The sequence below is a fragment of the Streptomyces sp. NPDC050564 genome, assembly GCF_044457265.1.
GTDB lineage: Bacteria > Actinomycetota > Actinomycetes > Streptomycetales > Streptomycetaceae > Streptomyces.
Window position 1 is genome coordinate 115,343 of the sequence record NZ_JBITGS010000010.1, and the last position, 57,116, is coordinate 172,458.

A 57,116-nucleotide genomic window follows, 5' to 3' on the forward strand; every position below is an offset into this window, starting at 1 on the left:
TGCTGGGCGGCCCGTTGGAACTGGGCGGAGGAGCCCCGCCGGTTCACTTCTGGCTCGTCGCTGTGCTGTTCACCCTCATCTCCGGCGCCGCCGACCGTGAGGCTTTCTCCGTGGTCGACAACCCGGTCTGGAAGGCACTCGTCTGGTTCGGCTTGCTCGCGTCCGTCCTCTCCGTCGCCGTTCTCGTCCATGGTGCGGTCACCCGCCGCCGCTCCACCCGGAAGAAGTAGCAGGGACCTCGAAGCGAGACTCTGGCAACGCATCGGCGAGGCTCGCGAGGCGAACGGGCTTGACCTCTACCTCCCCGTCGAGCTGATGCACGGCATCTCCGTTCCCGCCTCGTTCCTGGTGTCCGAGACCCGTACGCCCATGGCAGGCGACGGCGACCTCGACCCCGCCGAACTCGCTCTGTTCCTGGCCAGTTCCGAGGCCGGCCGCGAGGTCGTCGAGCTCGACGGTGCGCCCTCGGTTCGGACGGAGAGGACGGCGCCGGCCGACCCGGCCCGCGGCATCGACTTCCCCTCGCGCCGCGTCGACTACCAGGTCCCCGTGCCGCAGGACTCCCGGCGGTGGCTGACCGTCGCCTTCTCCACTGTCGGTCCGCAGGACGCGGACGGCGAGCTGTCCGCGCTCCTCGTCGACCTCTTCGATGCCGTGATGGCGAACTTCCGCTGGAGCACTCGATGAGCACCGACTCTCCCGGGCCGGCCGTGTCCTTCCTGCCCCACGACGACGGCTGGTCCGTGGCCCCCTCCCCGTACGGCACGCTCGCCGAGGATCCCGGCCGGCAGTGGGTTGCCCTCCCCGCCGACTTTGCGCAGACGGAGTGGGCGGACTCCTCCGCGTACGCCGAGGACATGGCCGCCGCGCTCGTTGTACGGCAGCGAGTGCTGCTCGGTGACAAGGACATCCCTGACGATCTGCACACCCGCGTCGCCGATCAGATCCGGGACAGCTATGCCCAGCTCTTCGATCTGGTTCCCGCACACTTCCACCTCCTCCACTGGCCCGATCTGCGTAAGCCGCCCATTCCCGTCCTCGTCGACTTCTGGAAGCCGGAGCACGACGCCCACTCGGCCGTCATGCACTACTTGGGGTCCTTCGAGTACGAGAAGGAGTCCGGGAAGATGCCCGTCAAGGAGGCGTTCACGACCGAACGCCTCGGCAGCGGGGTGCGTGTCGTCCGTTTCGTTCCGTTGCATCCCGACGACCCGCAGGACCCCGACTACCTCCTCGGCGTACTCGCGTACCACTGGCGTACGCGGGATCCGGCCGTCGACGTCCAGCTCCTCGCTTTCACCAACGAACTGGGGCAGCTCTACGCCGCGCTCTCCGACCTCGACGCCTTCGCGAACGGAATCGCCCTCACCGCCGCCCCCGCGCCCGAGTGAGAGCAACGTTCCCTTCCAGTCACCCACAGCCACAGGGCGGAAACGCGTCCTCCCTACCTTCGGTTGTCATCCCCAGGAAGACACGAGCACCGCACCGGAGAACCGTGGAGGCGTCATGACAGCCCCTAGTACAGCCCCCGCACGACACAGGGGAGGCCGCTGGATCGAGGAGTGGGATCCGGAGAACGAGGCCTTCTGGCAGGAGACCGGGGAGAAGGTCGCCCGGCGGAACCTGTTCTTCTCCGTGCTGTCCGAGCACATCGGGTTCTCGATCTGGACCCTGTGGTCCGTGATGGTGCTCTTCATGGGCCCCGAGTACGGGCTGACCCCGGCCGACAAGTTCCTGCTCACGTCGATGGTGACGCTGGTCGGCGCGGTCGTGCGGGTGCCGTACACCTTCGCCGTGGCCATCTTCGGCGGGCGGAACTGGACGGTGATCTCCGCCAGCCTCCTCCTCATCCCCACCATCGCCGCCTTCACCGTGATGAAGCCGGGGACCTCCTTCTCCACGTTCCTGTGGATCGGTCTGCTGGCCGGAATCGGCGGCGGCAACTTCGCCTCCTCGATGACCAACATCAACGCCTTCTTCCCGCTGAGGAAGAAGGGGTGGGCGCTGGGTCTCAACGCCGGCGGCGGCAACATCGGTGTGCCGGTCATCCAGCTGATCGCTCTCGCGATCATCGGCGCGAGCGGCGGACCGAGGGTCCTGCTGGGCATCTACATCCCGCTCATCGTCCTCGCGGCCGTCCTCGCGTCCCTCTTCATGGACAACATCGCGTCCGTGAAGAACGACACCGGCGCCGCCAAGGACGCCGCGAAGGACGCGCACACCTGGATCATGTCCTTCCTCTACGTCGGCACGTTCGGGTCCTTCATCGGCTACGCCTTCGCCTTCGGGCAGGTGCTGCAGGTCCAGTTCGGCCGTACGCCGCTCCAGGCCGCGTACCTCACCTTCATCGGTCCGCTGCTCGGCTCGCTGATCCGGCCCGTGGGCGGCTGGCTCGCCGACCGGTACGGCGGCGCGAAGATCACGCTGTGGAACTACGTCGGCATGGCCCTGGCCACCGCCGTCCTGATCGTCGCCAGCATGCAGAAGTCGCTGCCGCTGTTCGTCACCGTCTTCATCGTCCTGTTCGTGCTCAGCGGGCTCGGCAACGGGTCGACGTACAAGATGATCCCCGGGATCTTCCAGGCCAAGGCCCTCGCCAAGGGACTGGAGGGTGAAGAGGCCGCCAGTCACGGGCGCCGTCTCTCCGGGGCCTCGATGGGACTCATCGGAGCCGTGGGCGCGCTCGGCGGCGTGGGCATCAACCTCGCCTTCCGGCAGTCCTTCCTCACCTCCGGCTCCGGCACCGGTGCCTTCGTCACCTTCCTCGCCTTCTACGCGGCCTGCTTCGCGGTCACCTGGGCCGTATACCTTCGAGGCCCGGCCGCCCGGGCGGCGAAGGCCGCCCCCTCCGAGGCGAAGCCGCAGCTCAGCTACGCCGAGGTGTGACGTAACACCAGCGACATGAAGCCGAACCGAGCCTGTCACGCATCGTTGACAGGCTCGATCGGCATCTAGGTGCAACGACTCCAGGCGAGACGAGAGCCATGTACGACGAACAGCAGCAACCGGACACCGGCCCCCTCGCCGGATTCACCGTGGGCGTGACAGCCGCGCGCCGGGCCGACGAGCTCGGGGCGCTGCTCCAGCGGCGCGGTGCCTGCGTCCTGCATGCGCCGGCCCTGCGCATCGTGCCGCTCGCCGACGACAGCGAGCTGCTCGCCGCCACCAAGGAACTGATCGACCAGGCACCGGACGTCGTGGTGGCCACGACCGCCATCGGCTTCCGGGGCTGGGTCGAGGCCGCCGACGGGTGGGGGCTCGGCGAGGACCTGCTCGGCCGGCTGCGCGGGGTCGAGCTGCTCGCCCGCGGGCCCAAGGTCAAGGGGGCGATACGGGCCCAGGGACTGACCGAGGAATGGTCCCCGTCCTCCGAGTCCATGGCCGAGGTCCTGGACCGGCTCCTGGACGAGGGGGTCGACGGGCGCCGTATCGCCATCCAGCTGCACGGCGAGCCGCTGCCCGGATTCGTGGAGTCGCTGCGCGCCGCGGGCGCCGAGGTCGTCGGGGTCCCCGTCTACCGGTGGATGCCGCCGGAGGACATCGGTCCCGTCGACCGGCTGCTCGACGCGGCCGTCACCCGGGGTCTGGACGCGCTCACCTTCACCAGCGCGCCCGCCGCCGCCTCTCTGATGTCCCGGGCGGAGGAGCGGGGACTGCTCCCGGAACTCCTCGCCGCCCTGAACCACGACGTGCTGCCCGCCTGTGTCGGCCCGGTCACCGCGCTGCCGCTGCAGGCCCGGGGCATCGACACGGTCCAGCCCGAACGCTTCCGGCTCGGCCCTCTCGTACAACTGCTGTGTCAGGAACTTCCGGGGCGGGCCAGGGCGTTGCCCGTCGCCGGGCACCGTGTGGAGATCCGCGGGCACGCCGTGATGGTGGACGGGGCGCTGCGCCCCGTGCCACCGGCCGGGATGTCGCTGCTGCGGGCCCTGTCGCGGCGGCCCGGCTGGGTGGTGGCCCGGGCCGAGCTGCTGCGCGCGCTGCCGGGTGCCGGGCGGGACGAGCACGCGGTCGAGACGGCGATGGCCCGGCTGCGTACGGCACTGGGCGCGCCCAAGCTCATCCAGACGGTGGTCAAGCGCGGCTACCGGCTCGCGCTCGACCCGGCCGCGGACGCCAAGTACGCCGACGCGTAGGGCCTTCCTGACCTTCCGCACAGCAGGAGCGCGCGTGCCAGGCACGCCAGCGCGAGCGTCGACAGCAGAGCCCGCACGACGTTCCACGCCACCCATGTGTCCTCGAACTTCTCGCGTACGGCGGCCGGGTCGGCGATCTTCGCCGGATCGCCGGCGTTCGCGAGGTCGTTGTTGAGCGGAATGTTCACCGCGACGGTGAAGAGGAAGGCGAGCGCGTACGCGGCGAGGGCCCCGAACACCCACCACCGGTACGGGGAGTTCCGCGACTGCCAGGCGGAGACCGCCGTCAGCGCCAGTGCGCCCATGAAGCTCAGGAAGAACACCGGGTTCTGGATCACGTCGTTGATGTTCTGCATGACCTCGATGAAGACGCGGTCGTCGCTGCGGGCCAGCGACGGCATGACATCGCAGGCGAATATGTAGAAGACCCCGGCGATCAGGCCCATCGCCACCGTGGCCGCACCCAGTACACCTCCGGCGGTCGTACGCCGCCCCGTGCTGTTGTCCGTCATGTCCTTGAGTCAACCGGCGTCGCGGCACGGGTGACATGGCTCAGACGCGCGGCCCCATAAGCACGCGTCCAGCAGATGAGCGGTATGGAGTCTTCCGGCCGCGCGTGCGGGCATGCACTGTAGGGAGTACGACAGCGGGTGACCCCAAGGCGGTGACAGGCACATGGCATCGGGCATGGCCACGGCCTCGTACGAGCTGCGGTTCGACTCCGGGCGGATCTGCCTGGACCTGACGGCGACCACCCACCCCGAGGAACGTCTGGACTCGGCCGCCCGGCTGCGCGCCTGGATCGCCGCGTCCGGACTCGTGCCCGCGGGGACGCCGCTGGCATCGGTCGACGCGGCATGGCTGCTCGGCTTCCGTGAACTGCGCGGACACATCGCCCAGTTGGTGCGTGGCGAGCTCGACGCGCGGCCCGCCGACGCGGCACTCGCCCGCGTCAACGCGGTCGCGCTGGACACTCCGCCCGCCCCCTGGGCGGTACGCGCGGACGACGGTTCGCTGCACCGCAGGCTGCGCACCCCGCCCGGCTGTGCGGAACTGCTCTCCGTCGTCGCCCGGGACGCCCTGGAACTGCTCACCGATCCGGTGGCGCGGGCGAGCCTGAGGCAGTGCGAGGGGGACAACTGCCCGATCGTCTACCTCGACACCTCCCGGGGCCGGCGCCGACGATGGTGTTCCAGTGAGGTGTGCGGCAACCGGGAGAGAGTGGCCCGGCACCGGCGCCGGGCGGCCCTCGCCCGCGCGTGATTGCCGTCACATACGGCTCCTGTCGTGTGTGAGGGCGATGACGGGCGGCCCTCGCCTTCGCGTGATCACGCGGTCACGGGGCGCGCAATCGGCGTCCGTACGTGATGTCGCGGCCACGTCAAGTGATCAAGAAAACCCTTGCCTCCTCTCTTCACACCCTGAACAAGAAATAAGTGCACGCTCTTTGAACACACGCACGCCTGCGCACGTACCCGGGGATGAGCGACCGACTGGGGGAACCCCCGGACACCGGAGGTAGGCGTGCGCAAGGATTCCGCCGTGGCTGATGAACGAAGGCCAAGGGCCCGACATCGCATGTCCCAGCAGTCCTCGTCGACCGAACCCGACGAGGAGCTGATGCGTGCGCTGTATCGGGAACACGCGGGACCCCTGCTGGCCTACGTGCTGCGGCTGGTCGCCGGAGACCGGCAGCGTGCCGAGGACGTCGTGCAGGAGACGCTCATCCGTGCCTGGAAGAACGCCGGTCAGCTCAATCGTGCGACCGGTTCGGTACGACCCTGGCTGGTGACGGTTGCCCGGCGCATCGTCATCGACGGCCACCGCAGCCGGCAGGCCCGGCCGCAGGAGGTGGACCCGTCACCGCTGGAGGTCATTCCCGCGGAGGACGAGATCGACAAGGCGTTGTGGCTGATGACACTGTCGGACGCGCTGGACGACCTGACCCCTGCTCACAGGGAAGTTCTGGTCGAAACGTACTTCAAAGGGCGTACGGTCAATGAGGCGGCCGAGACGCTCGGCATACCCAGCGGCACCGTGCGCTCACGGGTGTTCTACGCCCTGCGCTCGATGAAGCTGGCGCTGGAGGAGCGGGGGGTGACGGCATGAACGCATACGGGGGTTACGGAACGGGCGGTCCAGGAGCCATGCAGGGACCACGGGGACAGCAGAACCCGGGTGACAACATCCACGAGACTGTCGGCGCCTACGCGCTCGGGATTCTCGACGACGCCGAAGCAACCGCTTTCGAGGGACACCTCGCCACCTGCGAGTGGTGCGCCCAGCAGCTCGACGAGCTCGCCGGCATGGAACCGATGCTCGCCGCACTCGCGGACCTGCCCGCCTCCCAGGGCACCCCGGCCATCGGTGAGTCCCTGGCCGCCCGCCCGAGCCCACGGCTCGCGGAACGGCTGGTCGACGAGGTCTCCGAGCGGCGCGCCCTGAAGCGCCGGCGCGGGATGTACCTGGTGGCGGCCGCGGCCGCGCTGATCATCGGCGGTCCGCTGACGGTGATGGCGGTCAACGGCGGCGGCACCAGCAACGAGGCCGGGATGGCGCACCCCACCAGTCCGGCCAGGGCCGCCTTCGACGTCATGAAGGACAGGGTCTCGGCCACGGACCCGAGCACCAAGGTCAACGCCGTCGTCGCCGTCGAGAAGAAGGACTGGGGCACCCACGCCGTCCTCCAGCTCAAGAACGTCAAGGGCCCGCTCAAGTGCTCCCTGATCGCCGTCGGCAAGAACGGCGAGCGCGAGACGGTGACCTCCTGGGCGGTCCCGAAGTGGGGTTACGGCATCCCCAACGCCAAGACCGAAGAGGCGAAATCCCCGCTCTACGTGCACGGCGGCGCGGCCTTCTCGCCCAATGAGATCGACCACTTCGAGGTCATGACCTTCGACGGGAAGCGGCTCGTGGAAGTGGACGCGTGAGCGAACCCGGAGCGCACGCGTAGATTACGGGCCCCCCTTCGCGTACGGTTGACGGCTGCCCAGCACGTCAGAAGGGGGCCCGGTGGCCGCTCAGGCTCAGCAGGAAACCGCGCTCGGCTCGGTCCGTGAATCCGTCGAGGTCGACTCCGTCAAGGACGACTCCGTACGGGACCGGGAGCTCAGCGTCGAACAGGAACATCTGGACCGGGTGTACCGGCGCCTCGAGGAGAAGATCCACGAGGCGGAGTTCCTGATGAACGACGCCGCCAAGCGCGGTCAGGTCGGTACGCCGGGGGCGCTCGCGGAGCGTGACGCCCAGGTGTTCCGCGCGGGAATTCACCTCAACCGCCTCAACAACGAGTTCGAGGATTTCCTCTTCGGCCGCATCGACCTGCTCCTGGGGAAGGACGGCAAGAAGGGCCCGGACGGCGCGTACACGGCGGTGGAACCGGCCGAGGGCGCCGTCCGCGAGGACAACAGCGCCGACATCGCCGAGACGCTCCACATCGGCCGGATCGGCGTCCTCGACGCGGACTACGCGCCGCTGGTCATCGACTGGCGGGCGCCCGCCGCGGCCCCCTTCTACCGCTCGACGCCGGTCGACCCGGGCCGTGTCGTACGCCGTCGGGTCATCCGCTCCAAGGGGCGCAGGGTCCTCGGTGTCGAGGACGACCTGATGCGCCCGGAGCTGAAGGCCTCCCTGAACGGCCGTGAACTCCCGGTGATCGGCGACGGCGCGCTGATGGCCGCGCTCGGGCAGGCCCGCAGCCACACCATGCGCGACATCGTGGCGTCGATCCAGGCCGAGCAGGACCTGGTGATCCGGGCGCCCGCAGCGTCCGTGACGTACGTGGAGGGCGGCCCGGGCACGGGCAAGACGGCGGTGGCCCTGCACCGGGCGGCGTACCTGCTCTACCAGGACCGTCGCCGCTACGCGGGCGGCATCCTGATCGTCTCCCCGACCCCGCTGCTGGTCGCCTACACCGAGGGTGTCCTTCCCTCCCTCGGCGAGGAGGGCCAGGTCGCCATCCGTGCGATCGGCTCGCTCGTCGACGGCACGGAGGCCACCTTGTACGACTCCCCGGCCGTGGCCCGCGCCAAGGGCTCGTACCGGATGCTGAAGGTCCTGCGGAAGGCGGCGCGCGGGGTGCTGGAAGGGCCCGCGGGCGCCACCGGGCGTTCCGCCGGGGGCACGGACACCGTCCACGGCAGGACCGACGCGGCCGGAGCCCCGGGGAACGGCGGCGTGGACGCGCCGGGCAGCGGTGTGCGGGCCGGCGACCGTGGCCCCCACGCCGAGCAGCTCGCCTTCGGGGAGGAGGCCGGGGCCGCCGGGCAGGGCGGCCCGGAGGGTGGGGCCCCCGTCGGCTCGCCCACCCGCCTTCGTGTCGTCGCCTTCGGGCGGCGGCTGGAGCTGGAGGCGGCCGAGCTGGACCGGATCAAGCGCAACGCGCTCGGCGGGACCGCGCCCGTCAACCTGCTGCGGCCGCGCGCCCGCAGGCTGCTGCTCGACGCGCTGTGGGCGCGGTCGGGCGCCGGGACGCGGCACACGGACCCGGAGCTGGCCGCCGAGCTGAGGTCTTCGTTCGACGAGGACATCACGTCCGAGAACGGCTTCATCGAGTTCCTGGACGCGTGGTGGCCGGAGCTGACCCCGGCCGGCGTGCTGGCCGCCATGGCGGACGAGCGGCGGCTGGGACGCTGGGCGCGGCGGATCCTCAACCCCGGCGAGATCCGTCGGGTGGCGCGCTCGCTCAAGCGGGACGGCTTGTCCGTTCATGACGTGGCCATCCTTGACGAGCTCCAGTCGATCCTCGGCATGCCGGCCCGGCCCAGGAAGAGGCGCGATCTCGATCCCCTGGACCAGCTCACCGGACTCGAGGAGCTCATGCCCGTACGCGAGGAGTCGCAGCGTGAGCGCGCCGAGCGGCTGTCGCAGGAGCGGACCGAGTACGCGCACGTCATCGTCGACGAGGCGCAGGACCTCACGCCCATGCAGTGGAGGATGGTCGGGCGGCGGGGCCGGCACGCCACCTGGACGGTGGTCGGCGACCCGGCGCAGTCCTCCTGGTCCGACCCCGACGAGGCCGCCGAGGCCCGTGACGAGGCCCTCGGGACCCGTCCCCGGCGCCGCTTCACCCTGACCGTCAACTATCGCAACCCCGCCGAGATCGCCGAGCTGGCCGCCAAGGTCCTCGCCCTCGCCATGCCCGGCTCCGAGTCCCCGTCAGCCGTACGGTCGACCGGGGTCGAGCCTCGTTTTGTGACAACGAGCCATGGACACTCACTCGCGCAGGCGGTGCGCGCCGAGGCGGCTCGCCTCCTCGACCGGGTGGACGGCACCGTGGGTGTCGTCGTCGCCATGAACCGGCGCGAGGAGGCCGCACGCTGGCTCGCCGGGCTCGGCGACCGCGTGGTGGCGCTCGGCAGCCTGGAGGCCAAGGGGCTGGAGTACGACGCGACGGTGGTCGTCTCGCCCGCGGAGATCGCCGACGAGTCGCCGGCGGGGCTGCGCGTGCTGTACGTGGCTCTCACACGGGCTACGCAGCAGCTGACCGTCGTCTCCGACGAGCGGGACCAAGCCGATGCGAACGGGGTGCCTGATCTGCTCCGGGACTGATATCAGCGTCTTTGTCCCGGCCGCCCACCCGTCCGGCTCCACGGGAAAGAACTCTCGGGACGGGAATTGCCTTACGGGGATCCTTTGTTACCGTTGACGTGGCACCGGCCCGATCCAAGCCCCCGGGCCCAACCTTCGTCGCTACGAGCGACCACTTGCCGCGAGGCGAGCATGGCGGGTCGGTGTCATTGAACGTCGAAGAGGCCCACGTCACCCCGTGACGTGGGCCTCTTTTGTTGCGCTCCCACTTCTCGTATGGTGGAAGATGTTTTCCGAAAGTTTCCGCCGCCCACGAACAAAACGTTCGCAATCCGGGGCGGCTACCGCGTACTCGACGGTAGGTGCGACGATCGGACGGCATACCAGCGACACGGTGAAAGCAGAGGAAGTCGGCCATGGCAACGGCGCCCAGCGTCTCCTACTCGATTACGGTCCGGCTGGAGGTGCCCGCAAGCGGAACCGCGGTCTCCCAGATCACCACGGCCGTAGAGTCCCACGGAGGCTCGGTGACCGGCCTCGACGTGACCGCTTCCGGCCACGAGAAGCTCCGGATCGACGTCACCATCGCCGCGACCTCCACGGCGCACGCCGACGAGATCGTCCAGCAGCTGCGCGGCATCGAGGGTGTCACGCTCGGCAAGGTCTCCGACCGTACGTTCCTCATGCACCTCGGCGGCAAGATCGAGATGCAGTCCAAGCACCCGATCCGCAACCGTGACGACCTGTCCATGATCTACACCCCGGGTGTGGCCCGGGTGTGCATGGCGATCGCCGAGAACCCCGAGGACGCTCGCCGTCTGACCATCAAGCGCAACTCCGTTGCGGTCGTGACGGACGGCTCGGCCGTGCTGGGTCTCGGAAACATCGGGCCCAAGGCCGCCCTCCCCGTCATGGAGGGCAAGGCGGCCCTCTTCAAGCGCTTCGCCGGCATCGACGCCTGGCCGCTGTGCCTGGACACCCAGGACACCGACGCGATCGTCGAGATCGTGAAGGCGATCGCCCCCGGCTTCGCGGGCATCAACCTGGAGGACATCTCCGCGCCGCGCTGCTTCGAGATCGAGGCGCGCCTGCGTGAAGCCCTCGACATCCCGGTCTTCCACGACGACCAGCACGGCACCGCGATCGTCGTACTGGCGGCCCTGACCAACGCACTTCGCGTGGCCGGCAAGGCGATCGGCGACATTCGTGTCGTCATGTCCGGCGCGGGCGCGGCCGGTACGGCCATCCTCAAGCTGCTCCTCGCCGCGGGCGTCAAGAACGCCGTCGTCGCCGACATCCACGGCGTCGTGCACGCCGACCGCGGCGACCTGGTGGACGCCACCCCGGACTCGGCACTGCGCTGGATCGCCGACAACACCAACCCCGAGGGCCTCACCGGCACGTTGAAGGAGGCCGTGCGCGGCGCCGACGTCTTCATCGGCGTCTCCGCTCCGAACGTGCTCGACGGCGACGACGTGGCCGCCATGGCCGACGACGCCATCGTGTTCGCGCTCGCGAACCCCGACCCCGAGGTCGACCCGGCAATCGCCCGCCAGACGGCGGCAGTTGTCGCCACCGGCCGCTCCGACTTCCCCAACCAGATCAACAACGTCCTGGTCTTCCCCGGCGTATTCCGTGGCCTCCTGGACGCCCAGTCGCGTACCGTCAACACGGAGATGATGCTGGCCGCCGCGACCGCCCTCGCGGACGTGGTGACCGAGGACGAGCTCAACCCGAACTACATCATCCCGAGCGTCTTCAACGACAAGGTCGCGGGCGCGGTTGCCGGAGCGGTGCGCAACGCCGCGCGGGCGGCAGGGGTGACGGAAGCGGACAACACGACCGCGTGAGCGCGGCCGTGCTGCGGCTGTGACGGGTGCCACGACCGCCCGGACCCCGGCGCGTCGCGGAACGCGGGGCCTGTGGCCGCCTTTAGGGTGGCGGCCAGGCTCAGCCCTGCCCAGGCCTCTCCAGGGCCTTTTCGTGTGACTCCCAAGGGTGTTCGTGTGACTCCCAGGGGTGCCGGATTGGCTTTCCCGCCGCAGGTGGGGGCAGGATGCGTCTTCGGGCGCGAGGGTCTGGCTACGGACCCGGGTCCGGGGACCGACCGAGGACCCTGGCAGCATCGACTCCGCTGTGCCCAATATGCGGCTCCGCCGCGTGGCACGCCTCAACGGCAAGAAGAACACGGGAGTAACAACATGAACCGCAGTGAGCTGGTGGCCGCGCTGGCCGACCGCGCCGAGGTGACCCGCAAGGACGCCGACGCCGTTCTGGCCGCGTTCGCCGAGACCGTCGGCGAGATCGTCGCCAAGGGCGACGAGAAGGTCACCATCCCCGGCTTCCTGACCTTCGAGCGCACCCACCGTGCCGCTCGCACCGCGCGCAACCCGCAGACCGGCGACCCGATCCAGATCCCGGCCGGCTACAGCGTGAAGGTCTCCGCGGGCTCCAAGCTCAAGGAAGCCGCCAAGGGCAAGTAAGCCCGCCCGTACGTTCCTGTAAGCCAGAGGGACGCGTACGAGGCGCCAGTAACGCCAATGGGGCGGCCCCCTTCACCGGGGGCCGCCCCATCGTCGTACGTACGACTGCCGCTGTTACCCGAGCGCCTTGCCCGGCAGCTCCACCTTCGCGCCCAGCTCCACCAACTTCTCCATGAAGTTCTCGTAGCCGCGGTTGATGAGGTCGATGCCGTGGACCCGGGAGGTGCCCTGGGCCGCGAGGGCGGCGATGAGGTACGAGAAGCCGCCGCGGAGGTCGGGGATGACCAGGTCGGCGCCCTGGAGCTTCGTCGGGCCCGAAACGACGGCCGAGTGCAGGAAGTTGCGCTGGCCGAAGCGGCAGTCCGAGCCGCCGAGGCACTCGCGGTAGAGCTGGATGTGCGCGCCCATCTGGTTGAGCGCGGAGGTGAAGCCGAGGCGCGACTCGTACACCGTCTCGTGGATGATCGAGAGGCCGGTCGCCTGCGTGAGGGCGACGACGAGCGGCTGCTGCCAGTCGGTCTGGAAGCCGGGGTGGACGTCCGTCTCCAGGGCGATCGACTTCAGCTGGCTGCCCGGGTGCCAGAAGCGGATGCCCTCGTCGTCGATCTCGAAGGCGCCGCCCACCTTGCGGTAGGTGTTCAGGAACGTCATCATCGAGCGCTGCTGGGCGCCGCGGATGTAGATGTTGCCTTCGGTCGCCAGCGCCGCGGAAGCCCAGGAGGCGGCCTCCAGGCGGTCCGGGAGGGCCGCGTGGGTGTAACCGCCGAGGCTGTCCACACCCGTGATGCGGATCGTCCGGTCGGTGTCCATGGCGATGATCGCGCCCATCTTCTGCAGGACGCAGATGAGGTCCTCGATCTCGGGCTCCACGGCGGCGTTGGCGAGCTCGGTGACGCCCTCGGCCAGAACGGCCGTCAGCAGCACCTGCTCGGTGGCGCCGACGGACGGGTAGGGCAGCCGGATCTTCGTGCCGCGCAGCCGCTGCGGGGCCTCCAGGTACTGGCCGTCCGCCCGCTTCTCGATCTTCGCGCCGAACTGCCGCAGCACCTCGAAGTGGAAGTCGATCGGCCGCCCGCCGATGTCGCAACCACCGAGCCCCGGGATGAACGCATGCCCCAAACGGTGCAACAGCGGGCCACAGAACAGAATCGGGATGCGTGACGAACCCGCGTGGGCATCGATGTCGGCGACGTTCGCGCTCTCGACGTGCGACGGGTCGAGCACCAGCTCACCCGGCTCCTCACCCGGACGGACCGTCACACCGTGCAGCTGCAGCAGACCGCGTACGACACGCACGTCGCGGATGTCGGGGACATTGCGCAGTCGGCTCGGCTCGCTGCCCAGCAGGGCGGCGACCATGGCCTTGGGTACGAGATTCTTCGCACCGCGGACACGGATCTCGCCCTCAAGCGGGGTTCCGCCGTGGACAAGCAGGACATCGTCATTGACGGTCATGTATCTCGCGTTCCGGTGAGTTGGGCAGGTGTAAGTCGTCGGCAAGCCGGTTTGCGGGAGCCGATGAGCAAGGGTAATAGCCGCCTACCCCGGTTGAGTAAGCCCAAGTACCACCCAGCTACGTCATAGCTTTGCCACAACACGAACCGTTCCGAATCGGGCACACGGGGTCACCGGTTCGGGTGTGCGCGGGGGTCGCTTCTCTGCGCCCTGAGCTGCATTCACTCCCGTACCGGCATTGGCTCCCCACATGAAGGGAAGATGCGGGATCATGTCTGGCATGACCGAGGTGTCCTCGCTCACAGGGCGGCTGCTCGTGGCCACGCCCGCCCTGGCGGACCCGAACTTCGATCGCGCGGTGGTGCTGCTCCTCGACCACGACGAGGAGGGCTCCCTGGGCGTCGTCCTCAACCGGCCCACACCGGTGGACGTCGGCGACATCCTGGAGGCCTGGGCGGACCTGGCCGGCGAGCCCGGCGTCGTCTTCCAGGGCGGCCCGGTGTCGCTGGACTCGGCGCTGGGCGTCGCGGTCATCCCGGGCGGCGCGTCCAGCGAACGCGCGCCCCTCGGCTGGCGGCGCGTGCACGGTGCGATCGGCCTCGTCGACCTGGAGGCCCCGCCCGAGCTCCTCGCCTCGGCCCTCGGCTCACTGAGAATCTTCGCCGGGTACGCGGGCTGGGGCCCGGGCCAGCTGGAGGACGAACTGGTCGAGGGCGCCTGGTACGTCGTCGAGTCCGAACCCGGCGACGTCTCCTCCCCGTCACCCGAACGGCTCTGGCGCGAGGTGCTGCGCCGCCAGCGCAACGACCTGGCGATGGTGGCGACGTATCCGGACGACCCGTCGCTCAACTGATGCGCGCGGGCTTCAGTACCCTTGCACCCATGAGCACTCTTGAGCCTGAGACCCAGCCCCAGCGAGGCACGGGGACGGGGACCCTCGTAGAGCCGACGCCGCAGGTGTCGCACGGCGACGGGGACCACGAGCGCTTCGCCCACTACGTCCAGAAGGACAAGATCATGGCGAGCGCCCTCGACGGCACGCCCGTCGTGGCCCTCTGCGGCAAGGTGTGGGTCCCGGGCCGTGACCCGAAGAAGTACCCCGTGTGCCCCATGTGCAAGGAGATCTACGAGTCCATGGGCGCCGGCGGCGACAAGGGCAAGGACGGCAAGGGCGGCGACAAGAAGTAACGCCGCCGGATCCTTCGGCGCAGTACGCCGCGTAGACCAGTAAGGCCGCGACGTCCCTGGTGAGAGGGCGCCGCGGCCTTGTCGTGCGTGGGGGTGGGCGTGGAGTTGTTGCTGCGGGCGCGGGAGCTTGCTCGGGAGCGGAAGTTCCGTGCAAGCCGGGCGCTGGTGGAGCGGGCGGAGCCGGAGAGCGCGGAGGAATTGAGCCTCGCCGCGTCGGTGCTCCTCCAACTCCGGGATCCGGAGGCGGCATTGCCGTTGGCGGAGCGGGCGGTGCGGCTGGCGCCGGACGACTGGCGGGGGTGGGTCGCGGTCGCCGACGCGGACTGGCTGCTGGGGCGGTGGGACGCGGCCGTGACCGCGGCGCGTGCCGCGGTCGGGCTGGCGCCGGACGAGGCGGCGCCGCACCGGGCTCTGGGGGCCGCCCTCAACAAGGTGGGCGGCTACGGCGCCGAGGCCCGACAGGAGCTGAAACGGGCGAAGGAGCTCGGGGGCGGCCGGAAGGCGCTGCAGCAGCCGTGGCGGCCGAGCCCGTGGGTGTGGGCGGTGCTGGCGGTGTTCCTGGTCTCCAGCGGTCTGACCCTGGTGGGGGACTGGCCGGAGGGACTGGATACCGGCTTCCAGACAGTGCGCGCCGCGTCGCTCGTGGCGATGACGCTCTGCCTGAGAGGCACCCGAAGGGCCGGTCTCGGCTGGCAGGCGCGGTTCGCCGAGATACGCGCCACCAATGAGCGGCTGTACGGCGGCGGGGGCCGCGAGGCGGGCGTGCGGGCCCTGGTGGCTCTCACTCCCTGGGGAATCGCGGTCGGCGTCTGCACCATGCTGCTGGCGGGGCCAGCCTACTTCGGCAACCCCCTGCCGCCGTGGATCGTCCTGCTCGCCGTGCCCGTCGTCGGATGCCTGCTCCTCGTCGGTGCTCGGCGCTGGGTGCGCTGGTGGTACGGGGAGCGATTCCTGCGTGAGGTGTTCCTGCCGGATGTCCTGGTGAGCGTTCATCTGGTCGCGGCGGGTGCGCTCTTCGGTGGCGTTCTGCTGTTGGCGCTCGGGGACGCGGCGAAGCAGCAGTGGGAGGTGCTGTTCTTCGGCGGCTTCGTGTGGGCCCTGCTCGCGATGATCGGGACCCCGTTCGCGGCGGGGATACGGGACGGGGTGCGGGCGGACCGGGAGAAGGCTGCCGGGAAGGCCGGTGGGAAGGCCCTTGCGGAGGGGGGCGGGGAGACGGGCGGGGAGGCCGCCGGCGCCTGACCGTTGCACGGAGTGCGTCCCGTGGTCACAGAGTGGTTGAGACCTCTTGTGGGCATGTTCATGTACTCCCTAGCCTCCTGGGTGTTGTGCAGAGCAAAACAGCCATTGCGCATGTTGCAACGCGCCCATCGGAGGATGCTCGATGAAGCTCTCTGCGAAGCTCCCTGTCCGAACGGCCGCCGCCCTCGCGGCCCTTGTCGTCGCCGCCGCCTGCGCTCCCCAGACCTCCGACAACTCCTCCTCCGGCAAGGACGAGAAGACCGGCACCCTGCGCGTCTGGCTCTTCCAGGAGGTCAACAACGCGCCGAAGCAGAAGGTCGTCGACGCGGCGCTCGACACCTTCAAGAAGGCCCACAAGGGCACCAAGGTCACCGTCGAGTACATCCCCGTGGAGACCCGCGCCCAGCGCATCAAGGCCGCCTTCAACGACCCCAAGAGCGCCCCGGACGTCATCGAGTACGGCAACACGGACACGGCCGGTTACGTGAAGGACGGTGGACTCGCCGACGTCACCAAGGAGTTCACCGACTGGAGCGAGGCCAAGGACACCGACCCGACGGCCAGGCAGTCGGTGACGGTGGACGGCAGGATCTACGGTGCCCCGTACTTCGTCGGCGTGCGCGCCCTCTACTACCGCACCGACGTCCTCAAGGAACTGGGCCTGGAAGTCCCGAGGACCCAGGCCGAGTTGGCCGAGACCGCCCGCAAGATCCACGCGGCGAAGCCCGACCTGTACGGTCTCGCGGTCGGCGGTGCCTACACCTACGGCGCGATGCCGTTCATCTGGTCCAACGGCGGTGAACTCGCCGAGGGCAAGGGCGGTTCGTACGCCTCCACCATCGACAGCGCGGACGCGCGGAAGGGCATCAAGGCCTACACCTCGCTCTTCGGCGACGACAACTGTCCGGCCGCCAAGTGCGCGGGCATGGGCGGCAACGACACGGTGACCGCCTTCGCCTCGGGCAAGGCGGGCATGGCCATCGGCGGTGACTTCAGCCATGCGGCCATCGAGGCCGGGAAGATCAAGGGCAAGTACGCGGTCGTACCGCTGCCGGGTCTGAAGGCGGGCGAGATCGCCCCGGCGTTCGCGGGCGGCAACAACATCGGCGTACTGAAGAGCACCTCGCACCGCACGCTCGCCGTCGACCTGATGAAGCAGCTGGCGTCGAAGAAGACCCAGGGCGAGCTGTTCGATGCGATGGGCTTCCTGCCGACGTACAGCGACGTGCGCGACGACGTCGCCAAGAAGGAACCGTTCGTCGCCCCCTTCGTGAAGACGCTCGCCGCGGGCGCCAAGTTCGTGCCCGCCTCGCCCGCATGGGCGCAGATCGATGCCTCGCTCGTGCTGCCGACGATGTTCCAGGAGATCGTCAGTGGCAAGAAGGACGTGGCGGCGGCTTCGACGGACGCGGCGAAGAAGATGAACGACGCGTTCAGCTCCGCTGGGTGAAGCCGATGAAGAAGCGCGCAGCATCGACGGGCGTCCCGCCCGCGGGCGACTCGGGCACCGACTCCGACGTCGGCCACGGGTCTGGCTCGGGCGCCGGATCGGGCTCTGACTCCGGGGCCGGTGCTGGATCCGACCCTGGTATCGGATTCGACTCCGGCACTGGATCCGACTCCGGCGCGGGCTCTGGGGTCGGCTCCGGCACTGGATCCGACTTCGGCGTGGGCTCTGGGTTCGACTTCGGTACTGGATCCGACTTCGGCGCGGGCTCTGGGGCCGGCTCCGGCGCTGGGGCCGGTATCGGCGCGGGCTCCGGCTCCAGCCTCGGCTCCGGCGTGGGCACCGGCATCGGTTCCGGCTCCAGGTCCGGCGTCGGTTCCGGCTCCAGCCATGGCGCGGGCCGCTCCCGTGGGCCGGACGCAGCCGGCCGGGTGACGGTGGGTCCCCCGGCACCGCGGAGCGGCGGGGCGCCCGTGCGCGACCTGCTGTTCGCGGCCGAGGGGGTGCCCGGGCGCCCCGCCGGGCCCGGCAGATCCGAGCCCGGCAGATCCGGGCCCGGGACCGGCAACCTCCTTCGCGGGACCGGCCGCCCCCGCACCCGCACCCGCACCGGAAAAGTCCGCCGCACCCAGGCCGGTTGGACCCCCTGGCTCTATCTCGCGCCCGCCCTCCTGATCCTCGGCGGCCTGCTCGTCTACCCCATCTACCAGCTCGGCCTGATCTCGGTCCTGCACTACACCCAGGCCCAGGTGAGCGGCGGTGAGCCGACCACCTTCGAGGGCTTCGGCAACTACGCGACGCTCTTCGCCGACGACCAGTTCTGGCAGGTGCTGCTCGCGACGCTGGTGTTCGCGGCGGCCTGCGTGGTCTCCACCCTGGCCGTCGGCTGCGCGCTCGCGGTGCTCCTCACGCGCGTACGGGCCGTACCGCGTCTCGCGCTGATGCTGGCCGCGCTCGGTGCCTGGGCCACCCCGGCCGTCACCGGCTCCACGGTCTGGCTGTTTCTCTTCGACCCCGACTTCGGCCCCGCCAACCGGGTCCTCGGGATCGGCGACCACTCATGGACGTACGGGCGTTACAGCGCCTTCGCGCTCGTGCTGCTCGAAGTGGTCTGGTGCTCCTTCCCGTTCGTGATGGTGACGGTGTACGCGGGGATCCGCGCCGTACCGGGTGAGGTGCTGGAGGCGGCGGCCCTGGACGGCGCCTCGCAGTGGCGGATCTGGCGCTCGGTGCTCGCACCGATGCTGCGGCCGATCCTGGTGGTCGTCACCATCCAGTCGGTCATCTGGGACTTCAAGGTCTTCACGCAGATCTACGTGATGACGAACGGCGGCGGCATCGCCGGGCAGAACCTGGTGCTCAACGTGTACGCGTACCAGAAGGCGTTCGCCGCCTCCCAGTACAGCCTCGGCTCGGCGATCGGCGTGGTGATGCTGGTGATTCTGCTGGCGGTCACATTGGCCTATCTCCGGTTGCTGCGCAGGCAGGGGGAGGAACTGTGAGCCTCCCGACGGTGAACTTCCTGCGGGGTGTCGTACGGCGTCCATGGCGGCTGGCCGCCGAGGCGTCCGCGCTGCTGATCGCGGCCGTCGTCGCCTTCCCCCTCTACTGGATGGTGATCAGCGCCTTCAAACCGGCCGGAGAGGTCGAGTCGACCGAGCCCCGCCCGTGGACGCTTTCGCCCTCCCTGGATTCCTTCCGGCGCGTCTTCGGACAGCAGGAATTCGGCCGGTACTTCCTCAACAGCCTTGTCGTGGCAGGCTCCGTGGTCGTCGTCTCGGCGCTCGTCGCGTTTCTCGCGGCGACGGCCGTGACGCGATTCCGCTTCCGTTTCCGGACCACCCTGCTGATCATGTTCCTGGTCGCGCAGATGGTGCCCGTCGAGGCCCTGACCATCCCCCTGTTCTTCCTCATGCGGGACTTCGGTCAGCTGAACACGCTGGGCTCGCTGATCCTGCCGCACATCGCCTTCTCGCTGCCCTTCGCGATCTGGATGCTGCGGGGTTTCGTAAAGGCCGTACCGGACGCGCTGGAGGAGGCCGCGTACATCGACGGGGCGAGCCGGGCGCGATTCCTCTGGCAGATTCTGTTCCCCCTGGTCTTCCCGGGCCTTGTGGCCACGAGCGTGTTTTCCTTCATCTCGGCCTGGAACGACTTCCTGTTCGCCAAGTCCTTCATCATCAGCGACACCTCGCAGTCCACCCTGCCGATGGCTCTTCTCGTCTTCTACAAGCCGGACGAGCCCGACTGGGGCGGGGTGATGGCGGCCTCCACCGTGATGACGATTCCGGTGCTGATCTTCTTCGTACTCGTACAGCGACGACTGGTCTCCGGCCTCGGCGGAGCGGTAAAGGACTAGCGGTAAAGGACTGATGGCATGACGGACGTGCAGCTGATTCCGGCGCCCCGGGCGCTCGACTGGTCACCGCCCGCCCCGGGGTACCGGAGCCTGGACGCGGAGACGACGATCGAGGCGCGGCCCGGTACCGGGGGCGTGGCGCGCTGGCTGCGCTCCACGCTGGGCGCGGCCACCGGGTTTCCGCTGGCCGACGGCCGGGACACCGACAACCGCATCGTCCTCGCCATCGATCCGGAGCTCGCCCCCGAGGGCTATCGCCTGGCCGTCGACGGGGCCGTGCGCCGCATCGAGGGAGGCAGCGCCGCCGGGGTCTTCTGGGGTGCCCAGACCTTCCGGCAGCTGCTCGGCCCCGACGCGTACAGGCGGGCTCCGGTGCGGCCGGGACGCAACTGGGAGCTTCCGATGGTGACCGTCGAGGACGCGCCCCGATTCCGCTGGCGCGGCCTGATGCTCGACGTCTCCCGTCACTTCATGCCCAAGGACGGAGTCCTCCGCCATCTCGACCTCCTGGCCGCGCACAAACTCAACGTCTTCCACTTCCACCTCACCGACGACCAGGGATGGCGTGTCCAGATCAAGCGCTACCCGAAGCTGACAGAGGTCGGATCCTGGCGGGCGCGCACGAAATTCGGCCATCGTGCCTCGCCGCTGTGGGAGGAGAAGCCGCACGGGGGCTTCTACACGCAGGACGACATCCGCGAGATCGTCGCGTACGCCGCCGAGCGGCATATCAGCGTCGTCCCCGAAATCGACATCCCGGGCCACTCGCAGGCCGCCATCGCCGCGTATCCGGAACTGGGCAACACCGACGTCATCGACACGACCTCCTTGACCGTCTGGGACAACTGGGGCGTCTCCAAAAACGTACTCGCCCCCACTGACAACACCCTGCGCTTCTATGAGGGGGTGTTCGAGGAACTCCTGGAGCTCTTCCCGGCGGATGCCGCGCCGTTCTCGGGGTTCGTCCACATCGGCGGCGACGAGTGCGCGAAGGACCAGTGGAAGCAGTCGCCGACGGCTCAGGCGCGCATCGAGGAACTCGGGCTCGCGGACGAGGACGAGTTGCAGTCCTGGTTCATCCGGCATTTCGACAACTGGCTCTCCGCGCACGGGCGTCGGCTGATCGGCTGGGACGAGATCCTGGAGGGCGGGCTCGCGGACGGCGCGGCCGTGTCCTCGTGGCGTGGCTACCAGGGCGGCATCACGGCCGCCCGCGCGGGCCACGGCGTCGTCATGTGCCCCGAGCAGCAGGTGTATTTGGACCATCGTCAACACGCCGGCGAGGACGAACCGGTCCCCATCGGCTACGTCCGCACCCTGGAGGACGTCTACCGCTTCGAGCCGGTGCCGCCGCAGCTCACCGAGGCGGAGGCACGGCATGTGCTGGGTACTCAGGCCAACGTGTGGACCGAGGTGATGGAGGACCACGCGCGCGTGGACTACCAGACATACCCCCGGCTCGCGGCCTTCGCGGAGGTCGCCTGGAGCCCCCTGCCCGCCCCCGCCGAACGGGACTTCGCGGACTTCGAGCGCCGGATGACCGCCCACTACGCGCGACTTGACGCCCTGGGAGTGGCCTATCGCGCGCCCACGGGCCCGCTGCCGTGGCAGAAGCGACCCGGTGTGCTCGGACGCCCGATCGAGGGGGCGCCCCCAAACGTGTGAGGTGACTCCCAACCGGTGTGTCCCGTCGTGTTCACCCTGCCACGGTGGCCTCACAAGGCAAAAGGCCCCCAACGGTCACCGAAGAGTATCAATTGACGCTCACCGGTGATGTTGTGCGAAAACGGACCATCTCCCTGGTGAGAGGGGCGAATGCCTCCTAGCGGACCCCCGCGTCGAGGGTCGGGGAAGATGTGCCAGAGTTGCCACGTCCGCCCTGTCAGCACGTACCGTACGGCAGCACAGGTGGGACCAGGTGGGGCAGCGGGAAGGGGCAGCCGGTTTGACCACGCACGCACCGCAGGCGGCGCAGGCCGTGACGCTGCCCGCCTCGCTGGACGAGGCAGTGGCGGCGCTGGCCGCCATGCCCGCCGCCGTTCCGGTGGCCGGCGGCACCGACCTCATGGCCGCCGTCAACTCCGGACAGCTGCGGCCCGCCGCGCTCGTCGGCCTCGGCCGGATCAGCGAGATCCGCGGCTGGCAGTACCAGGACGGCCACGCGCTGCTCGGCGCCGGCCTCACCCACGCCCGCATGGGGCGCCCCGACTTCGCGGCCCTCATCCCGGCGCTGGCCGCCGCCGCGCGTGCCGCCGGACCGCCGCAGATCCGTAACGCGGGCACCCTGGGCGGCAACATCGCCTCGGCCGCGCCTACGGGGGACGCGCTGCCCGTGCTGGCCGCCCTGGAAGCCACGCTGATCATCGCGGGCCAGGGCGGAGCCCGCCGCGAGATCCCTGTCTCGCACCTGCTCGCGGGCATGGAGATGCTCCGCGGCGGCGAACTCATCGGCTACGTGCGCGTGCCGCTGCTGCATGCGCCGCAGGTCTTCCTGAAGGCGACCGGACGCACCGGACCCGGGCGCGCGATCGCGTCCGTGGCGCTCGTCCTCGACCCCGCTCGGCGCGGAGTGCGGTGCGCCGTCGGAGCCATAGCGCCGATGCCGCTGCGGCCACTGGACGCCGAGGCGTGGGTCGCCCAGCTGATCGACTGGGACGGGGAGCGGACGCTCGTGCCCGAGGCGCTGAGCGCCTTCGGGGAGTACGTCGCCGCGGCCTGCATCCCCGACCCCGTCCCGGCCGAGGACGGCTCCGTGCAGCCGCTACCGCCCGCCGTACTGCACCTGCGGCGCACCGTCGCCGCGCTGGCCCGACGAGCACTGGGGAGGGCACTGTCGTGACCGACGACCAGCACGGAGAGGGCACTCCGCAGAGCGGCGGCCGGTGGGATCCGCTGCCCCAGGGCGACTACGACGACAGCGCGACCGCCTTCGTCCAGCTCCCCGAAGGCGGTATCGACGCCCTCCTCGCGGACCGGGACAGCCCGCTCGCGGCGCCCGGGCACGGTTACGTGCCCCCGCAGATCACGATCGCGCCCACGACGCCCGGGGCGACGGACCCGGCGGCCACCGGCACCTGGGCGGTGCCCGCCGAGGCCGTCCAGTGGCCGGATCCGAACGCCGGACCCCAGGGGGGCGAGTCGCAGCAGGGCGTGAACGACCGGTTCTCGTACCACCCGGGAGCCACCGGGCAGTGGGACTTCGGCCAGGCGGCACAAGATGCCGCCACCGATGGGCATTCCGAGCACTCGGCACCTTCCGGACAGTCGGTGCACTCCGGGCATGACGTGACCGGGCAGTGGTCGATTCCGGTCGCCGGCGGTGACCTTCCGGACGAATCGGGCGAGTTCACCACGTCGGCGCTCGTCGAGCAGTGGGGCGGGACGCCACCCGCCACGCTTCCCGGCGGCGCGGCCGCCCCCTGGGCCACGGAGGCCATCGGACAGGCGTGGTCCGCCGAGCCGGAGAAAACGGCCGCTGAGGCTCCTGCGGAGTCTCACGCGCAGTCGCATACGGAATCGCCCACGCAGGCCGCCCAACAGGCCGCCGAGCCCGTTCACGGGGCTCCCGAGCCGGTCGCCGGGCCCGATCCGATGGCCGGTGATCCGGCGGAGGCAGCCGAACCGGACCCGGCACCCGAGGACCGGGAAGCCTCGGAGACTGCCGAGGGCGCCGTCGCCGAGGAGGCGCGGGACGCGGACACCCTCGCCCCGCCCCCGCACGACGAGCACCCCCTCGCCTCGTACGTCCTGCGCGTCAACGGCGCCGACCGTCCCGTGACCGACGCCTGGATCGGCGAATCGCTGCTCTATGTGCTCCGCGAGCGGCTCGGCCTCGCGGGCGCCAAGGACGGCTGCTCGCAGGGCGAGTGCGGCGCCTGCAACGTGCAGGTCGACGGGCGGCTCGTGGCGTCCTGCCTGGTGCCCGCCGTCACCGCCGCGGGCAGCGAGGTGCGCACCGTCGAGGGCCTGGCCGCCGACGGGCAGCCCTCCGACGTGCAGCGGGCGCTCGCCAAGTGCGGCGCCGTGCAGTGCGGTTTCTGCGTACCGGGTATGGCGATGACCGTGCACGACCTGCTCGAGGGCAACCCCGCGCCGACCGAACTGGAGACCCGCCAGGCGCTGTGCGGCAATCTGTGCCGCTGCTCCGGCTACCGCGGGGTGCTGGACGCCGTGCGCGAGGTCGTCGCCGAACGCGAGGCGCACTCCGCGGCCGACGCCGCGCCGGACGCCGACGAGGCACGTATCCCGCACCAGGCAGGCCCCGGCGCGGGCGGCGTCCACCCGTCGGCGTACGAGGACACTGCTCCGTACGATCCCCGAGCGCCGCATGAGCAGCCGTACGGCCAGGACGGAGGCCAGGCGTGAGCAACGAAGCCGCGACCGCGACACCGGCGGTACCCGAGACCGGCCCCGAGCCCGTGCCGCACGGACTCGGCGTCTCGCTGCCCGCCGCCGACGCCCGCGCCAAGACGGAGGGCACCTTCCCGTACGCGGCCGACCTGTGGGCCGAGGGCCTGCTGTGGGCCGCCGTGCTCAGGTCGCCCCATCCGCACGCGCGCATCGTGTCCATCGACACCAGCCACGCGCGCGAGATGCCCGGTGTACGGGAGGTCATCACCCACGAGGACGTGCCCGGCAGCGCGTTGCACGGGCGCGGCAGGGCCGACCGCCCGGTGTTCGCCTCCGAGGTCGTACGCCACCACGGAGAGCCCATCGCGGCCGTCGCCGCCGACCACCCGGACACCGCGCGCATGGCCGCGGCCGCCGTCATCGTCGAGTACGAGGTACTCGACGCGGTGACCGACCCGGAGCAGGCCTTCGAAGCCGAACCCCTGCACCCCGACGGCAACCTGATCCGGCACATCCCGCTGCGCCACGGCGACCCGGCCGCGGCCGGCGAGATCGTCGTCGAGGGCCAGTACCGCATCGGCCGACAGGACCCGGCCCCCATCGGCGCCGAGGCCGGTCTCGCCGTGCCCCGCCCCGACGGTGGGGTCGAGCTCTACGTCGCCTCCACCGACCCGCACGCCGACCGTGACACGGCCGCCGCCTGCTACGGCCTGGAACCCGAGCGGGTGAAGGTCGTCGTCACCGGCGTCCCCGGCGCCACCGCCGACCGCGAGGACCAGGGCTTCCAGCTCCCGCTGGGCCTGCTGGCGCTGAAGACCGGCTGCCCGGTGAAGCTCACCGCCACCCGCGAGGAGTCCTTCCTGGGCCACGCCCACCGGCACCCCACCTTGCTGCGCTACCGCCACCACGCGGACGCCGAGGGCAGGTTGGTGAAGGTCGAAGCGCAGATCCTGCTCGACGCGGGCGCCTACGCGGACACCTCCGCCGAGTCGCTGGCCGCCGCCGTGTCCTTCGCCTGCGGCCCGTACGTCGTCCCGAACGCCTTCATCGAGGGCTGGGCCGTGCGCACCAACAACCCGCCCTCCGGCCACGTACGCGGCGAGGGCGCCATGCAGGTGTGTGCCGCCTACGAGGCGCAGATGGACAAGCTGGCGAAGAGGCTCGGCATCGACCCGGCGGAACTGCGCCTGCGCAACGCGATGGCCACGGGGGATGTGCTCCCGACCGGCCAGACGGTGACGTGCCCGGCTCCGGTCGCCGAACTCCTGCAAGCCGTAAGGGACTTCCCGCTTCCCGCCCTGCCCAAGGACACGCCCGAGGAGGAGTGGCTGCTCCCCGGGGGCCCCGAGGGTGCGGGCGAACCCGGTGCCGTACGCCGTGGCGTCGGCTATGGCGTCGGCATGGTCCACATGCTCGGCGCCGAGGGCGCGGACGAGGTCTCGACAGCCACGGTGAAGGTCCACGACGGCGTCGCCACGGTGCTCTGCGCGGCCGTCGAGACCGGCCAGGGCTTCACCACGCTGGCCCGGCAGATCGTCCAGGAGACGCTCGGCATCGACGAGGTGCACGTGGCGCCGGTCGACACCGACCAGCCGCCGGCGGGCGGGAGTTGCCGCGGCCGCCACACGTGGGTGTCGGGCGGCGCGGTGGAACGGGCCGCGAAGATGGTCCGCACACAATTGCTCCAGCCCCTGGCGCACAAGTTCGGCATGTCCACGGAACTGCTGCAGATCACGGACGGCAAGATCACGTCGTACGACGGTGTGCTGTCGACGACCGTCACCGAGGCGATGGACGGCAAGGAGTTGTGGGCCACCGCGCAGTGCCGCCCGCATCCCACGGAACCCCTGGACGCCGCCGGGCAGGGCGATGCCTTCGTGGGCCTGGCCTTCTGCGCGATCCGCGCGGTGGTGGACGTCGACATCGAGCTGGGCTCGGTCCGTGTCGTGGAACTCGCCCTCGCCCAGGACGTGGGCCGGATCCTCAACCCCGCGCAGCTCGCCGCCCGGATCGAGGCGGGCGTCACCCAGGGCGTGGGCGCCGCGCTGACGGAGAACCTCCGTACGGCGCGTGGCCTGGTCCGCCACCCCGACCTCACCGGGTACGCCCTTCCCACCGCGCTGGACGCCCCCGACATCCGCATCGTCAAGCTGGTCGAGGAACGCGACGTGGTCGCCCCCTTCGGCGCGAAGGCGGTCAGCGCGGTGCCGGTCGTGACGTCCCCGGCAGCGGTCGCGTCCGCCGTCCGAGCGGCGACGGGACGCCCGGTCAACCGCCTCCCCATCCGCCCCCAGGCCGCGGTGGTGACGCCGTCATGAGCGTTCCCGAACCCGAGCCGCCGCGCTATGAACCGCCGCCCAGCGTCGGGAAGCTGATGCTCTGGGTGCTGCTGTTCGTGTTGGCGGCCGTGGTGGTCGTCGTGGGTGGCGTCTACCTCAGCTGAAGGTTCGGCGGGTGGGCCGTTTTCTCGCCCCCTGCGCCCCGGAAGGGGCGTGGGGAACTGCGCGACCAGCCCCCACCGTCCCGCGGTCAAAGACAACCCGGGGGGTCTGGGGGCACAGCCCCCAGGACGGGAATGGGTAGGGGCGGCGGGGGCGGAAAACATCGGCCGTCCGAGGACGGTCCGGGCCAGGGCCCGGGGGTTCCGGGGCGTATGTTTCCCCGGTGTGGGCGGGCCGTTCCTGCGCGTTTCTGGCGTTGTCAGTGGTGCGGCGTATGGTTCTGGTCAGTGGGGAACTGCCGCTGGGCGGCCAGGTGTTCCCACCTGGGGGAAGCACGATGCGTTCACATGCGCGGGGGAGCCATGAGTACGACTGACACCGATGTCGGCGGCGTGATCACGCTGACCGACGACGAGCTGGATCCGTATGTCACGCACGCGGCGACGCGCCGGTGGCTGACGGGTGCAGGACTGCCCTCCGACGGCGCGCTGCTGGGGTTCGGCACGCTGCGGGAGCACGGGCTGCGAAGGCTCGCGGACCTGGCCGGCGACGCGGAGAAGCTCGCCGAGGAGCTGAAGGACCAGCTCGTCATAGGGGCGCTGCGCAGCCTCGACAGGGACCTGGAGTCGATCGTGCTGGACGGGACGACGGGGGAGGTCTCCACGACGTACGTCCACCGGAACCCGGCCCTGATGGACCTGTCCCCCCTCGCCCCCTCCCTGGAGGCGCTGCTGCGCTTCGCCGCCGCGACCGAGGAACTGACCGCGTCCCGAGGCCAGTTCGGCCCGAAGGCGGTCGCGGAGACGTCGGACCGTCTGACCGCCGTCTTCGAGTCGGGCGCGGGTGACGAGGTGTCGCCGTACTGGCGGATGGCCGCCCTGATCCGCCCGCTGGCCCGGATCGCCGGGCCGGGCGACGGACTCGTCCTGGACCTGCCGAAGCGGCTGCTGGACGCGGAGTTCGGCGCGGGCGGGATCATGCGCTTCGAGGAGGTCGACTTCCCGTCCGCGCTTGCGCACGAACCCACACGCCGGTTCCTGCGGGAGACGGGCCTGCCCGAGGACGGGATCCTCTTCCAGCTGGACACGGAGGTGCCGCTGCCGGCGCTCAGCGAGTACTACGCGGACGAGCGCCCCGGCGACTTCACCGCCGGCGAACTCCCCGCCGCCGCGGACCGTCTGATACGCCTCGGCCATCTGCTCGAGGACACGAGCCTCGTCGTGGACGGCATCACGGGCGCGGTCCTCGCATGGAGCGAACCGGACCTCACCCTCCGCCCCCTCAACGCCGACATCTCCACCCTCGCCTTCACCCTCTGGCTGCTCCACCGTGAGAAGACGATCGACGCGGCCCACGACCTGACCGATTCCTACGAACAACTCGCCGCCACGATGGCCCAGACCCTCGCCACGGTCGACCCCGTCGCCTGCGATCCGACCCCGTCCCTCCCCGGCGACGACGGCTGGCGCTACTGGCCCGAGATTTTCGAGGACCAGGCGGGCGGAACGCTGTACGCGTAGGCGGACGCCGCACACCAACGACCTCGTGCCACGGCCGGCCGTGCACGAGGTCGTCAGTCGACCAGGCCGGGCTGGAGATCCACGCCTGTGCGGTCGGGCCCGCGTATCAGGGTCGAGCGTGACACCCCACCTCCCGCACCAACTCGGGTCAGTGAACTGTAAAGAACCTTGACAGATGATTGGTCTAGTCCAACGATAGTCGTCGTTCGCCCCCGGTCAGGGGGAGTTCGCCGGCGCTCACCGATCCGGCGTACGTCTCTCGGTTCTGTCTTTCCGCTGTCCCCGCCTGCTCTTCTTCGCTATGGGAGCGTCAATGAGACGACCTGGTCCTCTTCGTGCGTTGCTGTCCTGCATGACCGTCACCACCCTGTCGGCCGGGCTGGTTGCCCTTGGGGGAGGTGGCGCGCTCGCCGCGCAATCGGCACCCTCGTACACCGGGAAGCCCATGCCCGCACACGTCGCGGCGCCGTACTTCGAGGCATGGACCGGCGAAAGCCCGGCCACGCTCGCCGCCGAGTCGGGCAACAAGTACCTCACGATGGCCTTCCTCCAGACCGCCGAGGCGGGCTCGTGCACCGCCTACTGGAACGGTGAGTCCAGCCAGCCGATCTCCAAGGCGACGTTCGGCGGTGACATCGCCAAGATCCAGGCCCGCGGCGGCAACGTCATCCCGTCCTTCGGCGGCTACAGCGCCGACACCACCGGCACCGAACTGGCCGACAGCTGCGCCAGCGTCGACTCCATCGCCAAGGTCTACGAGAGCCTCGTCACGACCTACGGCGTCACCCGGATCGACCTCGACATCGAGGCCGACTCCATCAACAACACCGCCGGGATCGACCGCCGCAACAAAGCCATCGCGAAGGTCCAGCACTGGGCCGAACGCACCGGCCACCGCGTGCAGTTCTCCTACACACTCCCCACGACCACCACCGGCCTCGCGCCCAGCGGCGTCGCGCTGCTGCGGAACGCCGTCGACAACGGCGCGCGCGTGGACGTCGTCAACATCATGACGTTCGACTACTGGGACGGCGCCACCCACGACATGGCGGCCGACACCGAGACGGCCGCCTCAGGTCTGCACGACCAACTGGCGGCCCTCTACCCGAAGAAGAACCCGGCGAAGCTGTGGCACATGATCGGCGTCACCGAAATGCCCGGCATCGACGACTACGGACCCGAGGAAACCTTCACCACGCAGGACGCCCTCACGGTGGAGAAATGGGCCGTCGCCCAGGGCATCAACACGCTCTCCTTCTGGGCACTCCAGCGGGACAACGGCGGCTGCGTAGGCACCGCCGGCGCCAACTCCTGCTCCGGGATCGCCCAGGACACCTGGCAATTCAGCCACACCTTCGAGCCGTTCACGCGCGGCGCCGGCGTCAGCTAGTCGACCCGCCCGGCGATCTCAAGGCGTACCGCCCGCGCCGTAGGGGCGGGCGGCACGGCGGCGTCAACTTGACCGGCACCGAGAAGCAGCCGACGTCGCAGCACACCCGCCCCACGGTGACCCGGCCCGACACGCACCGGCCCTCGCCCACCCTCCTCGCAGTCGCCCCGCGACCAACCTCCACGAGCGGTCCACGGCCGGCGCAAACTGCGATTCTTCGACGTAGTCGAGGACGAGGGGGCGGCACCTCTTCCGAGGTGCCGCCCTTTCGTCTTGCCTCCTCCGGCAGCAGAGGCCGTGGCGGGAATCGAAGCCGTGACTCCCTTGCGGAGACTTGGCGGGAGTCAGACGGGGTCGCGCTGCTCGATCGGCCGACGCCACCACTCCGTGGACTTGAAGCAGCCCATCAGCCAGTGCGCTTCCGCAATGTCGAGGATGACATCGCCGACCGACGGGATCGGCTCGAAGCGGAGCATCAACTCCTGGATGGGCACGGGCTCCCAGTCCAGGTCGTGATGGAGCAGGACCGCGTATGGCTGTCCGCGGCGCTGCCAGAAGACCATGGGTTCGAGGATCTCGTTCTCGAAGGGTTTGACGATGTCGTCCGGGGCGAACTCGACGTCTGCCATGTCCGCCCACCTCCCGACTCCCTCGCGTTCCCTGGCCAGGTAGTGCCGCATGCCCCGCACGAACGTGTCGAGGCTCGCGTCGTCCAGTACGGACTCCCGGGCGACGACGATGGACTTCGCCGTCTTGCGCAGCGCCCTTGCTCGGCGGAGCTGACGGGTTGCGTTGGCCCAGAAGAGGCCACCCCGCTCGGGATCGTGGACCACGCAGAGCACAGGGAAGCTGCCATCGCGCCAGTTGTCCCCGTGATCGCCGACCGGGACGCGGTGTCCGCGTCTGGTCTGGGTAGAGACCCCGCCCTTCACCTGTATGGCCACGGAGTCCTCCGTCCGCTGCCCGTTCTGGACGAAGGTGACGTGGAGGTCCTCGCCGTGGTCGTTACCGCCGTCGATCTCCTGCACGATGTGGCCGTGCCGCTCCAGCAGCGCACGTAGCTCATTCACCGCCATGCGTCCGATACGCCGGCTTTCAGGCACCTTCGGCATCGATCCCCCTCACGATGTGCGGGGCCCAGGGTTCTGCCTCTGTCGGGAAAAGTCGCTCACGTCACCGTCCCCCATCGACGGGTCACACAGCCTGTCGCCGTGTCACATGGTCCGGGCTCAGCGTCCCAACAGTCGAGCGAATAGTGCCGGACAATCCTGCGGCCCGGCTCGGGTGCCGCGTACCGCTGCAACGCCTGCCGGCCCTGCGCCCGGCTGAGGAAATGGAGATCCATGGCGGCGGTCAGGGCGCTTTTCGAGCATTTCGCTGACTCACCTGAATGCCCGTTGGGGCGAGAGTGGCTCGGTATCAGCAGGGACAATCCTCTTAGCTCTGAACCCACGTCACACCGCCTTGCAGAGGAGGAGAGAAGACAATGGCCGGGTCGAACTTCCGTACCCTCGCGATCGGCGGCGCAGCCATAGCCACTGTCGCCACCGCCTGGGCGCTCGGGGACCCGACCCGTGCCGCATCTGCCCGAGCCGAGGCTTCGTCGGCCGCGGCAACGAAGCGGATCGTGTCCTCCGCGCTCGCCATCAAGACCGCCGGTCCCAGGAAGGACGGCACTGCAATCACGCCCCTTGGATACCGGGTCACACCAGCGGGTGACCAGACCCGGCTCGGGGACCTCCCACTGAACGCAGCTCTTCACCCGAACGGTCGCTATCTGCTGGTGACCAACAACGGTCAGGGCGTACAGAGCCTGCAATTGGTCGATATCCGGACGAGGAAGGTCGTCCAGACACTGTCGTATCCGTCGCCGGAGTCGCTGTACATCGGCCTGGCGTGGAGTCCGGACGGCAGGACCGCATACGCCAGTGCCGCGGCGAACTCCAAGATCCGGGTGCTGTCGTTTGCCGGTGGCCGACTCACCGAATGTGATCCCATCAAGCTGCCCACCAAGTCCCCAGAGGGCAAAGCCGTCACGCTTTTCCCGGCCGGCCTGGCCATCAGCCCGGACGGAAGGAAACTGGTGGTCGCCGATCAGCTCGGCAACGCCGTGACGGTCGCCGACACCGTCAGCGGGCGGGTGCGGACCGTCGCCGCGGGTCGTCGGCCGGTGTGGGTGACGCTCAGCAAGGACGGGCGAACGGCCTACGTGTCGAACCAGGGCGCCGACACCGTCGACATCGTTGATGTGGCAGCCTCGGCGCCCCGGACAACCGGGCGGATCAAGGTGGGTCTGCATCCGAACAAGTCGGTGCTTTCCGCGTGCGGCCGGAAGCTGTATGTCGCGAACGGCGACGCCGACAGCGTCAGCGTGGTGGATCTGGCGACCAGGAGCGTGATACGCAGCTTATCCGTATCGCCGTCCAAGAAGGCTCTCGTCGGCAGCAACCCCACGGGTCTGGCCCTGGACCCTGCGGGCAAGCGGCTCTATGTCACCAACTCCGGCAACAACAGCGTTTCGGTGCTCGATCCGACCAGCGGCAAGGATCTGGGACGGATTCCTACCGGCGGGTACCCCAGTGCGGTCATCTGGCACAACGGACGCCTGTGGATCACGAATGCCAAGGGGCTGGGGGCGGGCCCGAACAACGGTCCCGGATACCCCAACCCCGAGCGCTTGAGCCGGACGTCCCCCAGCCAGCAGCTCGCGTCGATGGTCGCCGGCACGTTGAGCAGCGTGGATGTGCCGGACCGGGACGAACAACTGGATGCGTACACCCGTCAGGTGGAGCGCAACAATGCCCCGGTGACCAGGGGCGGTGGTGCCGTCGTGCCGCGCAAGGCCGGCGAAGAGACTCCCATCAAGCATGTGATCTACATAGTCAAGGAGAATCGCAGCTACGACCAGGTGCTCGGCAGTCTGGAGAAGGGCAACGGCGACCCCGGCCTCAACCTGTTCGGGGACGAGTCGGCGCCCAACACACGCGAGTTGGCGCGGCGCTTCACCACCATCGACAACTTCTATGCCGACGGCAAGGTCAGCGCCAGCGGCTGGAACTGGGCGGTCCAGGCCAACTCCAACCCCTACGCGGAGCAGATGTGGCCCGCAGCCTACTCCGGCCGCAAGGGTGTCTACCCCGGCGGCAACAACGCCCCCGAGAACGCTGCGCAGGCCGCCAAGAACTCCTACCTCTGGCAGCGCCTCGACAAGGCCGGCGTGAGCTTTGCCAACTTCGGCTTCTATGCGAGGCGTCAGGGGGACGAGGCGCATGCCGCGGATCCGGTGCTCGACGCCCGGACCGACCACGAGTTCCAGGTACAGCTGGGCTGTCCGGACTCGTCGGGAACGTTCGTCCCCACCAAGAAGAACTGTCTGACCCCACGGGTCGACCAATGGCTGAAGAGCTTCCGCAGATACGTGACCAAGGGCGACATGCCGACGGTGCAGTTCGTCGAGTTCCCCAGTGACCACACCTTGGGCACCAAGGCCGGGCAGCCCACTCCCAAAGCGATGGTGGCCGACAACGACTACGCCCTCGGCAGGCTGGTGGATGCGGTGTCCCACTCACAGTTCTGGAAGGACACCGCCATCTTTGTCACCGAGGACGAGGCCCAGAACGGGCCCGACCACATCGATGCCCACCGGACGCTCGCCTTGGCGATCAGCCCGTACACCCAGACGGGAAAGGTCGACTCGACCTTCTACAGCACCGCTTCGATGGTCCGCACCGTCGGCCTGTTCACCGGAATCGGCCCCCTCACCCAGCTTGACGACTATTCAACGCCGCTGAGTGCGTCCTTCACCGACAAGCCTGACTACCGGCCTTACTCGGCGATCAGACCGACCTATCCGATGAACAGCCTCAACATCGCCCCCATTCAAGGCGCTGGAGGCCGTGGCGGGAATCGAACCCGCGTAACTCGCTTTGCAGGCGAGCCCCTGAACCACTCGGGCACACGGCCGAACACATTGGCCGTCACTCAGGCGGACGGCCAATGTCAGGTGCGGCACGGCTCACTCGTTCCGAACCCGATGAGAAGACCGTAGGCGGCGGCACGGGCGGGGCTCAAGGGATGGGCGAGCGCCGCAACGGGACTGCCATACGCCGTTCATGAACGGCCGGGGCCGGGGCCCGGGGCCAGGTGGGTCGTGGCTGGTCGTACGACCAAAGGCCCAGTCGATCACCGTCTCCGGACAGGGGCGAATGTCAGTTGTGCCCCTTACGCTGACAGTCATGGCAGCCCTGGAAACGAGTGATGTCACGACGGCACCGTCGGAGGCGGAAGGCGGTGTGCTGAGCCGCCGGTACCGGGCGCTCAGTGTCGGGATCGTCTCCGTCGTGCTGGTGATCGCCTTCGAGGCGACCGCCGTGGGGACGGCGATGCCCGTGGCGGCGCGGGAACTCGACGGGGTGTCGCTGTACGCGTTCGCGTTCTCGGGGTACTTCACGACGAGCCTGTTCGGGATGGTGCTCGCCGGGCAGTGGTCGGACCGGGACGGGCCGCTGGCCTCGCTGACCGCGGGGATCGGTGCGTTCGCGGCGGGGCTGCTGCTGTCCGGGACGGCGGCGTCCATGTGGGTGTTCATCCTCGGGCGGGCCGTGCAGGGACTCGGTGGCGGGCTCGTGATCGTCGCCCTGTACGTGGTGGTCGGGCGGGCCTATCCGGAGCGGTTGCGGCCGTCGATCATGGCGGCGTTCGCGGCGGGCTGGGTGGTGCCGTCCGTGGTCGGCCCGCTCGCGGCGGGCGTGGTGACCGAACACCTGGGCTGGCGCTGGGTGTTCGTCGGGATTCCTGTCCTGGTCGTACTTCCGCTGGCCCTCGCGCTTCCCCGGATCCGGCGGACGTCGGGAGGGGCGGGGAAGGCCGTCCCCGCGCCCCTCGACCGGCGGCGTATCCGGCTGGCGCTCGGGATCTCGCTGGGCGCCGGCCTCCTCCAGTACGCCGCCCAGGACCTGGAGTGGCTGTCGCTCGTCCCGGCCGCCGCCGGTGCCGCACTGCTCGTCCCGGCCGTCCTCGGGCTGCTGCCACGCGGTACGTACCGGGCGGCGCGCGGCCTGCCGTCCGTGGTGCTGTTGCGCGGGGTCGCGGCCGGGTCGTTCATCGCCGCCGAGTCCTTCGTGCCGCTCATGCTGGTCACCCAGCGGGGGCTCTCGCCGACACTCGCCGGGTTCTCGCTCGCGGCGGGCGGCGGGACCTGGGCGCTGGGTTCGTATGTGCAGGCGCGGCCGCGCGTGGAGCCGTACAGAGACCGGCTGATGTTCCTCGGCATGGTGCTGGTGGCGGCCGCCGTCGCCACCGCGCCCAGCGTGCTGATCCACGCCGTGCCCGTGTGGATCGTGGCCGTCGCCTGGGGGTTCGGCTGCTTCGGCATGGGTCTGGTGATCGCCTCGACCAGTGTGCTGCTGCTCCACCTCTCGGCGCCCGAGGAGGCCGGGGCCAACTCCGCCGCGCTGCAGATCTCCGACGGTCTGTCCAATGTGCTGCTGCTCGCCGTGGGCGGCGCGGCCTTCGCGGCGCTGGGCGGCGGCACGGTCACGGACGCGGCCACGTCCGCCTCCGGTTCGCATCCCGCCGCCTTCGCCGCCGTGTTCCTGCCCATGGCCGCGGTGGCGCTGGTGGGTGCCTGGGTGACGACGCGGCTGCGGGAGCGGTGAGCATAAAACCCGTCGGATCGGGCCGGTGCCGTGCTCTAGCTTCCTCGCATGGAACTTCGCCTCGATCCGGCCCTCGCGCAGGCGCTCGACGACCTCGCCGACGCGCAGGACCGCCTGCCGGAAGAGATCGCCGAAGCGGCCGTACGCAGGTATCTGCGGGAGGAGGGCGCGCACGTCCGCGCCCTCGCCACCCGGCTCGCGAAGGAGCACGCCGAACTGTTGAGGAGGCTCGGCGAATGACCGGCACCCGCACCCGTCACCTGACCGTCGCCGAGGTGACGGACCTCGCGGAGGTCGCCTTCGGCGGCCGCGCACCCGAGGCCCGGGAGCCGGGGCTGCTGGCCTCGGCGGTCCACCGCCCCCGCGCCCGGATGCTCGGCGTCACCGCCTACCAGGACCTGTACGAGCAGGCGGCCGCGCTGTTGCACGCCATCGCCACCAACCACCCACTCGTCGACGGCAACAAGCGGACGGCCTGGCTCGCCGCGGCCACCTTCCTCGCCGTCAACGGCGTCGACCTCGTGTCCTGTGACCAGGACGCTGCGTACGACCTGGTCATCGATGTGGCCTCCGGTGAGGAGAGCGGCATCGGGGCGATCGCGGACCGGCTGCGCGGTCTGTGAGGTGGATCCCATCCACGGCTGACCCGGCGTCGTCCGCGCGTTGACACATCCGGGTCGCCGGTAGGGTGGCCCGGTTGTCATACGTAGCCGAGCCGCCCAACCACCCCACGGAGACCGTGACTACCGCCCGCCCGTCGCCCGCCACCACCCTCAACGGAGGGCCCTCCGGGCCCGCCCCTACCTTCGCCACAGCGTCCTCCTCGCATCACCTCTCACCCGCCTTCCCCGGCCGTGCCCCCTGGGGCACCGCCAACAAGCTGCGTGCCTGGCAGCAGGGGGCGATGGAGAAGTACATCCAGGAGCAGCCGCGTGACTTCCTGGCCGTTGCCACGCCCGGCGCCGGTAAGACGACGTTCGCGCTGACGCTCGCGTCCTGGCTGCTGCACCACCATGTCGTGCAGCAGGTGACCGTGGTCGCCCCGACCGAGCATCTGAAGAAGCAGTGGGCGGAGGCGGCCGCACGGATAGGGATCAAGCTGGATCCCGAGTACAGCGCGGGGCCGCTCAGCAAGGAGTACCAGGGCGTCGCCGTGACGTACGCGGGTGTGGGCGTGCGACCCATGCTGCATCGCAATCGGGTGGAGCAGCGCAAGACCCTCGTCATCCTCGACGAGATCCACCACGCCGGTGACTCCAAGTCCTGGGGCGAGGCCTGCCTCGAGGCCTTCGAGCCCGCCACCCGCCGGCTCGCGCTCACCGGTACGCCCTTCCGGTCCGACACCAACCCCATCCCCTTCGTGGCGTACGAGGAGGGGAACGACGGGATTCGGCGGTCCGCCGCCGATTACACGTACGGATACGGGTCCGCCCTCGGCGACGGTGTCGTGCGGCCCGTCATCTTCCTCTCCTACAGCGGCAACATGCGGTGGCGTACGAAGGCGGGGGACGAGATCGCGGCGCGGCTCGGCGAGCCGATGACCAAGGACGCCATCAGCCAGGCCTGGCGTACCGCGCTCGATCCGCGCGGCGAGTGGATGCCGAGTGTGCTGCGCGCCGCCGACCAGCGGCTGACCGAGGTGCGCAAGGGCATCCCGGACGCCGGTGCCCTCGTCATCGCCTCCGACCAGGACTCGGCGCGCGCGTACGCCAAGCTCATCCGCGAGATCACCGGTACGAAGGCGACCCTCGTCCTCTCCGACGACACGGGTGCCTCGAACCGCATCGACGAGTTCAGTCACAACGACGACCGATGGATGGTCGCGGTGCGGATGGTGTCCGAGGGCGTGGACGTGCCGCGGCTCGCCGTCGGCGTGTATGCGACGACGATCTCGACCCCTCTCTTCTTCGCGCAGGCCGTCGGCCGCTTCGTGCGTTCCCGGCGGCGCGGGGAGACCGCGTCCGTCTTCCTCCCGACCGTCCCCGACCTCCTCGGCTTCGCCAACGAGATGGAGGTCGAGCGTGACCACGTCCTCGACAAGCCCAAGAAGGAGGGCGAGGAGGACCCGTACGCCGAATCCGAGAAGGAGATGGAGGAGGCGAACCGGGAGCAGGACGAGGACACCGGGGAGCAGGAGCAGTTCTCCTTCGAGGCGCTGGAGTCGGAAGCGGTCTTCGACCGGGTCCTCTACGACGGCGCCGAGTTCGGGATGCAGGCCCACCCGGGCAGTGAAGAGGAGCAGGACTACCTCGGGATTCCGGGGCTCCTCGAACCCGACCAGGTTCAGCTGCTGCTGCAGAAGCGGCAGGCCCGGCAGATCGCGCACAGCCGCAAGAAGCCGGACGAGGAGGCCGATCTCCTCGAACTCCCCGCCGAGCGGCGGCCCGTGGTCTCCCACAAGGAGATGCTGGAGCTCCGCAAGCAGCTCAACACCATGGTCGGCGCGTACGTCCACCAGAGCGGCAAACCGCACGGCGTGATCCACACCGAGCTGCGGCGCGTGTGCGGGGGGCCGCCGAGCGCGGAGGCGACGGCGGGGCAGCTGCGGCAGCGGATCGCCAAGGTGCAGGAGTGGGCCACCCGGATGCGGTGACGCCGGGCGCCATGCCTGAGCGGGTGGGTGGCCTCGGGGTGCGAGGCGTGTGGCTTTCCCGCGTTCGGTGCGGGTGCGTATGTCACGTACGGGCGAGTGTTCCCGCCGTACAGAGGCTCCGCCGTACAGCGCATGTTCCCTCCTCACAGGCGCGTGTTGTGCCGTGTGCGCTGTGTGCAAGGGTGGTGCACGCCGAGTGGTGTGTGCTGTGCGTACCGGGACAAAGGGCAAGAGTCCGTACCAGCCACTGCCCGGATTCTGGACGGAGACTTCCGCTGAGCGGACCGGCTCGCTACTGTCCCGCTACGCACACGCCCCGTGGCAGCGCCGCCGCGGAGCGCAGCCGTGAAGCGACTCACGCCCGGGAAGAACCCGGGTCGTCAGCCGACCGGCGGCCTCTGAAGCGCGTCGCCGACGGGACTCGGTGTCGCAACCGCCGCGAGGGGGCCGTCGACCTCACCACGAAGGAGTGGGCGTCGTGACCGCGGAGACCTCTCAGACGCTCGACCGGGGACTGCGCGTCCTCAAGCTGCTCGCCGACACGGATCACGGGCTGACCGTCACCGAACTGTCGAACAAACTCGGTGTCAACCGGACCGTTGTGTACCGGTTGCTCGCCACGTTGGAGCAGCACGCTCTCGTGCGCCGTGATCTGGGCGGCCGTGCCCGGGTCGGGCTCGGGGTGCTGCGGCTGGGCCGCCAGGTGCATCCGTTGGTACGGGAGGCCGCGCTGCCCGCGTTGCGGTCGCTGGCCGAGGACATCGGCGCCACCGCTCATCTCACGCTGGTCGATGGGACCGAGGCGCTGGCCGTCGCGGTCGTGGAGCCGACGTGGACAGATTACCACGTCGCCTATCGCGCCGGGTTCCGGCATCCGCTGGACCGGGGGGCTGCGGGGCGGGCGATTCTCGCGGCTCGGCAGGCGCCGGTGGGGGAGCCGGGGTACACGCTGACGCATGGGGAGTTGGAGGCGGGGGCCAGTGGGGCTGCGGCGCCGCTGATCGGGGTGACGGGCGTTGAGGGCAGCGTCGGCGTCGTGATGCTCGCCGACTCTGTGCCCGAGCGGGTCGGGCCTCGCGTGGTGGACGCGGCCCGGGAGGTCGCGGACGCCTTGCGCTGACGCCGGCTCACCGGGTACCCGGCGTCGGGGCTGGGCTCGGAGGGCGGGGGCGGGTGTGGTGGGTCGCGCAGCCCGGCGCTTACAGGGAGCCGCTTCCCTTGGGAGGGGACGGGCGCCGCTTTCTTTGGGAGGGGACGGGCGCCGCTTTCTTCGGGGCGAGACGGGTGCCGCTTTCTTTGGGACGGGACGGGCGCCGCTTTCTTCGGGATGGGTGCCGCCGTTCTTCGGGACGGGTGCCTCCCCAGTGGCACATTTGCCCACAGCTGTGCAGGGCCGTGTTTCCGGCTGTCCCCTGACTTTGGCCGACCCGCCAAAGCGCCTCCCGTATCTCTGGCCGATAGGCCCACCGCCCGCCGTCCCGCCGTCCGCATCATCGGTGCACTGATGGCGGAACGGTGGAGGGAGTGGCCCGGTGGAGACAGTGCGTACGCGGGCGGATGTCGGGCAAGAGGGCGGGTGGGCGGCTCGGCTGACGCGGCGGCAAGGGGTCGGGGCGCTGGTTGCCGAGGCTGCCAGGAGTCCGCTCAAGCGGACCATGGGGGTCGGGCAGCTCACGTTGCTCAGTGTGGGGGCCACGCTCGGGACCGGGATCTTCGTGGTGCTCGGGGAGGCCGTTCCCGAGGCCGGGCCCGCGATCGTCGTGTCGTTCGTGCTCGCCGGGGTGACCGCGCTGTTCTCCGCGCTGTCGTACGCCGAGCTGGCGGGCATGATCCCGGGCTCGGGCTCCTCCTACAGCTACGCCTACGCGACCCTCGGCGAGCTCGTCGCCTGGGTCTGCGGCTGGTGTCTGATCCTGGAGTACGGGGTGTCGGTGGCCGCCGTCGCGGTCGGCTGGGGGGAGTACGTCAATGAACTGCTGGAACTGACCGTCGGGGTGACCCTGCCCGATTCCCTCAGCGCGCCGCCCGGTGACGGCGGTGTGCTGAACATCCCCGCCGCCGCCATCGTGGTCCTCTCCATGGTCGTCCTGCTGCGGGGCGCCCGCGAGAGCGCCGTCGCCAACACCCTCATGGTCGGCGTGAAGATCGCCGCCCTGGTCATGTTCTGCGCGGTCGCCTTCACCGCCTTCCGCGCCGGGAACTTCACGCCCCTCTTCCCGCTCGGCACGGCCGGCATGAGTGCGGGCGCCGCCTCGCTCTTCTTCTCCTACATCGGCTTCGACGCCGCCTCGACGGCCGGCGAGGAGGCCAAGAACCCGCAGCGCGATCTCCCGCGCGCGATCATCCTGTCCCTGGTCCTCGTCACCGCGCTGTACGTCCTCGTCGCGGTCGCCGCGCTCGGTGCCATGCCGTGGCAGAAGTTCGAGGGGACCGAGGCCACGCTGAGCGAGGTGCTCGTGCAGTCGGTGGGCGGCGGCAGTCTCTGGCCGATCCTCCTCTCCATCGGTGCGGTCGTCGCTACCACCAGCGTCGTCCTCACCGTCCAGTACGGGCAGATCCGCATTCTCTTCGCGATGTCCCGGGACGGACTCGTACCGTCGCTGTTCTCCAAGGTGCACCCCACCACCGGGGTGCCGCGCGCCAACACGGTCATCGTCTCCGGCTTCATCGCCGTGCTCGCCGCGCTGATCCCGCTGGGCGCCCTCGCCGACGCCACCAGCATCGGCACGCTCTTCGCCTTCATGCTGGTCAACCTGGCCGTCATCCTGCTGCGCCGCCGCAGCCCCGAGGCGCCCCGCTCCTTCCGGGTGCCCTTCTCGCCCGTCACACCGATCCTGGGCGTCGGCTTCTGCGCGTACATGCTGTTCAGCCTGGGGACGGACACGTGGGTCGCGTTCGGCGTGTGGATGGCCGTCGGCCTGGTGATCTACTGGCTGTACGGGATCAAGAACTCCAAGCTCGGCCGCACGGCGCACGACGGACACGCGGCGCACGACGCACGGGAGCCGGCGTGACCTCCCTCGACCTCACCACCGACGTCGTCACTCTCACCCGGGTCCTCGTCGACATCCCCTCCGAGAGCGGCGAGGAGGCCCGGCTCGCGGACGCCGTGGAGGCGGCCCTCACCGGGCTCGCGCACCTCACCGTCGAACGCGTCGGCGACTCGGTGGTCGCCCGCACGGACCTCGGCCACCCCGAACGGGTCGTGATCGCGGGCCACTTGGACACCGTCCCCGCCGCCGGGAACCTGCCCTCCCGCCTGGACGGCGACCTGCTGTACGGCCTCGGCGCCTGCGACATGAAGGGCGGCGTCGCGGTCGCCCTGCGGCTGGCGGCCACCGTCCCCGTGCCGGCCGCGCGCGACATCACGTACGTCTTCTACGAGTGCGAGGAGGTCGAGGGCGACCGCAACGGGCTCGGCGGGATCGCCGCCGAGCGGCCGGATCTCCTCGAGGCCGACTTCGCGATCCTCATGGAGCCCTCCGACGCCGGGGTCGAGGCCGGCTGCCAGGGCGTCCTCATGGCCGACATCACGGTGCGCGGCGAGCGTGCGCACACCGCGCGCGCCTGGACGGGCGTGAACGCCGCGCACCGCGCCGGGGCCGTCCTCCAGCGGCTGGCCGACCACACTCCCGCGCGGGTCGTGATCGACGGCCTGGAGTACCGGGAAGGGCTGAACGCCGTCGCCGTACGGTCCGGGGTCGCGGGCAATGTCGTACCCGACGAGTGCGTGGTCACGATCAACTCCCGTTTCGCGCCCAGCCGTTCGCCGAAGGAGGCGGAGGCGTACGTACGCGACCTCTTCCCGGAGTACGACGTCGACGTCACCGAGGTGGTGCCGGGCGCCCTGCCCGGGCTCGGCCAGGAAGCCGTGGCCTCGCTCGTCGGCGTGCTCGGTGTGATGCCCCGTCCGAAGCTCGGCTGGACCGATGTCGCCCGGTTCGCCGCGCTCGGTGTCCCGGCGCTCAACTGCGGCCCCGGAGACCCGCTGTTGGCGCACACGGCGGGCGAGTACGTGCCGGTGGCGCAGCTGCGCGTGTGCGAGGAGCGGCTCAGGAGCTGGCTGACGGCGCCGCCCTGAGCCCCGCCAGCGTCCGCAACTGCAGCCACAGAACGAGCCGTTCGTCGGGATCGTCGAGGTCGATGCCGAGCTGCTGCTGGGCCTGCCGCAGGCGATAGCGGCAGGTGTTGGGGTGTACGGCGAGCAGCCGGGCCGCGCCCGCCATGTCGCAGCCGGCGTCCAGCCAGGAGACGAGGGTGCGGGCGTAGTCGGTGCCGTGCTCGGTGTCGTACGAGAGCACGGTCCGCCACGCCCCTGCACTCAACTCCCGCCGCTCGCCCAGGACTTCGGTGAGGCGGAGGAGGGTGACGCGCGGCCGTACCTCCGCCACGGACGCCACCGGCAGCTCCGGTCCGAGGACGCGCAGGACGAGGTCCGCGTCGGCCCGGGAGGCCGCCACCTCCGCGAGCCCGGGCACGACATCGCCCAGCCCCGCCCGCACCGGCACCCGCAGCGCCGGCCCGGCCCGTCGCACGATGTCCTCGGCAAGCCGCTGGTGCCGGGCTCCGCCGCGCTCGCCGAGCGCCGGCAGCAGCGCGTACACGACTCCGTCGACGAGCACGCACGCGTGCCGCCCGTAGCGCGCCTCGCACTGGAGCCGTACGAGGTCCAGGAGCCGCAGCGCGGTCTGCTCGACGTCCGCCGCCGAGACGGCCGAGTCGAGGACGAAGGCGGCCACGCGGACGGGCGCCGGATCTCCTTCGGGACCGAGGCCGAGGCCCAGGCGGTGGGCGGCGCCGGCCGGGTCCGCGGTGCCGTCGAGCAGGCGGCGCAGCAGGTCCCCGTTCTGGTGCCGGGCCAGCTCCTGGGCGGCCCGCGCGCGCAGCAGGAGCAACGCCGCCGTGGACGCGCCCTGTGCGAGGGCCTCCTCGGCGTCGGGCGCGAGGTTGCCGTCGTCCACGACCCAGAGCGAGCCGAGGGTCTCGCCGCCGGCGCGGACGGCGACGGCGAGGCGGGGGAGGATGCCGGCGGGGTCACCCGGGCCGCCGTCGAGCGCGGGCAGCCGGACCGGGCCGTCGGCCGCGAACAGCACCCGGTACTGCTCCGAGTTCGCCGGGCTGGTCGGCACCTGGAGGCCGAGGATGCCCTGCCTGCGGTCCTCGTCGACCGGCTGCCCCGGCACGGTCGAGTACGCGAGGATCCGCTGGCGCGGGTCCTCGACGGCCGTGGCTCCGCCGACGGCCGTGGCCACCGCGTCGGCCAGCGCGAACAGGTCCCCGAGCCCGCTCCCCGCGGTCGACGGGCGGGCGCCGATCGCCGAGGCGAGCAACAGGTGCACGTGGTGCCAGGCGGCGTCCTCGTCCACCGACAGCAGGGCCACACCCGCGGACTCGGCCTCCGCGAGCGGGCCGTCCGGGCCGCGGACCACGAGCCCGCTCATCCCTGCCTCCGCCGCGGCCCGCGCCAGCGGCCCCGCCGCGGACGCGCGCACCCCGACCGCGAGCAGCAGCGCTCCGGGGGCGCGGGGCAGCGGGGCGTGGGCGTCGTACAGCAGCGCCTCGGTGACCGGCACGGTGAGCCCGGCCGGCGCGGTGTGCAGGCGTACGGAGGGGCCGCCTAGGACGTCCAGCAGATCGCCGAGAGTGCAGGCATCCATGGGGTTCCCTCCTCCGGGGTTGGCCGATCGGGGTTGGTCGATCGGGATTGGTCGATCGGGATTGGTCGATCGGGGTGGCTGATCGGGGTGGTCGATCGGTGTGGCTGATCGGGGTGGTCGATCGGTGTGGCTGATCGGGATTGGTCGATCGGGATCGGTCTTCCAGGTTGGCCGATCGGGCTGCCGACCGGGGCGGCCGACCGGGATCGCCCTACCAGGTTGGCCGATCTCATCAGGAATGTACGCGTGTGTTGTCCTGATGCACAACGCGGGAGCCGCCGACAGCTCCGAGACTCGACCTCATGACAGGAGAAGGCAGGGCAGGCGGCCTCATGGCGGACGACCCCGTGGCACACGGTTCCGCGGCAGTGGCGACGGACTCTGCGCCGGGCGGCACAGCGGCGACCGGTGTACGAGATCTCGCGTCGGCCGCCGCCGACGCGGCAGGCGTCACCCTCCGCACCGTCCATGACGTCACCGGCATCGCCGCCGTGGCCGACTTCTTCAGCGACGTCTGGCAGACCCCGCGCAGCACCCCGCCGTACCCGGCCGAGGTGCTGCACAGCCTCGTCCACGCGGGCGGCGCGGTGCACGCCGCGTACTCGCTGGCCGGGGAGCGGCTCACCGGAGCCTCCGTGGCCGTCTTCGGGCCCCCCGGCGAGGCGGACGTGTACTCCTTCGTGGCCGCGGCCGTCGCCTCCGACCGCGGGGTCGGGTACGCCGTGAAGCAGGCCCAGCGCGTCTGGGCCCTGGAGCGCGGCGCCCGCACCATGCGCTGGACCTTCGACCCGCTGGTCGGCCGCAACGCCCGCTTCAACCTGGTCAAGCTGGGCGCCGCGGGCACGGAGTACCTCGTCGACTTCTACGGGCCGATGGCCGACGGCGTGAACGACGGCGACGAGAGCGACCGGCTGACGGTGACCTGGGACCTCGCCGCGCCCGGTTCCCGTACCGCGGGGGAAGGCGACCGCGACGCCGCGCCCGCCACCCACCGCGCCCCCGACGGCGACCCGCTGGCCCGCCGCGACCTCGCCGACAGCCGTGTCTGGTGCCGGGTACCGGACGACATCGTCAAGCTGCGCACCGCCGACCCGCTGCTGGCACTGCGCTGGCGGCACGCCGTCCGGAAGGTCTTCACGGAGGCCTTCGCCGAGGGCTACACCGCCACGGGGATGTCCAGGGACGGCTGGTACACCCTCACCCGCCCGTCCAGTGAAGGCCACGCATGAAACTCGAACGCGTCGAAGTCGTCCACATCGCCCTGCCTCTCGTCACACCCTTCCGTACGTCCTTCGGGACCATGACGACGAAGGACACCTTCCTCCTGCACGTCGTCACGGACGCGGCCGAGGGCTGGTCGGAGTTCGCCGCCGACCCCGAGCCGCTGTACTGCTCGGAGTTCGTGGCCGGCGCCGAGATCGTGCTCCGCGACTTCCTGCTGCCGCGGGTGGCCGCCCTCCCGGAGCTCACGGCGGCCGCGCTCGCGCCCGCGATGGCGAAGATCAAGGGGCACGAGCTGGCCAAGGCGGCCCTGGAGACGGCCGTCCTCGACGCCGAGCTGCGCGCGCACGCCATGCCGCTCGCGACCTACCTCGGGGCGGTGCGCGACCGGGTGCCCGCCGGAGTGTCCGTCGGCATCAAGGAGTCCGTCCCGGCACTCCTCGACGACGTCGAGCGCTACCTCGCCGAGGGGTACGTCCGCATCAAGCTGAAGATCGAACCCGGCTGGGACCTGGAGCCCGTACGGGCGGTGCGCGAGCGCTTCGGGGACGGACTGCCGCTCCAGGTGGACGCGAACACGGCGTACTCGCTCGCGGACGCCGAGCAGCTGCGCCGGCTCGACGCGTTCGGTCTGCTGCTCATCGAGGAACCGCTGGAGGAGAACAACCTCCACGCGCACGCGCAGCTCCAGAAGCGCATCGCCACCCCTGTCTGCCTCGACGAGTCGCTGCACAGCGCCCGCGACACCGCATCCGCGATCGCCATGGACGCCTGCCGGGTCGTGAACGTGAAGCCCGCCCGGGTCGGCGGCTATCTGGAGGCCCGCCGCATCCACGACGTCGCGCACGCGCACGGGCTGCCGGCGTGGTGCGGCGGCATGCTGGAGACGGGTATCGGCCGAGCACCGAACCTGGCGCTGGCGGCCCTGCCCGGCTTCACCCTCCCCGGTGACACCTCCGCCTCCAGCCGCTACTTCGCCGAGGACATCACCGAGCCGTTCGTCCTCGAGGACGGCCATCTGCCGGTCCCGCGTACGCCCGGCATCGGCATCGAACCGCTCCCGGAGGCGCTGCGCCGCTTCACCACCGCACGGCGGGACCTGTACGGGGGCCGAGCCCGGCGGTGATGTGGGATTGATCCCGCCGGGGGAGCCGCGTCGAGCGGTGACGTTAGATTGATCCTGTGCTCTCTCGCCTCACACGTCCCAAGGCCGTCGCCCTCTGCGCCCTCCCCCTCGTGGCTCTGCTCGCCACGGCGGTGTTCGCGCCGCTGCCGTTCTCCCTGGCGGAGCCCGGCATGACGGCGAACGTCCTCGGCGAGAACCAGGGCGACCCGGTGATCACGATCAGCGGGGCGCCCACGCGGGACACCAGCGGGCAGCTGCGGATGACGACGATCGAGGCGACGGGCCCGGACGCGAGCGTCTCGCTCAGTGATGTGCTCGACGCCTGGTTCGCCACCGACCGGGCCGTGATGCCGCGCGACTCGGTCTACCCGAGCGGGAACAGCGTCAAGGAGATCGAGCAGCACAACGCCGAGCAGATGAAGGAGTCCCAGGACACGGCGACCGAGGCGGCGCTCTCGTACCTCCACGAGAAGAACGACGTCAAGGTCACCCTCAAGCTCGCAGACGTCGGCGGCCCCAGCGCCGGACTGCTCTTCTCGCTCGGCATCGTCGACAAACTGGACGGCGACGGCAGCGGCGGCGACCTCACGGGGGGCCGCACCATCGCGGGTACGGGGACGATCGACGCCGACGGCAAGGTCGGCGCGGTCGGGGGCGTCGCCCTCAAGACGCAGGCCGCCCGCCGCGACGGCGCGACGGTCTTCCTGGTCCCGAAGGCGGAGTGCTCGGACGCGAAGGCGGAGCTTCCCAAGGGGCTGCGACTGATTCCGGTGACCACCCTGAAGGGCGCGGTGGACTCCCTGGTCTCCCTGGAGAAGGGGAAGGGCTCGGTACCGAGCTGTTAGGCGGCGACCACCGGTTTCGGGGCGGCGGCGAGGCGGAGGCCGACCTCTACGAGGGTCCAGCCGAGGCGGGTGCGCAGTTCGCCCGGCTGCCTGGCTTCGGCCGCCAGCCGGTGGGCGTCGGCCTCGGCGCGGAGCTCGGCGGCGCGGGTGTGGTGCAGGGCGAGGTGCGTGTCGGGGTGCAGCATCGGTGCTTCTCCGTTCAGCTCTGGTTGATGGGGAAGACGTGCGTGTGGATGCGGACCTGCTCGGCGTCCGGGGTGTCCTCGGCGGGAGCCGACGCGCGGTAGTTCTCCATGAGTTCGTGCATCCTGGCGACGAGCTCGGTGGCGAGTTCGGGCGTCAGCCGCAGCGTCATGTCGCTCATGTCCGTGGCCCCGGACCAGGCCGTGGGCCATTCGGCCCGGGTGGCGATCCAGGTGGACAGCTCGCGGGTGTGGGTGTTCGCGATCTCGTGCAGGAAGGTGTCCTCCGCTCCGCGCAGCTCCGGATCGGAGCCCGTGAACCGGGTGCTGTCGTAGATGAGCCCCTGGTGGACGGCCTTCCACCAGCGCTCCCGCCCCTTGCCGTGTTCCGGGGCGTCCTCGACGAAGCCGTGCGCGGCGAGCTGGCGCAGGTGGTAGCTGGTCGCTCCGCTGGACTCTCCCAGTTTCGCCGCCAGTTGGGACGCGGTGGCCGGTCCACCGCGCCGCAGCGCGCTCAGCAGCTGCATGCGCAGCGGGTGCGCGAGGCCGCGCAGCGAGCGGGCGTCGAGGGTGCGGGGGGCCAGTTCGCTCGAGGCCGGTGTCGTGGGTTCTTCGCGCTCCTGCATGCATGCAAAAGTAGCGTTGCAAAGAAGTAGTTGCAAGGGCTTCTTTGCAACTACTTCTCTGTAAGTCCTCGGAGGCGAGCTTCGTACGCTTCCGGGGCACCTCACCCGCCCTTGACGAACCCCTCCGCCTTCATCCAGTCCAACGCCACCTGATGCGGATCCTGGCCGTCCACGTCCACCTTCGCGTTCAACTCCTGGGCCACCGCGTTGTTCAGCTTCTTCGTCACCGGATCGATGACCCCGGCGATCGCCGGATACTTCTTCAGGGCCTTGGAGTTGATCACGGGCGCCGCGTTGTAGTTGGGGAAGAACTTCTTGTTGTCCTGCATCACCTGCAGGTTCATCGACTTGATGCGCCCGTCGGTGGTGAACACCTCGCCGTAGGTGCAACTGCCCTTCGCCACCTGGGAGTAGATGATCCCGGTGTCCATCTGCGTGATGTTCTTCGCCGGCAGGCTCATTCCGTACGTCTTCTCCATGCCGGGCAGCCCGTCGGCCCGGTTGGCGAACTCGCTCTCCACGCACAGCGTCACCGCGCCGGGGTCCTTGTCGGCCAGCGCGGCCACGTCGGAGAGCGTCTTCGTGCCGTATTTCTTGAAGTTGGCCTGGTTCATGGCGAGCGCGTACGTGTTGTTGAGGGCGGACGGCGGCAGCCAGGTCAGGCCGTTCTTGAGGTCGGCGTCGCGTACCGCCTCCCACTGCTTCTGCGGGTCGGGGATGGGCGTGCTGTTGCCGAGATAGGTGATCCAGGCCGTGCCCGTGTACTCGTACATGGCGTCCGCGTCCCCGCTCTTGACGGCTTCGCGGGCGCCGATCGACCCCTGGATGCCGGTGCGGTCCAGCACATCCGCGCCGGCCGCCTGGAAGGCGATGCCCATGATCGCGCCGAGGATCAGCTGCTCGGTGAACTCCTTGGAGGTGACGGTCAGGTCGGCGCCCTTGAGCGGCTCGGCCTGCCCGATCGAGCCGGGCTTGACGTCGTCGACCATGGGGGAGCCGCTGGTCAGCCCGCAGCCGGAGGCCAGCAGCAGCCCGCCGGCGACCGCACAGGCCATGAAACCCCTCATGACCCCGCCTCCAACCCGCGTGGTCTGAGCAGCAGTTCGGCCAGTGAGGCGAGCCAGTCGACGAGCAGCGCGAGCGCCACCGTGAGGATCGAGCCGAGGACCAGGACCGGCATGCGCTGGGTGGTGATTCCGGTGGTGATGAGGACGCCCAGACCGCCGCCTCCGCCGAAGGTGGCGAGGGTCGCCGTGCCCACGTTCAGCACGAGGGCCGTCCGCACGCCCGCGAGGATCAGCGGTACGGCCAGCGGGAGTTCGATCCGGGACAGGACGCCCAGCGGGGACATCCCGATGCCGCGGGCGGCTTCGAGCAGCGTCGGGTCGTTGGCCTTCAGGCCCGCGATCGTGTTCGACAGCACCGGCAGGACGGCGTAGATGATGATGCCGATCAGCGCGGCCTTCTGGCCGGAGCCGAGCAGGATGACCAGAAGTGCCAGCAGACCGATCGCCGGAGTGGCCTGCCCCATGTTGGCGATGGTCATCGTGATCGGGGTGGCCTTCCGGAACGTCTTGCGGGTGAGCAGGATGCCCAGCGGGATGGCGATGATCAGCACGAAGAACGTGGAGATCACGACCAGTTGGATCTGCTGCCACAAGGCCTTCGACACCTGACCGTTCGACAGGGCGTTCTTGGAGATCGGGTCGAGGCTCGCCTGCTGGAACCAGAGCCAGGTGGCGAGCAGGAGGGCCACGAGGACAGCGGGCAGAAAGGTCAGCTTCCGCCAGGTGATCCGGCGATGGAACGTGACGGGCGGCGGCGGGGCCTCCTGCTCGGCCTCGCCCTCGTCCCGGAAGGCGAGCCCCTTGACGTCGTGCTCGCCCTCGGGCCGCTGATCGGTGGGCGGTGTGTTCACGCCTTCGCCTCTCCGGCGTCCACGCCCTCCTGCTCGAAGTGGGTCTGCTGGGCGCGCGCCTCCTCCAGCTCGTGCCGGTGCTCCATCGCCTCCAGCCGGTCGGCCTCCAGCAGCTCGTGCACGGAGTTCATCAGCGTCTCCATGTCGACGACGCCGATGTACTCGCCGCGCCGCCCGGTGACCGCGACCCGGCCCGTGTTGTCCGTGAGCACTGCCTCCAGGGCGTCCCGCAGCGTGGCGTCCCTGGTCACCGTGTCGTGCACCAGCGTGCCGGCCCGCGCCAGCGAGCCCTTGGCCCGCATCAGGTCGCCGCGCCGCAGCCACTTGTACGGGCGGCGGCGCTTGTCGAGCAGCAGGATCTCGTTCGTACCGCTCGCCCGGAGCAGGTTGAAGATCGACTGGAGGGGGTCGTCGACGGTCACCGTCGGACAGCCGGTGATCTCCACATCCCGTACGCGCGTCAGATTGAGTCTCTTGAGAGCAGCCCCCGCGCCCACGAACCCCGACACGAAGTCGTCGGCCGGGTTGGTGAGGATCGCCTCCGGGGTGTCGAACTGTGCGATGTGCGAGTGCTCGCGCAGCACCGCGATCCGGTCGCCCAGCTTGATCGCCTCGTCGAAGTCGTGGGTGACGAAGACGATCGTCTTGTGCAGCTCCTGCTGGAGCCGGATCAGCTCGTCCTGGAGGTGGTCGCGGGTGATCGGGTCCACCGCGCCGAACGGCTCGTCCATCAGCAGGACGGGCGGGTCGGCCGCCAACGCCCGTGCCACGCCCACGCGTTGCTGCTGTCCGCCGGAGAGCTGACGTGGATAGCGGCCGTGGAATTCGGCCGGGTCGAGCCCGACCAGGTCCAGCATCTCCTCGACCCGGGACCTGATCCTCGGCTTGGACCAGCCGACCATCTTCGGCACCAGCGCGATGTTCTGGGCGACCGTCATGTGCGGGAAGAGCCCGGAGGCCTGGATCGCGTACCCGATCTTGCGGCGCAGCTTCACCGGATCCATGTCGGTGACGTCCTCGCCGCCGATGCGGATGCGTCCGCCCGTCGGCTCGATCAACCGGTTGATCATCTTCAGGGTCGTGGACTTGCCGCATCCGGACGGGCCCACGAAGACGACGAGTTCGCCCGCCTTGATCTCCATATTGACGCTGTCCACGGCGGGTGCCCGGCTGCCGGGATAGCGCTTGGTGAGGTGCTCCAGTTCGATGGTGGCGCCCGTCGTGGACGTGTGCCCGGTCGCGGGTCTCTCGGCGCTCTCGGCGGTCTCAGGCACGGATCCCCCTCGGAATGGTCAACCGCCCGATGAGGACGTACGCGGCGTCGAACAACAGCGCCAGGATGATGATCCCGAGCGTGCCCGCGAGCACCTGGTTGAGCGCGTTCTTGCTGCCGAGGGAGCCGATACCGCGGAAGATCTCGTTGCCGAGGCCGGGCCCGGAGGCGTACGCCGCGATCGCCGCGATGCCCATCAGCATCTGTGTCGAGATCCGGATGCCGGTGAGGATCGGCGGCCAGGCCAGCGGCAGCTCCACCCGCACCAGCCGGGCCGGCCGCGACATCCCGATGCCCGTCGCCGCGTCCACGAGCGCGGGATCGACCCCGCGCAGGCCGACGATCGAGTTCCGCACGATCGGCAGCAGCCCGTACAGCGTCAGGGCGACCACGGTCGGCGGCACGCCCAGGCCGACGATCGGGATCAGCAGACCGATCATGGCGAGCGACGGGATGGTCAGGAGGGCGGAGGTGGTGAGGGTGGCGAGGCTGCCGGCCCACTCGCTGCGGTAGGTGACGACGCCGATCAGCACCCCGATGACCGTCGCCACCACCATGCACTGGAAGACCGCGCTGGCGTGCTGGTACGCGTCCGTGAGCAGCTGCTGGTGGCGGCTGCTGAGGTACCCCCAGAAGTTCACGCCGCCTCACCCCGCTCATCGGTCAGTGCTCGGTCGCCGCCTGCTCCACCAGCGGGATGATCCGCAGCGGAACGGGGTTCTCCATGACGATCGCCGTGGAGGCCCGGACGATGCCATCAAAACCGACAACCCGGTCGATCACACGTTGGAGATCGGCGTTCGAGCGGGCCACGAGCCGGCACAGCATGTCGCCGCTGCCGGTCGTGGTGTGCAGTTCGAGGACCTCGGGCACGGTCGCCAAGTGGGCCCGCACGTCTGCACCTTGTCCCTGCCGGATCTGCAGGGTCGCGAATGCCGTGACCGGGTAGCCGAGCGCGGCCGGGTCCACCTGCGGCCCGAAACCCCGGATGACTCCATTTGATTGAAGCCGGTCGAGCCGGGCTTGCACCGTGCCGCGCGCGACCCCGAGCCGCCGGGACATCTCCAGGACGCCGATGCGCGGTTCCTCGGCGAGCAGCACGAGGAGCCGGCCGTCCAGATGATCGATCGCCATGGGGACCTCCGAGATGGTCATCCTGTACAGAACGCCCGCAGAAACGGGCGATCGTCTGAGCAGATTGTCCAGCTGACACGCAAACTATTGCGCACCTTGCGGAACGGAGGGAGCCTGCGGCCATGACTCAGACCACCCACCACACTCCCGACACCGCCCGGCAGGCAGACCCCTTCCCGGTCAAGGGAATGGACGCGGTCGTCTTCGCCGTCGGCAATGCCAAGCAGGCCGCGCACTACTACTCCACCGCTTTCGGCATGCAACTCGTGGCCTACTCCGGACCGGAGAACGGCAGCCGCGAGACGGCGTCGTACGTCCTCGAGAACGGCTCGGCGCGCTTCGTCTTCACCTCCGTGATCAAGGCCGCCACCACGTGGGGCCACTTCCTCTCCGAGCACGTGGCCGCGCACGGCGACGGCGTCGTCGACCTCGCCATCGAGGTCCCGGACGCCCGCGCCGCCTACGCCTACGCCGTCGAGCACGGCGCCCGCTCGGTCGCCGAGCCGTACGAGATCAAGGACGAGCACGGCACGGTCGTCCTCGCCGCGATCGCGACGTACGGCGAGACCCGGCACACCCTGGTCGACCGCTCGGGCTACGAGGGCCCCTATCTCCCCGGCTTCGTGGCCGCGAAGCCGATCGTCGAGCCGCCGGCCCGCCGCACCTTCCAGGCCATCGACCACTGCGTCGGCAATGTCGAGCTCGGCCGCATGAACGAGTGGGTCGGCTTCTACAACAAGGTCATGGGCTTCACGAACATGAAGGAGTTCGTGGGCGACGACATCGCGACCGAGTACAGCGCGCTGATGTCGAAGGTCGTCGCGGACGGGACCCTGAAGGTCAAGTTCCCGATCAACGAGCCCGCGATCGCCAAGAAGAAGTCCCAGATCGACGAGTACCTGGAGTTCTACGGCGGCGCGGGCGTCCAGCACATCGCGCTCAACACGAACGACATCGTCGAGACCGTGCGCGCCATGCGCGCCGGGGGAGTTCAGTTCCTGGACACGCCGGACTCGTACTACGACACCCTCGGCGAGTGGGTGGGCGACACCCGCGTCCCCATCGACACGCTCCGCGAACTGAAGATCCTCGCCGACCGTGACGAGGACGGCTATCTGCTGCAGATCTTCACCAAGCCGGTCCAGGACCGTCCGACCGTCTTCTTCGAGATCATCGAGCGGCACGGCTCGATGGGCTTCGGCAAGGGCAACTTCAAGGCCCTGTTCGAGGCGATCGAGCGGGAGCAGGAGAAGCGCGGCAACCTGTGAATCCGTAGAACCTGCAACCGCTGAACGCCGGTTGACACTCTCAGGTCCTGTGGACGCCGGGGGGCGCCCACAGGACCTGGGGAGACCTGTGGACGAGCGCATCGACCTCGCCGTACCGGCCGTTCGCTGGCTGTGGAAGAAGGCCACGCTCCAGGAGAAGACGGTTCTGCAGTCCTTCGCCTTCGACGAGGTGAACAAGCGGCTGTACGTCCTGCAGGTCGCGCCGGGCGGGCGGGCGCAGGGCAACCTGTGCCTCACCCGGCTCGACTACGCCGGCAACCGGCTGGGCCACATGTATCTGCCGCGCTTCGGGCACGGGGTGAGCATGGGCGTGCAGAACGCGTCCGACGGCACCGTGTACATCTGGACCGAGGCGCAAGCGGTCAAGGGTTACGGCAACGGCGTCACCCGCTTCCGCTTCGTCGACGGCGTCACCCGCACCCTGGACACGGTCAAGGTCCGCCATCCGATCCCGGGCTCCGTCAACAACCAGCCCTCCGTCTGCATGGCGAGCGGCCGCATAGCCGTTCGCCACCGCGTCCTGGGCGCACCGCGCTACCGCGTCTACGACCTCGACGCATTCGTCGCCGGCGACTACTCGACCCACCTCGCCGACTTCCCGCAGACCGGCGCCCACCCGGACCCCGACGTCCCGTTCCAGGGCTACGCGCTGCACGGCGACCACCTCTACCAGCTGGCGGGCACGGCGTACGACGACGCGACCAACCCGCGGTCGGGCCATGGCAACGCGTACCTCTCCTGCCTCGACATCCGCACCGGCAAGCTGCTGCAGCGGGAGCGGACCGAGGCCGGGTACTCGCTCGACCACCGCGAGCCCGAGGGCCTCGCGATCCGGCACAAGGGCGGCCTCCGGCTGTACTTGGGGCTCGCCTCCGGACACGAGAACGCCCGCACGTTCTCGATCTACCACAAGCCGTACACGCCCGCGGAGTCGTAATCTGACCGCATGGCCAGGATCAACGACGTGGGCGGCATGCAGGGGTTCGGTGCCCTCGACACCACCGACGACACCGAGCCCTTCCACGCGGACTGGGAGGCACGGGTCGTCGGACTCTTCAACGCCCTGCGCGCGCAAGGGGTGTTCAACACCAACGAGTTCCGGGACGCGATCGAGTCGATGCCGGCCAAGGAGTACTTGGCGGCCTCGTACTACGAGCGGTGGTTCACCGCGATCTGCGCCCTGCTGGAGCGCAAGGGCGTGATCGAGCCGGGCGCACTGGACGAGCAGGGTGAGCCGGCTGCATCGGCCGCATCGGCCGGGCTGGAGGCCCGCGATGGCTGACCGCTTCGCGCCCGGCGCCCGGGTCCGGACCTTCCACCACGATCCGCCGCACCACACCCGCCTGCCGCGGTACGCGCGGGGCAAGCGGGGCGTGGTGGTCGAGCCGGAGGGCCGGGCGGAGCTCGCCGACGTCAGCGCGCAGGGGCGCGGGGACGCCCCCGTGGAGCAGGTGTACGCCGTCCGGTTCGAGGCCCGCGATCTGTGGGGCGAGGGCGACCACCAGGTCGTACTGGACTTGTGGGAAAGCTACTTGGAAGAGGACCGGCACGATGAGCGGTGACCACCACGACGACGCGCTGATCTCCCGGCGGGTGCGGCGCCTGGAGACCCTCCTGGAGGAGAAGGGGGTGCTCTCGGGCGGGGCGCTGGACGAGGCGATCGACGCGTTCCTTTCGCAGTCGTCCCCGGCGAACGGCGCGCGGGTGGTGGCGCGCGCCTGGGCCGACCCGTCCTTCAGGTCCCGCCTCCTCGCCGACGGCACGGCGGCCGCCCAGGAACTCGGCCACATGGAGGGTTCGTACCAGCGCCTGAGGGTCGTCGAGAACACGGAGAGCGTGCACAACGTCATCGTCTGCACCCTCTGTTCCTGCTACCCCCTCCGCCTCCTCGGCCCCTCCCCGAGCTGGTACAAGTCCGAGTCCTACCGCTCCCGCGTCGTCCGTGAGCCCCGTGCCGTCCTCGCCGAGTTCGGCCTCGTACTCCCGGACGGCACGGAGATCTCGGTGTGGGACTCCAGCGCCGAGACCCGCTACATGGTCCTCCCGCGCCGCCCCGCCGGCACGGAGTCCCTCCCCGAGGAGGAACTGGCGGCCCTGGTCACCCGTAACGCGCTGATCGGCACGGCGGCGCTCTGACGGCGCCCGCCGCTCAGCGCGCCGCCGAGCGCTTCGGTGCGGGCGTCCGCGGGGGCGTCGGTGCCTGCGTCCGCGCGGGCTTGTGTGCGGGCGTCCGCGCGGGCTGAGGCGCCGGCTCCGCTGCCGGCGGCTCCGTGTCCTCCTCGGGCTCCTCCTCCGCCGGCTCGGGCGGCCCGCCCGGGGGCGGCTCGCCCAGCCCCTCCAGGGTCTCCTGGGCCAGCGGCACGAGGAGCGGCGAGAAGTAGGGGTTGATGCGCAGAGCCTCGGCGAGATGGCGGCGGGCCGGGCCGAAGAGGTCCAGGGCGCGTTCGATCTGGCCCAGGTGATACATGTACAGCGCGCTGCGCACACCACCCCCGTGCTCCTTGTCCAAGACCTTCGTGGCGAACTTGACCGCCTCCTCGTTCGCCCCGGACTGGTGCAGCGCCCAGCCGAGCGCGTCCGCGACGGGAATCGCGGGGTGCCGCTCCCACTCCTCGCGCAGCCGCCGCACCGCCTCCGCCGGATCACCGTGGTCCGCCTCGAAGAGCCCGAGGACCAGCTCGTCGTCCACACCGCCGGCGGTTTCCTGCTGTACCCGCTCCTGCAGCAGGTCGTACTGCTCGCGCGCGTCCCGGCCGAGCCCCAGCTTCTCGTACAGCTCGCCCAGCTCCAGCGCGTACCGCGGCGCGGGCCGCTTGGCGAGCACCGTCCGGTACGCGTGCAGCGCGTCCGATGTGCGCCCGAGCGCCGCCAGCGCGCGCCCCTGACCGGCGAGGGCCCCGTGCGCGTCGGGGTCGGCGCCCAGCGCGGCCTCGCAGTAGCGCAGCGACTGCTCCGGGTCACCGCGCTCCCATGCCAGCTCACCGGCCTGCTGGAGAAAGACCGCCTGCTCGGCGGGCGTCCGCGCGCCCGCCGCCGCGTCGGCGATCGTGGCCGCCGCGTCCTCGCGCCAGCCGCGGTCCCAGTAGACCTGCGAGGCCTGCGCCAGCACCGCCGGCCCGGAGTGCAGTTTCTGCAGCTTTTCGAGGGTCCCACGAGTGGCCTTGTAGTCCCCGAGGCCGGTGTACGCATCGATCAGCAGCGGATACGCCGTCCACCGCTTCGGCGACTGCTCCACGGCCGCCTCGCCCCACTCCTTGGCCTCCTGGAAGTCGCCTCGCGCGTTGGCGAGCGCGGTCAGGCCCTCCAGCGCTTCCGCGTTCCCCTCCGGTCTGATCTGCAGCGACGTACGCAGCGCCTTCTCGGCCTTGGAGTAGTACGCGGGCGTCGCGGTGCGCCGCGCCTCCTCCACGTACGCGCTGCCGAGCACCGCCCACGACTGCTCGTCGCGCGGATGGGCCCGCAGATGGGCCTCGCGATCCCCGATGAGCGCCGCCAGGTCGGGCAGTGAGGCGGGCGCCCCGGCCACGACCGCCTGGTGCGCCCGGGTCACCGAGCCCGGCCCCGCCGAGGGCGGCACCAAGGTCTGCCGCACCGGGGGCAGCAGCACCAGCACCCCGCCCAGCACGACACCGCCCACGACCACGCCGAACAGCACGCGCTTGGCGACGGGGGAGAAGCGCGGCCCGTGGGGTTCCTGGGGCTGCAGCCCGGAGAGAACCGGCTGTGGCTTTTCGATCTCCATGCCGCTCACTGTGCGCCAGTACGAAGACCACATCCCGGCAGCAAAAGCCTCGGGCGGACGGGGTTCACACCGATGGCCCCGAGTGCGACGCTGTGATCATGAGCCGTATCGAAGCCCCGCAGGATGAAGACACGGCAGCGACCGGCAACCTCGTCGAGCGCCTGCTGAGCGGCCTGCCGGCCGAAGCCGTCCTCACCGACCCGGACGTCACGGCCTCGTACGCCAACGACATGGCGAGCTTCTGCGAGGCGGGCACGCCCGCCGTGGTCGTCATGCCGCGCACCGTCGAAGAGGTCCAGCACGTCATGCGCAC

Annotated in this window: 52 protein-coding genes, 1 tRNA gene and 1 pseudogene (2 of these 54 running past the window's edge); 41 read left to right on the forward strand and 13 right to left on the reverse strand. The window is 70.3% G+C overall.

All coding sequences use genetic code 11. The features are described 5' to 3' along the window. The 5 genes from ACIBK0_RS17820 to ACIBK0_RS17840 all read left to right on the forward strand — a co-directional run. On the forward strand, nt 1-230 hold the 3' portion of the coding sequence (locus ACIBK0_RS17820; RefSeq protein WP_399080619.1) for a hypothetical protein. The gene continues 340 nt to the left of window position 1, outside the view; 230 of the gene's 570 nt are visible here — the last part of the coding sequence; the start codon falls outside the window, past its left edge; its stop codon occupies nt 228-230. A gap of 85 nt (nt 231-315) precedes the next feature. Then, complete coding sequence (locus ACIBK0_RS17825) at nt 316-687, forward strand: hypothetical protein (protein ID WP_399080621.1); 372 nt, start codon at nt 316-318, stop codon at nt 685-687. Next, nucleotides 684-1,391: a hypothetical protein gene (locus ACIBK0_RS17830; RefSeq protein WP_399080623.1), complete on the forward strand. Its 708-nt coding sequence runs from the start codon at nt 684-686 to the stop codon at nt 1,389-1,391. The genes ACIBK0_RS17825 and ACIBK0_RS17830 overlap by 4 nt, the downstream gene beginning before the upstream one ends. A gap of 115 nt (nt 1,392-1,506) precedes the next feature. Then, nucleotides 1,507-2,886 (forward strand): nitrate/nitrite transporter, encoded by a 1,380-nt coding sequence (locus ACIBK0_RS17835; RefSeq protein WP_399080625.1) that lies wholly within the window; start codon nt 1,507-1,509, stop codon nt 2,884-2,886. Nucleotides 2,887-2,984: 98 nt separating this feature from the next. Further along, nucleotides 2,985-4,136, forward strand: coding sequence for a uroporphyrinogen-III synthase (locus ACIBK0_RS17840; RefSeq protein WP_399080627.1), 1,152 nt, complete (start codon nt 2,985-2,987; stop codon nt 4,134-4,136). On the opposite strand, the gene ACIBK0_RS17845 is transcribed toward ACIBK0_RS17840, so the two are convergent. Then, nucleotides 4,085-4,648, reverse strand: a complete 564-nt coding sequence (locus ACIBK0_RS17845; protein WP_399080629.1) for a DUF1772 domain-containing protein — start codon at nt 4,646-4,648, stop codon at nt 4,085-4,087. The genes ACIBK0_RS17840 and ACIBK0_RS17845 overlap by 52 nt on opposite strands. Nucleotides 4,649-4,811: 163 nt before the next feature. Here ACIBK0_RS17845 and ACIBK0_RS17850 point away from each other — a divergent pair, with 163 nt between their 5' ends. From ACIBK0_RS17850 to ACIBK0_RS17875, 6 genes are all read left to right on the forward strand, one after another. Next, the gene (locus ACIBK0_RS17850; protein ID WP_399080631.1) at nt 4,812-5,399 is read left to right on the forward strand and encodes a CGNR zinc finger domain-containing protein; all 588 of its coding nucleotides are present in this window, start codon (nt 4,812-4,814) and stop codon (nt 5,397-5,399) included. Between the two features lie 315 nt (nt 5,400-5,714). Continuing rightward, nucleotides 5,715-6,245, forward strand: coding sequence for a sigma-70 family RNA polymerase sigma factor (locus tag ACIBK0_RS17855; RefSeq protein WP_037619265.1), 531 nt, complete (start codon nt 5,715-5,717; stop codon nt 6,243-6,245). Between the two features lie 38 nt (nt 6,246-6,283). After that, on the forward strand, nt 6,284-7,066 hold the full coding sequence (locus ACIBK0_RS17860; RefSeq protein ID WP_399080634.1) for a zf-HC2 domain-containing protein: 783 nt from the start codon (nt 6,284-6,286) through the stop codon (nt 7,064-7,066). Nucleotides 7,067-7,148: 82 nt separating this feature from the next. After that, nucleotides 7,149-9,686, forward strand: a complete 2,538-nt coding sequence (locus ACIBK0_RS17865; RefSeq protein WP_399080636.1) for a HelD family protein — start codon at nt 7,149-7,151, stop codon at nt 9,684-9,686. A 395-nt stretch (nt 9,687-10,081) separates the two neighbouring features. Then, the gene (locus ACIBK0_RS17870; protein WP_399080638.1) at nt 10,082-11,515 is read left to right on the forward strand and encodes an NAD-dependent malic enzyme; all 1,434 of its coding nucleotides are present in this window, start codon (nt 10,082-10,084) and stop codon (nt 11,513-11,515) included. A gap of 351 nt (nt 11,516-11,866) precedes the next feature. Further along, nucleotides 11,867-12,148, forward strand: coding sequence for an HU family DNA-binding protein (locus ACIBK0_RS17875; RefSeq protein WP_007382399.1), 282 nt, complete (start codon nt 11,867-11,869; stop codon nt 12,146-12,148). Nucleotides 12,149-12,262: 114 nt separating this feature from the next. On the opposite strand, the gene murA is transcribed toward ACIBK0_RS17875, so the two are convergent. After that, nucleotides 12,263-13,603, reverse strand: coding sequence for a UDP-N-acetylglucosamine 1-carboxyvinyltransferase (murA, locus tag ACIBK0_RS17880; protein ID WP_399080640.1), 1,341 nt, complete (start codon nt 13,601-13,603; stop codon nt 12,263-12,265). 280 nt (nt 13,604-13,883) lie between these two features. Between murA and ACIBK0_RS17885 the strand changes: the two genes are divergently transcribed. The 13 genes from ACIBK0_RS17885 (at nt 13,884) to ACIBK0_RS17945 (ending at nt 29,540) form a co-directional block, all read left to right on the forward strand. Next, on the forward strand, nt 13,884-14,456 hold the full coding sequence (locus tag ACIBK0_RS17885) for a YqgE/AlgH family protein (protein WP_399080642.1): 573 nt from the start codon (nt 13,884-13,886) through the stop codon (nt 14,454-14,456). A 29-nt stretch (nt 14,457-14,485) separates the two neighbouring features. Then, the gene (locus ACIBK0_RS17890) at nt 14,486-14,791 is read left to right on the forward strand and encodes a DUF3039 domain-containing protein (RefSeq protein WP_362017694.1); all 306 of its coding nucleotides are present in this window, start codon (nt 14,486-14,488) and stop codon (nt 14,789-14,791) included. 99 nt (nt 14,792-14,890) lie between these two features. Next, the gene (locus ACIBK0_RS17895; RefSeq protein WP_399080644.1) at nt 14,891-16,033 is read left to right on the forward strand and encodes a hypothetical protein; all 1,143 of its coding nucleotides are present in this window, start codon (nt 14,891-14,893) and stop codon (nt 16,031-16,033) included. Between the two features lie 142 nt (nt 16,034-16,175). After that, on the forward strand, nt 16,176-17,483 hold the full coding sequence (locus tag ACIBK0_RS17900; RefSeq protein WP_399080646.1) for an extracellular solute-binding protein: 1,308 nt from the start codon (nt 16,176-16,178) through the stop codon (nt 17,481-17,483). A 500-nt stretch (nt 17,484-17,983) separates the two neighbouring features. Next, nucleotides 17,984-18,982 carry a carbohydrate ABC transporter permease gene (locus tag ACIBK0_RS17905; protein WP_399080940.1) on the forward strand — a complete coding sequence of 333 codons (999 nt, stop codon included), beginning with the start codon at nt 17,984-17,986 and terminating at the stop codon, nt 18,980-18,982. A gap of 11 nt (nt 18,983-18,993) precedes the next feature. Further along, nucleotides 18,994-19,839, forward strand: a complete 846-nt coding sequence (locus tag ACIBK0_RS17910; protein WP_399080942.1) for a carbohydrate ABC transporter permease — start codon at nt 18,994-18,996, stop codon at nt 19,837-19,839. Nucleotides 19,840-19,857: 18 nt separating this feature from the next. Then, a complete protein-coding gene (locus ACIBK0_RS17915; protein WP_399080648.1) occupies nt 19,858-21,504 on the forward strand; it encodes a beta-N-acetylhexosaminidase in 1,647 nt (548 codons plus the stop codon). A 280-nt stretch (nt 21,505-21,784) separates the two neighbouring features. Next, nucleotides 21,785-22,678, forward strand: coding sequence for an FAD binding domain-containing protein (locus tag ACIBK0_RS17920; protein WP_399080650.1), 894 nt, complete (start codon nt 21,785-21,787; stop codon nt 22,676-22,678). Continuing rightward, the gene (locus tag ACIBK0_RS17925; RefSeq protein WP_399080652.1) at nt 22,675-24,204 is read left to right on the forward strand and encodes a 2Fe-2S iron-sulfur cluster-binding protein; all 1,530 of its coding nucleotides are present in this window, start codon (nt 22,675-22,677) and stop codon (nt 24,202-24,204) included. The genes ACIBK0_RS17920 and ACIBK0_RS17925 overlap by 4 nt, the downstream gene beginning before the upstream one ends. Further along, the gene (locus tag ACIBK0_RS17930) at nt 24,201-26,507 is read left to right on the forward strand and encodes a xanthine dehydrogenase family protein molybdopterin-binding subunit (protein ID WP_399080654.1); all 2,307 of its coding nucleotides are present in this window, start codon (nt 24,201-24,203) and stop codon (nt 26,505-26,507) included. Before ACIBK0_RS17925 ends, ACIBK0_RS17930 begins: the two co-directional genes overlap by 4 nt. Beyond that, complete coding sequence (locus tag ACIBK0_RS17935) at nt 26,504-26,632, forward strand: hypothetical protein (RefSeq protein WP_399080656.1); 129 nt, start codon at nt 26,504-26,506, stop codon at nt 26,630-26,632. The genes ACIBK0_RS17930 and ACIBK0_RS17935 overlap by 4 nt, the downstream gene beginning before the upstream one ends. 360 nt (nt 26,633-26,992) lie before the next feature. Further along, a complete protein-coding gene (locus ACIBK0_RS17940; RefSeq protein ID WP_399080658.1) occupies nt 26,993-28,150 on the forward strand; it encodes an SUKH-4 family immunity protein in 1,158 nt (385 codons plus the stop codon). Nucleotides 28,151-28,502: 352 nt separating this feature from the next. After that, nucleotides 28,503-29,540, forward strand: a complete 1,038-nt coding sequence (locus ACIBK0_RS17945) for a chitinase (protein WP_399080660.1) — start codon at nt 28,503-28,505, stop codon at nt 29,538-29,540. Between the two features lie 344 nt (nt 29,541-29,884). On the opposite strand, the gene ACIBK0_RS17950 is transcribed toward ACIBK0_RS17945, so the two are convergent. After that, a complete protein-coding gene (locus ACIBK0_RS17950) occupies nt 29,885-30,616 on the reverse strand; it encodes a DUF4365 domain-containing protein (protein WP_399080662.1) in 732 nt (243 codons plus the stop codon). A gap of 410 nt (nt 30,617-31,026) precedes the next feature. On the opposite strand from ACIBK0_RS17950, the pseudogene ACIBK0_RS17955 reads away from it, so the two are divergent. Continuing rightward, nucleotides 31,027-33,261: pseudogene (locus ACIBK0_RS17955) on the forward strand (alkaline phosphatase family protein); the annotation flags it as partial. A 167-nt stretch (nt 33,262-33,428) separates the two neighbouring features. Here ACIBK0_RS17955 and ACIBK0_RS17960 read toward each other — a convergent pair. Continuing rightward, a tRNA-Cys gene (locus ACIBK0_RS17960) sits at nt 33,429-33,503 on the reverse strand. A 272-nt stretch (nt 33,504-33,775) separates the two neighbouring features. Here ACIBK0_RS17960 and ACIBK0_RS17965 point away from each other — a divergent pair. The 7 genes from ACIBK0_RS17965 (at nt 33,776) to dapE (ending at nt 41,871) form a co-directional block, all read left to right on the forward strand. After that, nucleotides 33,776-35,197, forward strand: a complete 1,422-nt coding sequence (locus tag ACIBK0_RS17965; RefSeq protein ID WP_399080664.1) for an MFS transporter — start codon at nt 33,776-33,778, stop codon at nt 35,195-35,197. A 48-nt stretch (nt 35,198-35,245) separates the two neighbouring features. Continuing rightward, nucleotides 35,246-35,437 carry a hypothetical protein gene (locus ACIBK0_RS17970; protein ID WP_399080666.1) on the forward strand — a complete coding sequence of 64 codons (192 nt, stop codon included), beginning with the start codon at nt 35,246-35,248 and terminating at the stop codon, nt 35,435-35,437. Further along, a complete protein-coding gene (locus ACIBK0_RS17975; RefSeq protein WP_399080668.1) occupies nt 35,434-35,820 on the forward strand; it encodes a type II toxin-antitoxin system death-on-curing family toxin in 387 nt (128 codons plus the stop codon). The genes ACIBK0_RS17970 and ACIBK0_RS17975 overlap by 4 nt, the downstream gene beginning before the upstream one ends. 116 nt (nt 35,821-35,936) lie before the next feature. Continuing rightward, a complete protein-coding gene (locus tag ACIBK0_RS17980; protein WP_399080670.1) occupies nt 35,937-37,790 on the forward strand; it encodes a DEAD/DEAH box helicase in 1,854 nt (617 codons plus the stop codon). A gap of 478 nt (nt 37,791-38,268) precedes the next feature. Then, a complete protein-coding gene (locus tag ACIBK0_RS17985) occupies nt 38,269-38,910 on the forward strand; it encodes an IclR family transcriptional regulator (RefSeq protein ID WP_189184748.1) in 642 nt (213 codons plus the stop codon). A 421-nt stretch (nt 38,911-39,331) separates the two neighbouring features. Next, entirely contained in the window at nt 39,332-40,804 is a 1,473-nt protein-coding gene (locus ACIBK0_RS17990; RefSeq protein WP_399080944.1) for an amino acid permease, read from the forward strand. After that, nucleotides 40,801-41,871, forward strand: coding sequence for a succinyl-diaminopimelate desuccinylase (gene dapE / locus ACIBK0_RS17995; protein WP_399080673.1), 1,071 nt, complete (start codon nt 40,801-40,803; stop codon nt 41,869-41,871). The genes ACIBK0_RS17990 and dapE overlap by 4 nt, the downstream gene beginning before the upstream one ends. Here dapE and ACIBK0_RS18000 read toward each other — a convergent pair. Next, nucleotides 41,843-43,447, reverse strand: a complete 1,605-nt coding sequence (locus ACIBK0_RS18000) for a PucR family transcriptional regulator (RefSeq protein ID WP_399080675.1) — start codon at nt 43,445-43,447, stop codon at nt 41,843-41,845. The genes dapE and ACIBK0_RS18000 overlap by 29 nt on opposite strands. A 302-nt stretch (nt 43,448-43,749) precedes the next feature. On the opposite strand from ACIBK0_RS18000, the gene ACIBK0_RS18005 reads away from it, so the two are divergent. From ACIBK0_RS18005 to ACIBK0_RS18015, 3 genes are read left to right on the forward strand one after another with little or no spacing between them, the layout of a single operon-like run. Continuing rightward, nucleotides 43,750-44,676, forward strand: coding sequence for a chorismate synthase (locus ACIBK0_RS18005; RefSeq protein ID WP_399080677.1), 927 nt, complete (start codon nt 43,750-43,752; stop codon nt 44,674-44,676). After that, nucleotides 44,673-45,794 carry an o-succinylbenzoate synthase gene (gene menC / locus ACIBK0_RS18010; protein ID WP_399080679.1) on the forward strand — a complete coding sequence of 374 codons (1,122 nt, stop codon included), beginning with the start codon at nt 44,673-44,675 and terminating at the stop codon, nt 45,792-45,794. Before ACIBK0_RS18005 ends, menC begins: the two co-directional genes overlap by 4 nt. A gap of 56 nt (nt 45,795-45,850) precedes the next feature. After that, the gene (locus ACIBK0_RS18015) at nt 45,851-46,639 is read left to right on the forward strand and encodes a PDZ domain-containing protein (protein WP_399080681.1); all 789 of its coding nucleotides are present in this window, start codon (nt 45,851-45,853) and stop codon (nt 46,637-46,639) included. On the opposite strand, the gene ACIBK0_RS18020 is transcribed toward ACIBK0_RS18015, so the two are convergent. From ACIBK0_RS18020 to ACIBK0_RS18050, 7 genes are all read right to left on the reverse strand, one after another. Then, entirely contained in the window at nt 46,636-46,821 is a 186-nt protein-coding gene (locus ACIBK0_RS18020) for a hypothetical protein (protein WP_399080946.1), read from the reverse strand. The two genes, ACIBK0_RS18015 and ACIBK0_RS18020, sit on opposite strands and share 4 nt — an antisense overlap. 17 nt (nt 46,822-46,838) lie before the next feature. Beyond that, a complete protein-coding gene (locus ACIBK0_RS18025) occupies nt 46,839-47,447 on the reverse strand; it encodes an ArsR/SmtB family transcription factor (protein ID WP_399080683.1) in 609 nt (202 codons plus the stop codon). A 101-nt stretch (nt 47,448-47,548) separates the two neighbouring features. Next, a complete protein-coding gene (locus ACIBK0_RS18030; RefSeq protein WP_399080685.1) occupies nt 47,549-48,514 on the reverse strand; it encodes a glycine betaine ABC transporter substrate-binding protein in 966 nt (321 codons plus the stop codon). Then, nucleotides 48,511-49,365 (reverse strand): ABC transporter permease, encoded by an 855-nt coding sequence (locus ACIBK0_RS18035; protein ID WP_399080687.1) that lies wholly within the window; start codon nt 49,363-49,365, stop codon nt 48,511-48,513. Before ACIBK0_RS18035 ends, ACIBK0_RS18030 begins: the two co-directional genes overlap by 4 nt. Next, entirely contained in the window at nt 49,362-50,639 is a 1,278-nt protein-coding gene (locus ACIBK0_RS18040; RefSeq protein WP_399080689.1) for a betaine/proline/choline family ABC transporter ATP-binding protein, read from the reverse strand. The genes ACIBK0_RS18035 and ACIBK0_RS18040 overlap by 4 nt, the downstream gene beginning before the upstream one ends. Continuing rightward, the gene (locus ACIBK0_RS18045; RefSeq protein WP_399080691.1) at nt 50,632-51,279 is read right to left on the reverse strand and encodes an ABC transporter permease; all 648 of its coding nucleotides are present in this window, start codon (nt 51,277-51,279) and stop codon (nt 50,632-50,634) included. Before ACIBK0_RS18045 ends, ACIBK0_RS18040 begins: the two co-directional genes overlap by 8 nt. A gap of 22 nt (nt 51,280-51,301) precedes the next feature. Then, nucleotides 51,302-51,772: an Lrp/AsnC family transcriptional regulator gene (locus ACIBK0_RS18050; RefSeq protein ID WP_189184758.1), complete on the reverse strand. Its 471-nt coding sequence runs from the start codon at nt 51,770-51,772 to the stop codon at nt 51,302-51,304. Between the two features lie 122 nt (nt 51,773-51,894). On the opposite strand from ACIBK0_RS18050, the gene hppD reads away from it, so the two are divergent. From hppD to nthA, 5 genes are all read left to right on the forward strand, one after another. Beyond that, nucleotides 51,895-53,040 carry a 4-hydroxyphenylpyruvate dioxygenase gene (hppD, locus tag ACIBK0_RS18055; protein WP_399080693.1) on the forward strand — a complete coding sequence of 382 codons (1,146 nt, stop codon included), beginning with the start codon at nt 51,895-51,897 and terminating at the stop codon, nt 53,038-53,040. An 88-nt stretch (nt 53,041-53,128) separates the two neighbouring features. Next, the gene (locus ACIBK0_RS18060; protein WP_399080695.1) at nt 53,129-53,998 is read left to right on the forward strand and encodes a Teichoic acid biosynthesis protein C (Precursor); all 870 of its coding nucleotides are present in this window, start codon (nt 53,129-53,131) and stop codon (nt 53,996-53,998) included. A 9-nt stretch (nt 53,999-54,007) separates the two neighbouring features. Beyond that, nucleotides 54,008-54,343 (forward strand): hypothetical protein, encoded by a 336-nt coding sequence (locus ACIBK0_RS18065; RefSeq protein WP_399080697.1) that lies wholly within the window; start codon nt 54,008-54,010, stop codon nt 54,341-54,343. Then, nucleotides 54,336-54,623: an SH3-like domain-containing protein gene (locus tag ACIBK0_RS18070; protein ID WP_399080699.1), complete on the forward strand. Its 288-nt coding sequence runs from the start codon at nt 54,336-54,338 to the stop codon at nt 54,621-54,623. Before ACIBK0_RS18065 ends, ACIBK0_RS18070 begins: the two co-directional genes overlap by 8 nt. Next, nucleotides 54,613-55,197 (forward strand): nitrile hydratase subunit alpha, encoded by a 585-nt coding sequence (gene nthA, locus ACIBK0_RS18075; RefSeq protein WP_399080701.1) that lies wholly within the window; start codon nt 54,613-54,615, stop codon nt 55,195-55,197. The genes ACIBK0_RS18070 and nthA overlap by 11 nt, the downstream gene beginning before the upstream one ends. Nucleotides 55,198-55,210: 13 nt before the next feature. Here nthA and ACIBK0_RS18080 read toward each other — a convergent pair whose 3' ends face one another. Next, on the reverse strand, nt 55,211-56,803 hold the full coding sequence (locus ACIBK0_RS18080; RefSeq protein WP_399080703.1) for a tetratricopeptide repeat protein: 1,593 nt from the start codon (nt 56,801-56,803) through the stop codon (nt 55,211-55,213). 92 nt (nt 56,804-56,895) lie between these two features. Here ACIBK0_RS18080 and ACIBK0_RS18085 point away from each other — a divergent pair, with 92 nt between their 5' ends. Beyond that, nucleotides 56,896-57,116: the start of an FAD-binding oxidoreductase gene (locus tag ACIBK0_RS18085; RefSeq protein WP_399080705.1), read on the forward strand. It continues 1,195 nt past the right edge of the window; only the first 221 of its 1,416 coding nucleotides appear in the window; the start codon lies at nt 56,896-56,898; its stop codon lies beyond the right edge, outside the window.

Bases quoted from the DNA above. Each gene is read 5' to 3' on its own strand.
- ACIBK0_RS17970 (WP_399080666.1), top strand. From the start codon at position 35,246: ATGGAACTTCGCCTCGATCCGGCCCTCGCGCAGGCGCTCGACGACCTC.
- ACIBK0_RS17890 (WP_362017694.1), top strand. From the start codon at position 14,486: ATGAGCACTCTTGAGCCTGAGACCCAGCCCCAGCGAGGCACGGGGACG.
- ACIBK0_RS18000 (WP_399080675.1), bottom strand. From the start codon at position 43,447: ATGGATGCCTGCACTCTCGGCGATCTGCTGGACGTCCTAGGCGGCCCC.
- ACIBK0_RS17965 (WP_399080664.1), top strand. From the start codon at position 33,776: ATGGCAGCCCTGGAAACGAGTGATGTCACGACGGCACCGTCGGAGGCG.
- menC (WP_399080679.1), top strand. From the start codon at position 44,673: ATGAAACTCGAACGCGTCGAAGTCGTCCACATCGCCCTGCCTCTCGTC.
- hppD (WP_399080693.1), top strand. From the start codon at position 51,895: ATGACTCAGACCACCCACCACACTCCCGACACCGCCCGGCAGGCAGAC.
- ACIBK0_RS17875 (WP_007382399.1), top strand. From the start codon at position 11,867: ATGAACCGCAGTGAGCTGGTGGCCGCGCTGGCCGACCGCGCCGAGGTG.
- ACIBK0_RS17950 (WP_399080662.1), bottom strand. From the start codon at position 30,616: ATGGCGGTGAATGAGCTACGTGCGCTGCTGGAGCGGCACGGCCACATC.
- ACIBK0_RS17940 (WP_399080658.1), top strand. From the start codon at position 26,993: ATGAGTACGACTGACACCGATGTCGGCGGCGTGATCACGCTGACCGAC.
- ACIBK0_RS17835 (WP_399080625.1), top strand. From the start codon at position 1,507: ATGACAGCCCCTAGTACAGCCCCCGCACGACACAGGGGAGGCCGCTGG.
- ACIBK0_RS17850 (WP_399080631.1), top strand. From the start codon at position 4,812: ATGGCATCGGGCATGGCCACGGCCTCGTACGAGCTGCGGTTCGACTCC.
- ACIBK0_RS18070 (WP_399080699.1), top strand. From the start codon at position 54,336: ATGGCTGACCGCTTCGCGCCCGGCGCCCGGGTCCGGACCTTCCACCAC.
- nthA (WP_399080701.1), top strand. From the start codon at position 54,613: ATGAGCGGTGACCACCACGACGACGCGCTGATCTCCCGGCGGGTGCGG.
- ACIBK0_RS18025 (WP_399080683.1), bottom strand. From the start codon at position 47,447: ATGCAGGAGCGCGAAGAACCCACGACACCGGCCTCGAGCGAACTGGCC.
- ACIBK0_RS17860 (WP_399080634.1), top strand. From the start codon at position 6,284: ATGCAGGGACCACGGGGACAGCAGAACCCGGGTGACAACATCCACGAG.
- ACIBK0_RS17855 (WP_037619265.1), top strand. From the start codon at position 5,715: ATGTCCCAGCAGTCCTCGTCGACCGAACCCGACGAGGAGCTGATGCGT.
- ACIBK0_RS17915 (WP_399080648.1), top strand. From the start codon at position 19,858: ATGACGGACGTGCAGCTGATTCCGGCGCCCCGGGCGCTCGACTGGTCA.
- ACIBK0_RS17830 (WP_399080623.1), top strand. From the start codon at position 684: ATGAGCACCGACTCTCCCGGGCCGGCCGTGTCCTTCCTGCCCCACGAC.
- murA (WP_399080640.1), bottom strand. From the start codon at position 13,603: ATGACCGTCAATGACGATGTCCTGCTTGTCCACGGCGGAACCCCGCTT.
- ACIBK0_RS17870 (WP_399080638.1), top strand. From the start codon at position 10,082: ATGGCAACGGCGCCCAGCGTCTCCTACTCGATTACGGTCCGGCTGGAG.
- ACIBK0_RS18065 (WP_399080697.1), top strand. From the start codon at position 54,008: ATGGCCAGGATCAACGACGTGGGCGGCATGCAGGGGTTCGGTGCCCTC.
- ACIBK0_RS17945 (WP_399080660.1), top strand. From the start codon at position 28,503: ATGACCGTCACCACCCTGTCGGCCGGGCTGGTTGCCCTTGGGGGAGGT.
- ACIBK0_RS18030 (WP_399080685.1), bottom strand. From the start codon at position 48,514: ATGAGGGGTTTCATGGCCTGTGCGGTCGCCGGCGGGCTGCTGCTGGCC.
- ACIBK0_RS17900 (WP_399080646.1), top strand. From the start codon at position 16,176: ATGAAGCTCTCTGCGAAGCTCCCTGTCCGAACGGCCGCCGCCCTCGCG.
- ACIBK0_RS17885 (WP_399080642.1), top strand. From the start codon at position 13,884: ATGACCGAGGTGTCCTCGCTCACAGGGCGGCTGCTCGTGGCCACGCCC.
- ACIBK0_RS17935 (WP_399080656.1), top strand. From the start codon at position 26,504: ATGAGCGTTCCCGAACCCGAGCCGCCGCGCTATGAACCGCCGCCCAGC.
- ACIBK0_RS18005 (WP_399080677.1), top strand. From the start codon at position 43,750: ATGACAGGAGAAGGCAGGGCAGGCGGCCTCATGGCGGACGACCCCGTG.
- ACIBK0_RS17825 (WP_399080621.1), top strand. From the start codon at position 316: ATGCACGGCATCTCCGTTCCCGCCTCGTTCCTGGTGTCCGAGACCCGT.
- ACIBK0_RS17975 (WP_399080668.1), top strand. From the start codon at position 35,434: ATGACCGGCACCCGCACCCGTCACCTGACCGTCGCCGAGGTGACGGAC.
- ACIBK0_RS18050 (WP_189184758.1), bottom strand. From the start codon at position 51,772: ATGGCGATCGATCATCTGGACGGCCGGCTCCTCGTGCTGCTCGCCGAG.
- ACIBK0_RS17840 (WP_399080627.1), top strand. From the start codon at position 2,985: ATGTACGACGAACAGCAGCAACCGGACACCGGCCCCCTCGCCGGATTC.
- ACIBK0_RS17845 (WP_399080629.1), bottom strand. From the start codon at position 4,648: ATGACGGACAACAGCACGGGGCGGCGTACGACCGCCGGAGGTGTACTG.
- ACIBK0_RS18080 (WP_399080703.1), bottom strand. From the start codon at position 56,803: ATGGAGATCGAAAAGCCACAGCCGGTTCTCTCCGGGCTGCAGCCCCAG.